Below are 45,904 nucleotides of genomic sequence, written 5' to 3'. Positions count from 1 at the left end.
GCCAGCAAAAACTGACCAGTCCGGGGTATAAATCATAATTGGCACTGGCTTTACAAAGCACCCTGTTGAGTTCTCAAAGAACAACCACACACCGACCAGAAAGCCCCAACCCGGGACCCCATCGCGGGGCTTTTCGTTCGCGTCCCCGCCGCTCTCGCGCCGGGCACTTTTACTACGTTACCTCACCGTCCGCGCCGTGTCAAACCGTGTGTCCCGGTCTGTCGTGCTTGGTACGGGTTGGTCCCGGCGCACTCACGCAGCAGCGAACCGCTGCGTCAGGTCGTCGGATTTGGCAGGCCGGCCGCCGCAGTCTCCTGCGGGCTGCCCGGTGCCCTGCCGGGGCTGAACCTTACCCGGTCGGCTTCGCTGCACCAAATCCGCCTCGCGGCTGATCCGGTGAGCCCCGCCCGGACCGTGTCTCGCAGGAGCGAACCCCTGTTTGACCCGGCTGCCAGTTCGTTTCGGTGCTCCAGGACTTTCATCCCGTTTGCCCCGTTCCGCGCTGGCAGAGAGAAAGTTACGCGTCCGCGGGTTTGATCGTCAAATCCGCGGGTAGCGTCCCGCGTCACACTCGCGGCCCCACACAGAAGACCCATTCCCGCTCGCCGATCTTGAAGGCCGCAGGCGGCGCTACCCCCGTACCGCTGACCTGGTGTTGGCCAGCTGCGACGCCCTCCCAGTTCCGGGTGCGGCGGGCCCAGCAGGTCAGGACGACTGTCGCCGGCGAGCCGCGAACCAGGCCCGGATGCCCAGGACACCCACGGTGGTCCCGATGACGAGGGACGCCGCGATCAACAGTGCGTGCACCCAGAGAAAGCTGGTGGCGGCGCCGTCGGCAACCGTCCCGGACACCCAGGAACGCGGGTCCTGCCAGATGGCGACCGCGAACCTCGGCCAGATCACCCAGGTCCAGATCCCGACCCCGACCAGGAAGACGGCCCATCCTCGCGACAACACCATGGCAGTCGAGTATGCCAGCGGGCCTGCTCACGAGGCTGATCGCGGACGCGAGCCAGCGGCGACGACGCGCCCACCGGTGACAGCGCGTCCGTTTCCGACGACAGTCCGGTGGGCACTGCGAGACAGGACAGCCTGTGGACCGTCCACCCGGAGGTGCCCTCATGCAACCCTCGATCTTCAATCCCTGGGCCTGGCGCGACCCGTCCGCCCTCGCCGGCGGGTATGACCAGACCACCCCCTCGGTCGCGCCGCCGCAGCGGCAGGATGGTGAGCACGACGGCCCGGACGCGCCAGGCCCCGGCACGCCTGTGGACCTGGTGGGATATCAGGTGCAGGCGAGTGACGGGCGCATCGGCACCATCGACGAGGCGAGCGACGAGGCGGATGCCGGATACCTGGTGGTGGACACCGGGCCGTGGATCTTCGGTCAGAAGGTGCTGTTGCCGGCCGGCACGGTGGCCCAGGTGGACCACCAGGAACGCGTCGTGCACGTCGACCGGACCCGGCAGGAGATCAAGGACGCGCCGCCGTTCGAGTCGGACCCGGTTGACCCGGACTACCGGGAACGCGTCGGCAACTACTACTCCGACCGCTACCTTCCCCCTCCCGGCTCTGCACCGCGAGTAATCTGAGGCCGTGGTCCGGACGGGCACCTTCGCAGCCGAGGCGGTCGACATGGTCGACGGCCTCCCGCTCGGTGTGGTGCCCGCGTTCCCGACCAGCTCCGGCGATGGCCGTGAGCGAATCCTCGATGTCCTCCGTGCCGGTGGTCTGCGGTACCGCGCCGGCGCGCGATGGCGGACGGCTCGCTGAGCCGATCCCGCTGACCGAGCGGGGCGATCTCGCCCCGCTCGACGCGCGCCCACGCGTGACCCACCTTCCGCACGAAAGGCACATCTCCATGTCCATCGCACGCATGCTCACAGGCGACCGGCCCACCGGTCGCCTGCACCTTGGCCACTACGTCGGCAGCATCGCCAATCGGGTGCGGCTGCACAAGCGGTACGAGAGCTTCTTCATCATCGCCGACCTGCACATGCTCACCACCCGCAACCGTCGCGAGGACATCGACCAGGTCTCCGGCAACGCCCGGGAGATGGTGACCGACATCCTCGCCGCAGGCGTCGACCCGGACCGGGCAACCTTCTACCTCCAGTCGGCCATCCCGGAGGTGGGCGACCTCAACACCCTCCTACAGAACCTGGTGACCGTGCCGCGCCTGGAACGGGTGCCGTCGCTGAAGGACATGGCCCGCGACGCCGGCAAGGAGGAGATGCCGTACGGGCTGCTGGGTTATCCGGTGCTCCAGGCCGCTGACATCCTCTGCGTGAAGGGCGAGGTGGTCCCGGTCGGCAGGGACAACGCCGCGCACGTCGAGGTGACCCGGGAGATCGCCCGGCGGTTCAACCATCTGTACGGGCCGGTCTTCCCGGTGCCCGAGCTGATCCAGGCGGACACGCCGAGCCTGGTGGGCACCGACGGCGCGGCGAAGATGAGCAAGAGCCGGGGCAACACGATCGCCCTTTCCGACGACAGGGCCACCGTTCGCCGGAAGGTGCGCGGGATGTACACGGATCCGAACCGGGTACGGGCGGACGTACCGGGGACGGTGGAGGGAAACCCCGTCTTCGCGTACCACGAGGTTTTCAACTCGGACCGCGACGAGGTCGCGGACCTGGCCCGGCGGTACCGGGCCGGGCAGGTGGGTGACGTGGAGGTCAAGGAACGGCTGGTCGACGCGTTGGAGCGGTTCCTGGAGCCGATCCGGGAGCGCCGCGCGGAGATCGAGGCGGACCGTGGGCTTGTCGACCGGCTGATCGTCGAGGGCACGGAACGGACCCGGCAGGTGGTGCGGCAGACTCTGGCTGAGGTACGCCGGGCGATGGGGTTGACCGGCGCGTATCAGCAGGTGCGGCGGCGGGCCGAGCGGAGCCGGCGGCGGACGGACGCCCCCACCTGAGACTGTTGGGCCGGAGTAGGCGCAAAGTTTTCCGGCCGCCGTGTCGATATCCCTGGGCCTCGTTCGTCATCATGCTGTGCGGCGACCCGCCGTGCCGAGAGGAGCCGAACGTGAAGTACATGCTGCTGTTCATGGGCCCCGCGAACGCCGCGGAGGCCGACAACGGGTGCACAGTCGAGGACTGGATGCGCTATGACCGGGAGTTGAAGGATGCCGGGGTCTGGGTCTCGGGACACCCGTTGCAGGATCTGACGACCTGCACGAGCGTGCGGGTCGGCCCGGCCGGTGAACGCACGATCACCGACGGGCCGTTCGCCGAGACCCGCGAGGTGCTCGGCGGGTACGACATCATCGACGTTCCCGATCTCGACGCCGCGCTGGAGTGGGCGGCGCGCAGCCCCGGCGCCACCGGGAGCGGGTCGGTGCAGGTCCGTCCGGTCTTCGAGGTCGGGGTCTGACGGTGCGGGGCGAGGAGGCAGCCGTCGGTTCGTCAGTGGAGGCGGTGTTCCGGGAGGAACGCGGACGGCTGCTCGCCTCGCTCGTGCACCGGTTCGGCGACCTCGACCTGGCCGAGGAGGTCGCCTCCGAGGCCATCGAGGCGGCGCTCGTGCACTGGCCGACCGATGGTGTGCCGAGCCGGCCCAGCGCCTGGCTGCTCACCACGGCCCGCCGCCGTGCCGTGGACCGGCTGCGCCGTGACCGGGTCCTGGCGACCCGGCTCGCCGTGCTCCAGGCGGAGGCCGAGCGGGCCGATCCCGCCCCACCCGCCGACGCGGGCCGCGACCTGCCCGACGACCGGCTGGCGCTCTTCTTCACCTGCGCACATCCGGCCCTACCCGCTCAGGATCGAGGGGCACTCACCCTGCGATTTCTCGCCGGCCTCACCACCGCCGAGGTCGCGCGGGCCTACCTGGTGCCGCCGGCGACCATGGCCCAGCGGCTCGTCCGGAGCAAGCGGAAGATCCGCGACGCGCGCATCCCGTTCCGGGTGCCCGGCACCGACGAGCTGCCCGAACGGCTGCCCACGGTGCTCCAGGCCGTCTACTCGGTCTTCACCGAGGGGTACGCGGCGAGCTCCGGCCCGGATCTGCAACGGACCGACCTCGCCGAGGAGGCCATCCGGCTGGCCCGGATCCTGCGCCGGCTGCTGCCCGGCGAGCGGGAGGTCGCGGGGCTGCTGGCATTGATGCTGCTCACCGACGCCCGACGTGCCGCGCGTACCGGGCCGGAGGGTGAGCCGGTCCTCCTCGACGACCAGGACCGCGCCCGCTGGGACCAAGCGATGATCGACGAGGGGCGGGCGTTGGTGCTTGTCGCGCTTACCGGCGGGCCACCGGGGCCGTACGGCGTGCAGGCCGCGATCGCCGCGCTGCACGACGAGGCTCCGGACGTGGCCGGCACCGACTGGCCGCAGGTGGTGGCGCTCTACGACGTGCTGCTCGGGCTGATCCCCTCGCCGGTCGTGGCGCTCAACCGGGCCGCCGCGGTGGCGATGCGGGACGGGCCGGAGGCGGGGCTCGCGCTGCTTGACGAGTTGGCCGACGACCCTCGGCTGCGCGGCTACCACCTGTATCCGGCGACCCGCGCCGACCTGCTGCGTCGGCTCGGCCGCAACGGCGAGGCCGCAGCGGCGTACCGCAGCGCGTTGACGCTTGTCGGCACCGAGCCGGAGCGGGCGCATCTGCTCCGCCGGCTGGCGTCCGTCACGGCCGACTGAGGCTGGCCCGCCAGCCCGCGCAGTACCCTTCCCCGGTGAGTCTGCCTCTGCCTCCCGGCGAGTTCGCCGCGTACCTGTTCGACTGCGACGGCACAATCGTCGACTCGATGCCGCTGCACTACGTGGCCTGGCGGCGTGCCCTCGACGAGTGGGGCTGCGAGTTCCCCGAGGACCTGTTCTACGCGTGGGGTGGCCGGCCGACCGCCGACATCGTCGTCACCCTCAACGAGCAGCAGGGCCTGAACATGCCGGTGGCGACGGTCGTCGAGCGCCGGGAGAGCTACTACGAGGAGTTGCTGCCGCAGCTCGCCGCCGTACCCGAGGTGCTGGCGCACATCCACGACGCGCACCGGCGGGTCCCGTTCGCCGTCGTCTCCGGCAGCACCCGGGCGTCGGTCACCGCGTCCCTCGACACGCTCGGCCTGCTGGACCGCTTCGACGTGCTGGTCTGCGCCGACGACTACACGCGGGCCAAGCCGGACCCGGAGGCGTTCCTGCTCGCGGCGGAGCAGCTCCGCGTACCCCCGGGATCCTGCCTGGTCTTCGAGGACACCGACCTGGGCATCCAGGCCGCGACGGCGGCCGGCATGGCGTCGGTACGCGTGCCGCAGCAACGCACCAGTTGAGGTCTCAGGCGATGGTCAGCAGCAGCTTGCCCGCGTAGGAGGTCTGCAACCGTCGGTGCGCCGCGACCACCTTGCCCAGCGGAAACTTCTCGGCGACGTGCACCACGAACGGCCCCGCCTCGATCAGTTCGTTGAGGCGCTGCAACTGGCGTGGATTGGCCTCGCCGTCGTACGCCCGGACCTGGACGCCTGGCCGTTCGCTCGGCTCCGGCCGCACACCGTGGGCGTACGCGACCACGCCACCGTCGGTCAGCGCCTCGGTGAGCCGGTCCAGCGTGTCGCCGCCGGCCATGGCGAGGATGCCTGCCACCCCGTCCGGTGCCGCGTCCCGGATCCGTTCGAGCACCTGGGCGGTGTCGCCGTGGCCGTCGATTGACACGTCGGCGCCGAGCCGGGTCACCAACGCCACCCCGTCCGGCCCGGACGCCACGGCGATCACGTTGAGCCCCTGCCGTTTCGCCAACTGCACGGCCAGGTGGCCCTGACCTCCGCTCGCCCCGAAGATCAGCAACCAGGCGCCAGACGGCAGGCCGAGTGTGTCCAGGCCGGCCAGTGCGGTGAGCGCGTCGGTGGACATGGCGGCGGCGTGCTCCGCCGGCACACCGTCGGGCACCTTCGCCGCGTACTCGGCCTTCGTCACCGCGTACTCGGCGTAGAAGCCGCCCTTGGGCCGGGTGGTGGCGGAGACGTAGACGAGGTCACCGGGCGCGACGTTGGTGACCTTGCTGCCGATCGCGACGACGGTTCCGGCGCCGTCGGAGCCGGGCACGATCGGGAACTCGGTGCCCTCGGGCACCAGCACACCCTCCCGCTCGTACGCGTCCCACACCCCCACGCCGGCGCTCCACACCTTGATCAGCACCTCGTCGGCGGCGACCTCGGGCACGGGCATCGTCCGGAGGGTGATCACCTCTGGCCCGCCGAACGCGTCGAAGGCCGCGACCTGCATCCGCTCGGGCACATCCCCGTCAACCATGTGGAATCCCCCTCCGGGCCGGCGTCACCGTCGCAGCATGCCGGCTGCGCGGCGGCGCCGGCCCTGGGCTCGGGCACCGTTCACCCGCAAGGGGCGGCCGGGTGTCAGGCCGTCTGCGCTCCCTGGCCGCGCAGCGCCTGCGCGACGGCGTCCCGCACCCGGGCGTCCTCCCGCGTCCTGCGCTGCGACCGGCTGCGCCGCCGGTACAGAAGGGCACCCACGAGTACGGCGATCAGAGCGACAAGTGCCAGCGTCAGCATCCAGGGCAGTGCCCAGCCGTGTGCCGTGGCCTGGACGGGCTTGAGCGAGGTGGTGGAGCCGGACGCGTCGGTGAGCAGGGGTGTGAGGGTCGCTGTCGACGCGAGCCGGACCGCGGGCGTCACGCCGTGCAGGGGCACCGTCACGTCCCAGCTCTCACCGGGAAGCAGCTCCGGTGGCGCGGCGATCTTGTCGGCCCGGACGCGCAGCATGCCGAACGGGCCCGAGACCGACACGTCCTGCTGGCCGGACAGGGCCGCGTTGCCGGTGTTGTGGATCCGGTACGAGACGGTGGCGTCGCCCTTGCCGAACGGGTTGAGCGTGCCGTCGTAGCGGACGTGGAAGTCCTCGATCGCGAGTGTCGGCGCGAGTTCACCGCCGACCCGCAGCTTGATCCGGATACCGAGGCGCCGATCCACGTTGATGCCCTCGGCCTGGTTGGCCTGGGTCAGCGCGGTGAGGATGCCGCCGACATAGTCACCGGGCGTGGCGTTGTCGGGCACGCTGATCCGGAACGGGACCTGGGCGGTCTTGCCGGGTTGGATCACGACGCTGTCGGAGCCCGCGTGCGCCCAGGCACCGATCGCGACGGACTTCTTGTCCCTGGTCAGCAGGTCGAGCTGGCCCGCGCCGGTAGTGAAGCCGTCGGCCGCGTACACGGAGAGGTTCAGTGCCGCCGGGCCGCGGTTGGCCACGACCATGGCGTCCTCGACGACCCCGCCGGGGTTGACGTTGTAGCTGTAGCTGGACCGGGCGGCGCCGTAACTGTTGGAGGCCGTCCGCACCGTCCAGGCAACGTCACCGTCCGCTGCCACGGCGGGGCCGGCGACGACGCCGACGGTCGCGACGGCGGCGAGCAGGGACAGGACGGTCATACGAAGGAGGGCGACGACGGTGGCTTTCCGGCGCGTTGCGGTCGTTGACATCTCGGGGTCCTCAGGCGGGTCGGTGGTGGGAACGAGCGGCGGGGTAAGCGCCCGCGAGGGCGCCTACCCCACCGGCTCACACGGGTCCGGTCAGCTGCTCAGCGCAGTGATCGTGAGGGTGGCGCGGTAGCTGCCCTTCGCGACGCTGTCCGGGATCTTCAGGTCCAGGTCAGCGCCGAGCTTGGCGCCGCCCCGGGGGTGACCCTGAGCGGCAGCACCGAGGCCGCTGGAGACCGAGAGGCCCTTGCCCTGGTCGTCGAAGGACGACAGGACCGGAGCACCGGCCTCGGCGCCGGCACCGGCGTCGAGCACGTACGGGGTCCAGCCCAGGTACGAGCCGGAGAACTTCTTGTCGCCGTCCTGGAAGTCACCCACGTTCGCCGAGATCGACCACGGGGCGAGCGAGCGGCGGCTGTCCGACACGAGAATCGGGTTGATCTTGCCGTTGGCCTCGAAGTAGGTGCCGTCGCGCTCCTGCGCGACACCGAGGTCGACCAGGCCGTTGTAGCCGTCGATCGTCCAGCCGAACTCGCCCGGAGCCGGGTTCGGCACGTTGACCTGGATGGACTGGCCGTCACCGTTGTACGGGTGCACTGTCACGTTGTCGACGATCGAGCCGACCGGCTGACCATCCGGGGTGTTGACGCAGGAGACGCCGGCCTCGACGGCCGCGTTCGGCGCCGCGCAGGTGCCACTGCGGATGTTCGCCAGGACCAGCTTGTCGCCGCGCACCTGCACCTTGACGTAGCTGCGGACGTGCTCCTGGTTCTGCACCGAGTTGTACCAGTACTTGCCCGGGTCCAGCGGGTCCGGACCGTTGCCGCGGATGCCGGTGCCGGTGTTGTCCGGCTTCTTGATGTCGTAATACTTCGAGCCGGAGGCCGAGTTGGCAGTCACGTAGATGACGCCACCCGGGCCGGGGAACACGTCGGCAGCACCCGGCTTCTCGGCCGGGTTCTCCTTCTGGCCGTTCTTGATGGAGTAGCTGCGCGAGTAGCTGTGGTCGTGACCCTGCAGCACCATGTCGATGCCGAGGTTCGAGAACGCGGTGGTGAAGTCCTCCCGCCGCTGCTTGTTGTCGGTGTCGGTCGCGTGGCTGGCCGGCGAGTAGATGGAGTGGTGGTAGACGAGCACCTTCCACTTGGCCTCGGAGCCGTGCTTGTTGACCACGTCGGTGATGTACGAGACGTGCGCGGCGTCACCGGCGTTGCTGCCGTCGGTCGGCAGCTTGTAGCTGTTGCTGTTGATGTCGATGAACAGCACGTCCTTGTAGACGAACCAGTAGTCGCCACCGGACTTGGTGCCCGCCGGATTCCCGTTGTCGTAGTACGGGGCCGTGCGGTCGGTGTTCGGGGTGAAGTGGTGCTGCTCGTAGGACTTCCCGCCGACGTCGTGGTTGCCGATGGTGGCGACGACCGGGTACTGCCGCAGCTGGTCGGGCGCCATGAACGAGGTCCACTGGCCCTCGTCGTTCGCGGACTCGACGTGGTCACCGCCGGAGACCAGCAGCTCGGCGTTCGGGTTGGCCGCGGTGGCGACCTTCAGGGTGTCCTCCCAGCCGGCCTGGTCCTTCAGCCGGTCGCCGGAGGAGCCGATCTGGGGGTCGCCGAGGAACAGGAAGTCGTAGTCGCCCTCGAAGTCCTGTGTCTTGAAGGCGTACGCCGGGGACCAGTTGCCCTCGGAGCCGACCCGGTACGAGTACGCCGTGTTCTCGCGCAGGTTGCTGATCGTGGCGTGCCTGTTGAAGCCGGTGGTGGAGGTGTTCGCCGCACCAACGGCGTCGAAGCTGACGGCGCTGGCCGGGAACTCGCCGTTGACGATCTCGGCGGTCGGGGCGAGCTGGATCTTCTGCGCCGTGTCGGCGGAGGAGTACCAGGTCACGATGCGCTGGGTCTCGTTGGCGCCGACGCCGAGGATCACGCTGCTGATCGTGGTGGACTCGGCCGCGCTGGCACCGGCCATCAGGCCGCTACCAAGGGCCGCGCCCATCCCGAGGAATCCGGCTACGACCCCGGCGACCAGGCGCCGCCGCACGAGCCCGGAGGCCCGTGTCGAGGTGCTCAATGTCATCGACATTGTTCCCTTTTCAAATAGAGGGATGGATTGTTCTTTGCCCGACAGTGGGCAAGCAAATCCAAGCTTTCGTTGCCCGATGAACCGACCATGAACGTGATCTTGCGAATGGCTGCACTTCGCGAACTACTTAGCCCTACTCATGATCCAGAAAGGCGCTGCACAAACCAGACCAAGCCCATAATGGACACACCCGCTGAAACAGCGCCGGTCGCCCAGAGGCCGGCTTTCGGCGCACGGCGACGCAGCAGGAGCAGCAGCGGGAAGACGACAGCGATAATCCCCAACTGAACGACCTCGATGCCGATGTTGAACACCAGCAGGGACCACAGCAGGGTCCACGACCACGCCTCGTCGATGCCCAGCGCGCCCGCGAAGCCCAGCCCGTGCACGAGGCCGAAGCAGAACACCACGCCGAGCCGGATCCAGCCGGAACGGTCCAGGCTGAAGTGGCCGCGTCCGGCCGCGTCCAGGTCGGTCGCGTGACCACCGCGCCGCCAGATTCCCCACAGGTGCCAGCCGGCGACGACGGCGATCGACAGTGCGATGACCGGCTCCACGATCGCCCCCGGCACCTCCACCAGACCGAGGGCCGCCAGCATGAACGTCACCGAGTGCGCCAGGGTAAAACTCGTGGCCGCGAGCACGATCTCCCGCAGCCGTCGCGACCCGGCGATGAGCGCCAGCAGGAACAGGATGTGATCGATGCCGGACAGCAGATGCTCGGCACCGAGCAGGAAGAACTCCCCGAACCGCTCGTACCACGCCTGCGCTGTCGAGAAGGAGGGGTTGGCGGCGTCGAGGGCCGCACTGCCCGAGCGGCCGTCGATCTCGTAGGTGACGATCGTCTTGGTGCCCTTGACGTAGCCCTCGCCGTCGGGGAAGAGCCCGCTGCGCACCTCGTGCTCGTCGGCCAGCTCGGTGCAGGTCCAGTCCAGCACCAGATTCGCGTACGGCACGCCCTCGCGCTCGCCGATCGTCGCGTCGCCCACCTGGCTCGGCCGGCAGGCCGCACCGCGTGAGGTCACCGAGAGGCGGTCGGAGACATACGTGAGGACCGTCGACGCGTGACTCCGTAGGGCTGCGGCCTGGGCGCCTGTGTCACCCGCTTCGAACGCGGCGGTTCCCGCCTGGAAGAGCGGATCGTCGCCATCGGCATCGGCTGCGGACACGATGAGGAGGTCATATTCGAGGTCGACCGCCGTGCGAATGTGACCCTCGTCTCCGGCCGCGATCTTCGCGTACACAGTCGACGAAAAGCCGTGCGCGGACGCCGGGCCGGTCCCCAAAAAAGGGATCACCGCCGCGATGATCCCGACAGCGATGACGATAACGGTACGGCGGACGTGCCCTAACATGCGACTCCCTCGGTTGGCCAGTGCACGTTGCATGTCCCGGGTGAACGGCAGCCCGCGCACCGACGAACCGCCGGATAACAAAGTCCCCGAACGACCACCAACGGATTGCCGGCAGGCGGAATTGAGATAGGAATACGAAGCACTTCCCGCCACCACGTGAAAGGACGACCGCCGTGCGCCCCCCGCTTCGGGCCGTCGCCATGCTGGCCGCGACCGCCGCGCTGGTCACCGCCTGCAACGCAGGCGACGACTGGTCACAGCCACACCCCGCGCCCAGCGCCATCGGCACACTGGGCCCAGGGTTCGTCGACCCCTCCACGAAGCCCGCTCCGGAGGCGACCATCACGCCGCAGCCCGGCTCGTGGGCCGGCGTTCACCCGCCGAAGGACTACCGGGTCGTCCTGCTTACCGCTGGTGACGACAAGCCGACCACGTCCCTCGTCGCGGCGGTCAAGGACTGGGCCGACGACGAGGATGTCGCCCTTCGGACGATCACGGTCGGCACCGCGAAGGACGCCGTTCCGAGCATCGTCAAGGCCATGGAGATGGGCCCGGACCTCATCGTCACCGCTGGCAACGACCTCATCGACGCCCTCGCGATGGTCACTCCCAACCACCTCGACGAGAAGTTCCTCGTGGTGGGCGCGGAACTGGCCGAGCCCACCCACAACGTCACGGCTGTCGACTGGTCCGGCGCGTCGTTCCGTGGCGAAGGGCTCGGGATGTCCTCGACGTACGACGCGGGCTCGTTCACGGCCGAGCGGTGTGCCGCCGCCATCCGGGCGGGCGTCGCCGCCGTCCTCAACGACCTGACCGGGATCGTCGTCTGGCTGGATCAGCCGCCGCGCGGGTGACGCTGGAGCCCGCCGGCAGGCTCATGTCGACCGTCCGGACCCGCTCGGTCAGGTCAGTAGGCGAACGGCCAGCCGGCCGAGTCGTAGCCGATGAGATTGATGCCGAGCAGGGACGTGCCGTTGTTGGCGTAGTAGTGGTAGACGAGCACGTCGGCGTCGCTGTCCGCCATGACGGCCTGGTGACCGGGGCCGTGGACACTGCCGTGGCCGGCCAGCACCTGGGTGCCGCCGCCGGCATTCATCGCGGTGCCGTTGCGGTCGACATACGGGCCGGTGACGCTTGTCGACCGGCCGACCATGACCCGGTACGTGCTGGACGCGCCCTGGCAGCAGCGGTCGAAGGACACCCACTGGTAGTAGTAGGAGCCGCGCTTGACGATCACCGGCGCCTCGATCGCGCCGCCACCACGGCCGGCGATGCTGTGGATCGTGCTGTCGGCGCGCTTGCCGGTCGCCGGGTTGAGCGCGATCAGCTTGATACCTGACCAGAACGAGCCGAAGCTCAGCCACCACCGGCCGTCGGAGTCGACGAACAGGTTCGGGTCGATGGCGTTGAAGTTGTCCGAGGTGCGGGTCTCGATCACCAGGCCCTGGTTGGTCCAGCTGCCGGATTCGCCCGTGGTGCTGGTCGCCAGGAAGATCGCCGACCGGTTCGAGCCGAAGGTGGAGGCCGAGTAGTACATCCAGTACCGACCACCACGGTAGGTGAGGTCGGGCGCCCACAGGTTGCGGCTGCCGCCGGTGTAGGCAGTGGTCCACGGCGCACCGCCCGGGAAGGCGTTGCCCGCGTTGCGGAACGCGATCCGATCGGTGGAGGTCTTCAAGGCGATGTTGTCGCCGGTGTGCGCCACCAGGTAGCCGCCGTTGGGCCGGCGCACGATCGTCGGATCGTGCACACCGACGTTGCCGGTCACCAGTCCGGGGTTGGGGTAGGCGGCCGGCGGGACCGTGGGGGTCGCGGCGGCCAGCGGCAGCACGGCGCCGCGCGGCGCCGCGTCCGACGGGCGCGTGGTCAGGGCCACGCCGCCGACCGCGACGACCACGATCGAGGCCAGCAGCGCGGTGAGTCGGATGCGGGACCGAGGTACGGCGAGAGCGGACGACATCATGGCAGTCCTTCGGATAGGGCTGGGTCGACGCCGTGGACCGCCGCATCGACAGGTGGCCGACCGGCCTACGAACGAGGGGCCGGTGCAACCCTGGTGCCGGGGGATGACCGCCTCGTTACTGGCCGAGGTCCATTGATGTTCTCGATAACATCGATGTGCGTCAAGGTGTTCACGTCGGACCGAGCCTGCGGATCGTCACCGCCGGCTGCGCCGTTTGTGCTTGGAAGCGCCGGTGAACCTGCCACCATCCAAGGCCGGGGCCGCAGACCGACGCGGCGGGGTGTCTCGACGAGGAAACAGCCGCCCGAACGGAATGCGGGACAGCAGCAGAGGAATCGCCAGCACCAGGATCCCGAACCCGACCGCGCCAAGCACCCCCTGCGCACGGCCGCGGTGCCCGCTGAGCTGATCGAAGTCCGTGACGAAGTCCTCCGGGTCGGCCGGGTTCACCCAGATCGACATCTCGTGACCGGGTGGCCGGCACACCTCGAAGCAGCCGACCTCCTGCTCGTACGTCCGGCCCGACAACTCGTACCGGACAAACATCGTGGTCGACGAACTCTCCCGATTGCCGCCGGCCTCCGTCACCCGGTCGTAGACAAGCGCCCGCGCCGGAACACCCGTGGCCCTCAACTCGGCCATCCAGTCGTCGAGCGCGAGTTGGGTATGGATCGGCAGCCACAACAGCGCACCGCCGGCCACGACCAGCAACACGCATCCGAGGGTCACCCAGACCGGCGAGCGTCGCGGCTTGATCACGCGATCATCATGGCGCGATCAAGCAACAATCTGGTCGATGGGCACGGTTGGCTCGCCCTCAGAGGGCGCGGAGGTAGCCCGAGCTGGCTATCCGCTCGGACGCCTGCGCATACCACCGTTCAGTCGCTGACCCTGCTGCGGGACTGGTACACCAGGTCCTGGTACTCGGGGTGTCGGTCGATCCACCCCGCGATGAACGGGCAGGTGGCCAGGACCCGCAGGTTCGCCTCGCGTGCCGCGTCGAGAGCGGTGCGGGCAAGTGCCGCCCCGACTCCCTTGCCCTCGTACTCCGGCGAAACCTCGGTGTGCACGAACGCCACGAGTTCCGCCGTGCGGATGTACTGCGCGACACCCGCGACCTTGGACTCTCCCTCGAACCGGGCCTCGTACCGATTCGCTTCGGGAACGTCGTTCACTCGCAGTGTCATGCTTCCTCCATACGTGGTGGCTACCGGGCAGCCCTCGGCGACGTACTGCACGAAAACCTTAGCCACTGACCCAGAGGGCACTTCCGGATGCGCAAGTGCGGGTTGTTCCCGGAATCCCGCGCGTGCGCCTCCCCCCGGTGTGCCAGGGACCGGACCACGTCCCCGGGCACACTGCCGCCGGGCCCTGGGGCTCAGGCCGCCGACCGGAGCCCGGCGGGACGACGCCGGAGAGCGGTCTCGAGCAGGGCCGGGGGCCGGTATTCCTGGTCGAGCGCGGTGACGTCGGTGCCCGGCGAGACGATCTCGTCGATCCGGTCGAGGAGGTCGTCGGACAGCTCGACGTCGGCCCCGGCCAGAAGGTCGTCGAGGTGTTCCATGGTGCGCGGGCCGAGGAGCGCGGCGCTGACGCCCGGGTGGGCGATGGCGAAGGACATGGCCAGGTGGGTCATGGGCAGGCCGGCCTCCTTCGCGAGCGGGGCGAGTTGTTCGACGACGTCGATACGGCGCTCGTCGGACAGGTGACGGGAGAACTGGGCGCGCTTGAGGTCGTTGTCGCCGCCCTTGCGCACCCGGCCGGTCAGCAGGCCCTGGCCGAACGGGCCCCACACCATGACGCCCATGCCGTACTCCTGCGCGAGCGGCAGGACCTCCCGTTCGATGCCACGGTTCAGGATCGAGTACGGCGGCTGCTCGGTGCGGAACCGCTGCAGCCCGGCGCGTTCGGCTACCCACTGGGCCCGGACGATCATCGAGGCGGGCGTGGTCGACGAGCCGATGGCGCGCACCTTGCCGGCCCTGACGAGGTCGGTCAGGACGGAAAGGGTCTCCTCCAGGTCGGTATCCGGGTCGGGCCGTTGGAGCTGGTAGACGTCGATGTGGTCGGTGCCGAGCCGGCGCAGGGACTTCTCGACGGCGGTGGTGATCCAGCGGCGCGAGGCGCCCTTCTGGTTGGGGCCCTCGCCCATGGGCAGGCCGACCTTTGTGGCCAGGACCACCTCGTCGCGGCGGCCCTTCAGGGCTCGTCCGACGATGTCCTCCGAGTCGGCGTAGCGGTCGGCGGTGTCGATGAGGTTGATCCCGGCGTCGATCGCCTTGTGGATGATCCGGACCGACTCGTCCGGGTCGTTGCCCATCTGGCTGGCGAACATCAGCGTGCCGAGGCCGTAGGGGCTGACCTTGATCCCGGTCCGCCCGAGGTTGCGGTACTTCACGAACGTGCTCCTTCGGCGCAGAGCGGCGGGTGGGTCCCCGCCGGCCACCGGCGTCGACCGGTACATCCACCGTCCACGGACCTGCGGGCATCGACCAGTACCCGCCGCAGCCGGTGGACCCGCAGTACCACGACGGAACGCGGCCGATCGGCGACACTCGGGAGATGACCGGAGCCACGGATCTCGGTAGGGCGTTGCACGCCTGGCGGGATCGCACGAAACCGGCCGAGGTCGGCCTGCCGAACGACGGAGGCCGGCGCGCGCCAGGCCTGCGGCGTGAGGAGCTCGCCCTGCTCGCCGGCTTGTCCGTCGACTACATCGTGCGGCTCGAACAGGGCAGGTCGACGAATCCGTCCCCGCAGGTGCTGTCCGCGTTAGCCCGGGCATTGCGGCTGACGACGGCGGAGCGTGAGCACCTCTTCGTGCTCGCCGGTCAGGCGGTGCCGAGCACCGGGCAGGTTTCCGATCATGTGCCGGCAGGCGTCCAGCGTCTGCTCGATCGACTGACCGGCACACCGCTGAGTGTGTACGACGCCGCCTGGAACCTCATCACGTGGAATCCGTTGTGGGCGGCACTGTTCGGTGACCCGCCACCGTCACGCGGCTTCGCCAGGAATGCGGTGTGGTGGTCCTTCGTCGCACCGCCCGCCGGATACCCCGAGGCGGTGAGCCGGAAGACGGGTCACCGCGCGGCCTTCGTGTCCGACCTGCGGGCGGCGTCGGCCCGCTACCCGAAGGACGCCGGACTGGCCGCACTGACCGATGAGCTCCGTACCCGGAGCAGTGACTTCGTGGCGCTGTGGGATTCCGGCGTGGTGGGTGTGCACGAAACCCTTACCAAGACGGTCCGGCACGCGAGCGTCGGCGAGCTCACCCTCGACTGCGACATCCTCGCGGCGCTCGGCACCGACCTGCGGATCATGGTCTTCAGCGCGGCGGAGGGCAGCGAGACCGCCGGGCGGCTGCGGCTGCTGGACGTCGTCGGCGTCCAAGCACTGACGGGTGCCGCAACGGATACGTGATCGCCGAGCGCAGTCCCGACCGGCGGACCGGCCCTGCGGCGCACGAGCCTCGATAGGCCGGCAGGTCTGCTCCTACTTCCAGTCGGGTAGGTGTGGCAGGGTGCCCGCCGGTTCGACGGTGAGACCGGTGCCGTCACCGCGCCCGATCAGCCACGCCAGGAGCACACCTGCCTCACCCTGGACCGTTCTGGCCGGCCGCGCGCCGAGCCGGTGGGTCACGTCCTCCCCCCGGACGACCAGCCGGAGGTCGGAGACCTCCGGTCGATCCCGCAGATCGGCGACGACATTTGCCAGCTCGGCCCGGACGAACCAATCCGGCCAGTCCGGTGGGCCGTATCCGGCGTCGAGGTCGACGTGATGGACCTCCAGCTCCTGAAGCCGGCTGGGCACCACGTCGTCGACGCTGCGCTCCTCCTCGCCGAGCCAACAGACGGTCCGCCCCCAGCGGTCGGCCGGATGGTCCGCGATGGCGGCACGCAGTCGCTCGTCAGCGCGCCGGAAGTCCGCCACGAGCTCCGAGCGGCTGCGGCGCGCCCACTGCTCGATCTCCCGATCCCGGGCGGCCTCGTCCGGATACTGGCGGATCGCCCCGCCGGTTCGGGCCGCTTCCAGGAGCCGCACCCGGGAATCCGCTCCCCGGCTGAGGTGGGCCAGCACGTGCGCGCGGCTCCAGCCCGGCAGTCGGGACGGGCCGCGCAGCGCGTCGTCACCCAACTGGTCGACGGTCGCCAGGACCCGGTTGGCGGCCTCGGTGATGCACGACAGGAGGTTGGTGAGGGAATCCGCGAAGACGGGCGTGGACACGATGTCACCGTACCCAGCTTTCCCCGGCACGGCGCGGTGAGCCACGCGCCACTCACCCCTCGTAGCTGACTATCGACCGACGCCGTGGTCGGAGGCTCGATCCAACCCTCCAGCGCATCACCCAAAGTTACCGGTTTAGCAACCATCAGTGGGGTACTCACAATCTTCATGGAGATCGATGCCTACCTCAGGCCGCCACGCATGACTGTCCGAACCGGCACGCACCCGCCCCAATGATGCTGACAGTCCGACCCCGTCGGACGTAGGCCGCCCGCCCGCGCCGGATTCTTTCCGGCGGTGCGCTGTCCGGCTGTCGCGCCAATCGCGGCACCCGCACCGAATCAGCAATATGCGGCCCTTCCTGCACCGCTGGTGAACACAGTGGTCGACGACGTCGACCACCACATATTCCTGCCTGCGGGCAGGCCGTTTCATCGCCAAATATTCTGCGAGCAGTCGGGTTGCGAAGGTTCTCGGTCAGGGCTAGAAAGGAGTTGAGACACGTCAATGTCAGCGTCAGCGATCCTCGCACCACTTCGTCGCCGGATCTGGCTGGCAACTACCCAGCAAGGAGGGACACGGATATGGGTAATTCACCGTTGAGCATCCTGTCGTGCACCGACTTCAACGGCAACAACCTGCCGGAGAAGCTGCTGCACAGCACGTTCGACGACCTGATGGCCACCCATGGCTACGTCTACATGTGCAACGTCCCGGACGACTTCGACCAGGTCGCCTTCTGCCGGCGGATCGGTGGCTTCATCCCCAACTACAACGGGGCAGTGGTGGGTGACGTCCGCCCCGAGCCCGGCATGGATGACGTCTACCACGCGGGCAACACCCGTCCCCTGTTGCCGCACACCGAGGGGTACGACTTCCAGATCGTGCCGCCGCGGTACATCGCCCTCTGGTGCGTCACCCCCTGCGAGGGCGAGGGAGGCGAAACGACCCTCATGGACGCCCACGCCTTCATGCGGACGCTTGACGAAAAGACGCGGCAACTGCTCACCACCCGCACGTACCAGTGGAAGACAACGGACGGAATCAAGCGCCTCGGACTCGATCTGCACACTCAGCATCCGGTTCTGGAGAATCACCCGGACGGCCTCATCGTCCGTTTCTCCTGCAACAATCTGGTGCGGGACGAGGACGATCCGGCAACGGCCGTCCAGAAAAAGGTCCGCGAGCATTTCGCGGAGCATCACATCGTCATCAGGTACGACCGCAACGACATGCTGGTCTGGGACAACTGGCGGATGCTGCATTCCCGCACCGCATTCAACGACCGTAACCGACACCTGCGCCGGATCCAGATCGCGCACCGTCAGCCCGTCGAGCCCGTGACCGATCTCAACCACCGGAACGAGCCCGCCCAAGCCGCCGTATGACCGCGTTCGAACCACCGGAGGGACCCCTATGCAGCGCACGATGCTGAAGTCGAAGATTCACCGCGCCACCGTCACGCAGGCCGACCTGCACTATGTGGGTTCGCTGACCCTCTGCCGGGACCTGATGGCGGCCGCCGATCTGCTGCCCGGCGAGCGAGTCGACATCGTGGACATCAACAACGGCAACCGGCTGTCGACGTACGTCATCGAAGGCCCGCCCGGTAGCGGCGTGGTCGGCATCAACGGCGCGGCGGCGCGACTCATCGCCCCCGGCGACCTCGTGATCATCATCGCCTACGGCACGTACTCCGAAGCAGAACTCGCGCACAACCAGCCGCGGGTGGTCTTCGTGGACCAGGACAACCGGGTGCTGCAGACCGGGACGGATCCCGCCGAGCCGGTGCCCGGCTCGGGGACCGTCCGCGGTGATCTTGTCGCCGCCCGGTGACCCGCCGGCGACACCAGTCTCCTCCGACAACCATCCAGGCCACGCCGCTATCGAATGCCGGGGCATCAGATGACGCAGACCCTCACACAGCAGACCCTGCCCAACGCACTCAGCCACTACTACCCGCAGGTCGCGGCAGCGCTGCGCACCGTGGGACAGGCCGGCGCCAGCAACGACGGGTTCGATCCCGGCTATGAGTTGCCGCCGTTCGACGATCGGATGCGCGACTTCCTCAGCCCGTCCGTCATCTCGCTGCGCGAACTGGGCGAGTACGGCGACCAGCGGTTGCGACTGCTGGACCTGATGGGAAATCCACGTACCCGCACCACGAAGACCTTCGCGTCGCTGCTGATCGTGGCACGCGCCGTCCGCCACATCCAGGAGACCGGGGAGCGGATCCTCATCCTGACCCCGTCGTCGGGCAACAAGGCCACAGCGCTGCGGGACGCGGTGCTGCGGGCGATCGAGAGCGGGCTTGTCACCTCCGACCAGATCCAGATCGTCACTGTCGTACCGGCCGAGTCGCGGCACAAGCTCTGGACCTGCGACCTCGACCGTGACCGTGCGCTGGCGGCGCGCAACCCGGTGGCCGTCTACGGCGGCTCGGAGTCCGCCGAGGTCAAGCAGTTGGCGCAGGAGTTCGTCACTGCACACGGCAGGCGCCTCGCCGACCAAGGCGTCCGTGTCTGGTACACCCTGGCGTTGACCAACTACCAGGCGGCCGACGCGGTGCGGGCCTTCTTCGAGGAGGACTTCCTGCCTCCGCAGCCCGGCACCGAGCGGGTGCACGCGCACTCCGTGTCCAGTGCCTTCGGTCTGCTCGGTCACCATCTCGGCACCGAGTTGTCCGGCGGGCCCGAGGCGGGGTACTTCCTGGTGCAGCACCTCGGCACACCGGACATGGTGCTGCACCTCCACCACAACCGGGTGGACGACGCGGACCGGCCGACCTACGAGTTGGACCAGGCCACCGGCCTGTACCGGCAGGACAGCGACCCGACGTTTCCGAGCACCACATTCGACCCGTTGGAGAAGCTCGACACCACGTTCTACACCCACCGTCCGGTCACTGCCGACGACATGAGCGGCATCATCGCCCGGCAGGGCGGGGGTGGGATCGTCGTCTCGTTGCACGAGTGCCTCCAGCGGTACGCCGAGGTGCGGGTCCTGCTCGGCACCGCCGGGATCGAACTGCCGGCGGACCCGCGGCAGCTGCGGGAGTGGTCACTGGTCATGGCTCTTACCGGGGTCGTCAACGCGATCGACAGGGGCCTGCTCAAGCAGCCCGAGGTGATCGTCCACGGATCCGGCTACTACACGAGCGGAGACTTCGAACCGCTGGCCCCACACCGGCTGTCGCCCGTGGCGACGCCCGCCGACCTTGCCCAGGTGGTCGAGGCGGCCGTGGAGGCGCGGCCGTGACCGGGGCCCGGCAGAGGCTCGCCTACGCCTGGCAGAACAGCCGCCATCCGGCGGTGCTGGCGGGGCACCGAGTCTGGGACCGGGAGAACCGGCCAGTGTGGCCGGCGCAGCGCATCACCTTTCCGGACAGCGGGACGAGCCTGCTGTACGCGGGTGCCACCGAGGGGTTCACCAACGTGGTGCCCCTGCTGGAGCAGTTGGCCCGGCCGGTTCTCGGGCCAGCGGTGGTCGCCTCCCGGCACACCGTGCCCCGCCGGGTCGCCCTCGACCCGTCCCGGCTCGACGCCGACGTGGTGGCGCTCGGCTGCCGGGCATCCGTTGCCCAACGGCTACCCCAGGCGGCGTCGGTCGTGCTGCCACTGCGGGTGCATCTCGTCGTCGACGTGGACGGCGACTCCGACGACGTCCGGCGGCGGATCTCCAAGCGCGAGCGGTGGGAGTTCAACCGCAACCGGCGCCGCCTCGGGTGGACCTCCCGGATCAGCCATGAATCCGCCGACTACTGGTTCTTCTACAGGCGGATGCACCACCCGACCATGCGAAGCCGACACGGTGAGCACGCCCGCACCGAACGCCCCGAGGTCGCGTACGCCGGGGTGTTCCGGCAGGGCTTCGTCTTCTTCGTGGAGCAGGACGGGTCCCCGGTGGCCGGCGCTCTCTGCCGGTGGGACGCGGCCAGCCGCACCCTGACCACCCGGCTGCTTGGCGTGCTCGACGGGGCGGCGGAGCACTACGAGTCCGGTGCCTTCAAGGCCGCGTACCACCTCCTGCTGGAGTGGTGCGCCGACAACGACGTCCGCCACCTGGACTTTCACGGCACGGAGGCTTTCCTCGGCAAGGGCATCTTCCAGTGGAAGCGGAAGTTCCACCCCCGGATCGTGCTGCCGCCCAACCATCAGCGGGACAAGCGGCTGTGGTGGCACGTACGCCGGGACACCCCGGCGGTACGGGATCTCCTGGCGGCGGTCCCGGTGCTGGAGATCGACGACGACGGCCGGATGCGGGCGGTGTGGTTCCACGACGAGACCCGGCCGCCGCGCACCTCGGTGAGCTGCGCTCTCCCCGGGATCGAGGAACAGCACCGCCACCTCGACGAGTTCCTGGCGGGCCTGCCCGTTCACTCCGGCCAGCCGGCAGAGGCGATAGGCGTCGGCCAGCGGGCCGGGGTGGGACTGGAGGCGGCGCACGACCGGGGAGGCATTGTTGGTTGAGAGCCCCGCCGGCCTGTCCCGCCCCGCGGGACCGCCGGTGGCACCCCTCCGGCCGGCCAGCGCGAACAGCGTGGTCGTGGTCGGCACCGGGGCGTTCGCAAGCGGGGTGTGTCGCAGCCTGGCGCGGACGCTGCGTCACCCGGCCGTCGTGCACGTCATCGGCCGCAGCACCGGGGCGACCGAGGACATCTGCCTGGCCGCCAGCGTCCACGCCACCATGGCCGAACGACCGGTGCGGTTCCAGGCGGTGACAAGCAGCCTGGGGCCGGGTGACGATCTGCGGCCCACGCTGCGGCGACTGGCTCCTCGCCTGGTGCTGGTCTGCGCCTCGGCACAGTCACCTGCCGAGGCGCGCACGACGCGGACCGCGTGGAGCGCCCTGCTGCGGGAGGCGGGCTTCGGCGTCACGCTGCCGTTGCAGACAAGCGTGGTGCAGCGGGTGGCAGCCGACTACGCCGACGTCAGCGACAAGCCGTTACTGATCAACGCCTGTTTCCCCGACGCGGTGAATCCCCTGCTGCGGGCGTGGCAACTGCCGGTGTTCTGCGGCCTGGGCAACGTCGGAGCGCTGGCATTGGCGGTGCAGGAACAACTCGGGCTCGCGGACCCCACGCGGCTGAAGCTCTTCGCCCACCACACCCATCTGCACCGCCCCGCCGAACCCGATGCGGAGGCGGTCGCCTGGCTCGACGACCGCCCGCTCGACGGGGTGTCCGAACTGCTGGAGCCGGTGCGGCGGCTGCCCCGGCCGCTTGTCAACGAGGTGAGCGCGTGGACGGCCGGCCCACTGGTCCAGGCGATTCTCGACGACGAGTGCCACGTCGGGCACCTGCCCGGACCCTGTGGGCTGCCGGGTGGCTACCCGGTGGCCGTCACCGGCTCGTCGCTCGCCCTGCGCCTGCCACCCGGCACGTCTCCGGCCAGCACCGCCGCGTGGAACGAGCGGGTGAGCGCCCTCGACGGCGTCACGGTCTCGGCCACCGGCAGCTTCTCCTTCACGGATGAGGCCATCAAGCACCTGCGCCGCTGGTGGCCGGACGCACCACAGAACGTGCCACCGGACCGGCTGGCCGAGTTCCGGGCGGATCTGGGCCGGCTGCGCGACGAGTTACGCCAGCTCGAACCGGATCGGCCCCACATCCTGAGCGAACAGGAGCAGCCATGACAGCTCACCCCTGGTACGGGTCCACCCCGTACCGCCGGCCCCCCGCGACGAGCACCGCCCGAATCCGCAACCTGGTCCGGGACCACCTGCGCGACACCGGGGCGCTCTCCTCGGAGCTGGTCCCCGTCGCACCGTTCACAGTTCCCGACGACTCCTACGGGGAGTTGACCCGTTCGGCCCGACTGCTCCTGGACCTGGTCCGGCGTACCGTGCTCGCGTTGGCGCCGGACGTTCCGGGACGTCTCGCGGCGCTCGGGATGGATCCCGGCCACCACCCCATGTTCCTCGACGACGAGGCGCTGGAGGAGGAGTTCGCCGCCTGCAACGTTCGGGCCGACGTCGTCATCGGCGAAGCTGGCCCACAGCTGTTGGAGTTCAACACAAGCGGTGCGGCCGGGGGCATCGTCGAGGCCCATCTGTGGCACCGGGCCTGGCGGGAGATCTTCGAGCGGCAGGGCGCGTTTCCACTGCGCGGCGGCGATCCGTTGGACGCCCGGGCCCAGATGTTCCAGGACGTCTGCCTCCAGCACGGCCTGCCGCCCCGGGTCGGGCTTGTGGGGAGCCTCCGTGACCTGCCCCGGGCAGCCACAAGCCGCTACTTCGACGTGCAACTGCGTCACCTGCACCGGCATGGCTTCGCTGCGGACTTCTTCGAACCCGAGCAGCTCTCCGGGGTGACCGGAGATCGGCTTCCCTTCGCCGTGGGCCTGCGGCAGTTCACGACCGCGGAGTGGCGCGAGGCGGGTATCGACGCCGAACCGGTGCGCGCGGCGATGAAGGCCGGCTGCCTGCTGCTGCCCACGCAGAGTGCCCGACTGCTGAACAACAAGAAGGTGCTGGCACTCGTATCGGAGGGGCAGCCGTGGATGAGCGCCGCCGAACGGCGGGCGGTCGCCCGGTATCTGCCCTGGACCCGGCTGGTCGAGGATCGGCAGGTGTGGTGGCAGGGCCGCGAGGTGCCTCTGCTCGACCTCGCCGAGCGCGACCGCGACGGCTTCGTGCTGAAAGAGGCTGTCGGCATGAAAGGCCTCCAGGTCCTGCTCGGCCGTGATACCGACGCCGCCGCATGGCGGGCCGCGCTGGAACGCGCGGTCCGCGAGCGAGACAGCATCATCCAGCGGTACGTCGAGCCTGGCCGGACGCGGCTTGAGATCAGCTTGTCGGACACCGAGACCGAGGTCCGCCCGGTCGCCCCGATCCTGAGCCCGATCCTCGTCGCCGGCCGACCGGCCGGTGTCTGGGCGCGCTTCTTCGTCGACGGCAGCGCCGGTGTCGTGAGTCGCGACGGCTTCGGCGCGCTGGAGAACGTCGTCCTGGCCGGCTGACTCTGGCCTTCCTACCGCAGATCCAGGAGACAACAGATGGTTACCGAGAGTCTGGCCGATCGTCACCGCGCCGTGATGCCCGCGTGGCTGACCACCTACTACGACGAACCCCTCGCCATGGCCGACGCCAGCGGCCGACGGGTGACCGCCCGGGACGGGCGCCGCTACCTCGACTTCTTCGGCGGGATCCTGACCACCTCCGTCGGCTACGACATCCCCGAGATCCGCGAACGAGTGCAGCGGCAGTTGGCCAGCGGCCTCGTGCACACCTCGACTCTCTATCTCATCGAGTCGCAGGTGGCGCTCGCGGAACGCATCGCCGGTCTGGTCGGCATCCCGGACCCCGCCGTCTTCTTCACCAACTCGGGAACCGAGGCGAACGAGACGGCGCTGCTGGCCGCCACCTGCCACCGGGGCAGCGGACACGTCGTGGCGCTGCGGGACAGCTACCACGGCCGCACCTATGGGGCCATGTCGGTGTCCGGGCTCGACGGCTGGCAGGCCAGCACGCTGTCACCGCTGCGGGTGACCTGGGCCGGCAACGGCCGCGACGGCGAGGTGCCGGACCTCGTCGCCGATCTGGCCCACCGGCTGGACGACGCCGACGCAGCCCCGGCCGCTCTGATCGTCGAGCCGGTGCAGGGCCTGGGCGGCTTCTTTGCCCCGCCCAGCGGGCTCCTGGCCGGCTACCAGGAGGTAGTAGCCGCCCGAGGCGGCGTGTTGATCTGCGACGAGGTCCAGACCGGTTGGGGAAGGACCGGCTCGCACTTCTGGGGCTACCAGGCCCAGGGCATCCAACCCGATCTGGTCACCTTCGCGAAGGGCGTAGCTAACGGCTTCCCCCTCGGTGGGGTGGTGGGCCGGCGGCAGTTGCTCGACAGCGTCGGCGGCAAGTCCATCTCCACCTTCGGCGGCAACCCCCTGTCCACCACCGCTGCCCTGGCCACCATCGACTACCTCCTCGACCACGACGTACAAGCCAACGCCGACCGGGTGGGCCGGATGGTGCTCGACGGGCTGCGCCTGCTCACCGCCGACAACCCGCGCGTCACCGACGTCCGCGGGTACGGCCTCCTGGTGGCTGTCGAGATCGGCACCGGGACGGACGAGGACCGTTCGGCGGCAGCCCGGGTCCTGGCCCGCTGCCGAGAGCACGGGCTGCTGGTGGGGCTGGGCGGCAAGAGCGGCAACGTGCTGCGGATCGCACCGCCGATGACCGTCACCCCTGACGAGGCCACCGAGGCGCTCGACATCCTCGGCCAGGCCCTCGTCGCCGAGGCACCGGTCGGAGCGGCGGCAGGAGGTGTGCGGTGAGCACCAATCAGCTGTCACCGCCACGACCGCGGTCATACCGGACGCGACACGACTGGGATCTGGTGGACGTCGCCGTGCTACGGATGGCCGGTTTCCCCTTCCACTGGCTGGCCGAGTTGAGCGACGGTTCCGCCGCCCGGGCCGCAGCGGAGGTGCTCCACCTGGAGGACCAACTGCGCCACATCCGCCAGTGGGCGTACGGCTACCACGCTCCCCTGCCGTCGGCGGGCGACCGGGCGCTACTGCAACGGCTACGGGCCGGCCGGCCGGTGCGGCCCACTGACGGCCCCGGCGAGGACACGACGCTGCGCGAACAGGTCGAGTCCGCGACGCGGCTGCACACCCGTCTCCAGGCCGCCCGGGAGAACTTCACCGAGGCGTACGAGTCGGACATCAGCTCGGGATCGCTTGCCACTGTGGAGCGGTTCCGTCGGCAGCCGACCCTGCGGGACGCACTGCTGGTCTCCAACGACACCGCCGCCGAGCATCTGACCAGGTGGCTGCGGCGAATCGGGGACGATCCCACGGCGTGGCGGTCGGCGGACCGAAAGTCGCTCACCACCCTTGTGCGCTACCTCCAGCGGCTCTGCGCCAAGAACGAGACCACCAGCCACTTTGGGCCGTTCGCAATCGGCACATGGACCGAGGACGCCGACGGGATCTCCTGGTCGACCGGGCCGATCACCAGGACCTCCCGGCTGAGCCGGTGGGCGGCCGATGCTGTCGCCCAGACCCTCGTCACTCCGGGCCCGGCCGAGCGGCGTCCCCACCGCGCGGCCGGAGCGTTCCTGAACGGCCCGGTCCTGCACGTGGTCGCGGTCACGGACACCCTCACCCGGTCGCTGCGCGACGCGATCGTTCCCCACGACCCAGTGGTCCTGGACCCGTTCGACGCTCGGCTCCTCGCCGCGTGTGACGGCGGGTCGACGGTGGTCGACCTGGCGAGTGCGCTGCTCGGCGACACGGGCCCGGAGGCGGTCGCCTGCGTGGCCGACCGCCTCGACGCGCTAGCCGCGTTGGGCGCCCTGCGCCCCGAGCCCGAGCTGCCGTTCGGAACGGTGGACGTGGTCGACAGCCTGCGCCGCCTGCTCGCCGTCACTGGCACCCCGGACTACCAGGAGCGGTTGGCACACCTGGACCAACTCCAGCGGATCCTCACCGACCTGGCGGGCGCCGACGTCGATCAGCGGCCACATCGGGTACGGGAACTCAAGACCTTCTTCACGTCCGTCACCGGACGGCCGGCACGGAGGGACACCGACCGGCAGTTCTACGCCGACCACGCGTTGTTCTCCGAGGACTGCCTCGCCCCGGTACGCGACATCCGCCTCGGACGGCAGTTGCGCCGAATGGTCACCGATGAACTCGCGCCGCTGCACGATCTGCTGCTGCTGCCCGCGCGGCTACGATTCGAACACGAACGACGGATGCTGGCCACCTGGTACCGCGAACAGTTCGACGACCGACCCGTTCCGCTCGGCACCTACCTCACCCGCTTCATGGCCGAGCTGGACGATCTCGACCTGCGGTACGACGAGATGCGCGCCGCTGTCCAACGACAGCTCCACCTGGTCGACGCGACGATGCTGCCCGCGGCTGAGGAGCCGTCCGACGGCCCCCCGGCCCACCGTCACGAGGTGCCCCTCGACGCGGTCCTGGCCGTCCTTGCGTCGTCCGAGCTCTCCGCTCCCGCCATGTGCAGCCCCGACGTCATGGTCATCGCCGGCTCCACCGATGCGGTGGCACGGGGAGAATTCCAGGTGGTGGTGGGCGACGCCCACGCGACCGAGGAAAACCTCAGCCACGGCATGTTCAGCCCCCACCTGCACCACCACCGCCCGGCGTATGCCGAACGCATCGTCCGCGGCTACCAGGGGTTGGCGGAGGCCGACGAGGTCGTCGTCGACGTCACCCAGACGCACCGCAACGCCACATTCGTACGATCCGAGCTGCCCTGCCCCGACCTGGAGGCGCTCGACCGCTCGCCCGGACGGGACCGCGAGGTGCTGCGCTTCCACGACCTCGTCGTCGTGCCGGGCGACCGTGGGCTGCGCCTACAGCACCAACCGACCGGCCGCTACCTGCGGATGATGGCCCCGCCGCTGGCCTGGTGCCGGCTGCCCGTCAACCCGATGGACATCTTCGCCTTCCCGTCCCGGGTCACCGCCCTGGCGGCGGCCCCCGGCCGCGGTCACATACCTCGGCTCGTCACCGGTCGTGTGGTGCTGCAACGGGAGACCTGGCGGCTCCCCATCGAGGACCTGCGCGGCACCGACCTCAACACCGGTTTCCTGACCACCCAGCGCACGCGGCGGCGACTGGAACTGCCCCAGCACGTCTACGTCAAGATCCCCGGCCAGCCGAAGCCGGTCTACTGCGACCTCGACAGCCCGATCCTGGTCCGCTCCCTCGTCGGACTGCTCCCGCCGACGGGCGAGATCGAGGTCTCCGAGATGCTGCCGGGCCCGGACGACCTCTGGTTGACCACGCCGGAGGGCAGGCACACCAGCGAGGTCCGCTACACAGTCTTCAGTGGTCGGTCGCGCCTCAGCGGTTGGTCGCGGCCGATGGAGCAGGCATCAACCGGCAGCCGGGAGGGCATCACCAGGAGATGACGCCGCCATCGGCGCGTACCGATCACCGAGGGGACCGATGACCGACAAACTCGCAGCCGTCCGCCGTCCCCCGGCCAGCACCGGCACGGGCCGACGACGCCTACGCAACCCGCTCGACGGCGTCTCGCCCGCGATCAGGAAACTGCTCGTCGTAGCCCTGCTGACCAACACCGGACGCGGCGTCTGGGTGGCGTCGTTCGTGCTCTTCTTCACCCGCTCGGTCGGCATGTCCCTGGCGCAGGTCGGACTCTCGGCGCTGATAGCCGGAATTGTCGGCATCGCCGCCGCCACCCCCGTCGGGATGATCGCCGACCGGGCCGGCATGCGCCGGGTCCTGCTGATCCTCTACCTGATCAGCGGTACGGCGATGCTGCTCTACCTCGCGGTGGGCAACTTCTGGTCGTTCGTCGCCGTCGGCTGCCTCGCGGCGGTGGCGTCGGAGAGCAGCGTCGGCGTCCGTACGGCGGTCATCGCCGCCCTCACCGACGAGGGCGAACGAATCCGCGCGTTGGCCCACTACCGGGTGGTGAGCCAACTTGGCATGGCGGGTGGCGCCGGGCTGGGCGCACTCGTCATCCAGGTCGATTCCCGGACCGCGTACGTCACGATGCTCACCGCCACGGCGGCGGTCTATCTGCTCGCCGCAGTGCTCGTGAGCCGGCTGCCGAAGGTGCCTGCCTCCCCCCGAACCCGCCGGAAGGTCCGGGTCCTACGGGACCGGACCTACCTGTGCGTCACGGCGCTGCTCGGCTTGCTCACCTTCAACTGGTCGATGCTCTCCGTCGGCATCCCCCTCTGGGTGGCAGAGAGCACCGACGCGCCCCGGTGGATATCGGGCGCCATCCTCACCGCCAACACCATCGCCATTGCCCTGCTGCAGGTCAGGTTCTCCCGCTCAGCCGAGACAGTGGCAGGTGCCGCCCGCGCAGCCCGGACCGCAGGCGTGCTGCTCGGCGTCGCGTGTGTCGTGACAGCCCTCACCAGCCGCAGCCACAGCACAGCCACCCTGGTGCTGCTGGCGGTCGCCGCAGCGGTGCACATCCTCGGTGAACTGCTGTACGTAGCCGCCTCGTGGGGACTGACCGTCGGCCTGATGCCCGCCGACAGCCAAGCGGAATACCAAGGCATGGCAGCGACAGGCACGGCGGCCGCGCAGGCACTCGGCCCACTTGTCATGACCGCAGTGATCATGGCTTCGGGCTGGGGCTGGCTGGCCCTGGGTGGGCTGTTCGTGGCGGCTGGCATCGCCATACCCCTGACCGTCCGCGCGGCGACCACCCGCAGCTAATGCCAGCCACAGCAAGGGCCACGAGGAGTTGGCGCGTTACATGCCGCTGCTCGATCGAGCGGAAATCAAGGCCGTGACCGGGCGCGGGATAGATCAAGTGCGATCGACACCGCGCATCCGGAACAATCGCGAGGATGACGACCCTCTTCACGCGCCCTGACGCGGGACTGCGCCTTCCGCTCTTCACGGAACCTGTGCTCGAGAGCTGGAACGCCGCCGACCATCCCGACCAACTGCGGCTCAATGCTTATCTGGCTTCCGTGGCTGACCAACTCCAAGTGAAGGAATGGGATCAACACTCACTCCGCGCGGTGGAACTGATCGTCGGCCTTCCCGCCTCGTCGCCGCTCGACCGCGGCGGGCGTGACCTGGACAACTACTTGTACCCACTGGTGAAGCACCTGGATGCTCGCCGCATAGCCGCCGCGTTTGGCCGCAAGGTCCACCAGCACGGCTCCACTATCGCCGTCGCCGACGCGGTACCCGCCGACGAGCCGGACACCCCGGCGCTACTCAGGGTCCGAACCCACGTATCCGCAGAGTCCATTGCCTGGAAGCAAGCCATCCACCAGGCCTGCCACAACGCCGTCACGGCACCCTTGCCGCCCGGACCCCTCGCCCTGCAACTCGTCTTCGGAGTCTCCAGCAGCCGCAACTGGGCGGCCCTGTGGAAACCCGCGATCGACTCGCTCGGCGCCGTACTCGGTATGCCGAACCCCGCACGGCCCTTCCGGCCCGACGACGACAGGATCGTCGAACTCTCCCTGCACCGCCACACCGACGATGCCCTCGGCCACGACGTGATCATCGAGGCGTGGTGGCAGCCGGCTCACCTGAGTACTTACTCGGACGGCTAGGCCTAGTCAGCATTCGGGGCAAATCGTCGGCCAGATTCAACCGACCACCATCGGATCGCCACGGTCTCCGGGCATGGAATCCAAACTCTCACCAACTGCCGGCCGACTCGTCTACGTTCGTGCTTGAGCGAGGGCCTCACCTTCCGCCACGGCTTCCTGCAGTTGCTCGACGAGTTGCCGCAGGCTCGCGTCGAGGTCAACCTGGTCTCTCGTCTCCGCGACGATCTCTTCACGTACGTCGTCGACGAACGGCTGCCAGGCATCGCGGGCCCGTCGCGTGCACTCGGTGGCGACCTGTTGCAGCTTCTCGATCGCCGCTTTGTCCTGGTTCAGGCGCGCCCGATCCGCTCCCCAGTCGTCGGCGACTTTCGCCAGGTAGACGGCAAGGGGAAGCGCAGCTTCAGCGACCCCGATATACCGTCCCAGTTCGCCAGCGGCCTTCACCGCTTTGGCTTTGCCACCGGTGTTTGGCCTGAGTGCGGTGTTCGTGGCCTTCAACGCACTGATCAACATTGTCCCGACCGTCTGGACATGTTCGGCGGCACCGCCGGGCGCCGCCGGGCTCGCGGCGGCCTCCTGCCCGGACTCGAGTGTCGTAACCAGCGAGGCGAAGCCGGCCCAGGAGGGGCGGGCACGCTCTCGCTCCTTGGTTTTTCGGATCGACTGCTGCAACCGCTGGAGGCGGATCTGGTGCTTGGTGAACCACTCGTCGAGCGTGCGCTGAATCTCGGCCTGGAGGTCGTCGGCACCGGAACCCGGCTCCCACGACCGCCGTATCACCTCTTCCACGAGACCGTCGAGACCGGCGTTGGCGGCCCGATCGAGGGTGTCGAGTTCACTCTCCCATCCGTCGCGGCGAGCGACGCCGATGGCAGCTGTTTCGGCACGTGCCGCGTAGTCGGCCAGTTGCCTCCGCAGTTCGGTCACGGTCTCGTCCAGGGCGGCTTTCCAGTACCGCTGCCCAGCCGCGTCCCGCCATCCAGGCAATGCCGAACGGGACACCGCCGCGAGAGCATCCGCGAGGTCGCTCATGCCGTCCCAGCCCCGGAACTCATCCCAGGTCTCCCGCCCGAGATCGGTGTCCGGCCCTGCCGTCTGGAACGGGTCCTGTGAGACGACGAAGATCGATGTCCGGTCGTCCAGTTCGAATAGCTCCCGCAGCTCACGAACCTTGCGACCGCTCAGTTTCCGATACTCTGCGAGATCGTATTCGGGGTCCACGCCTGCTTCGTCGAACCGCGAGATGACAAACCACATCGTCCCCACCGGCCAACCCCGCGTGAACAGCTTCTGGAGCACGTCACGTTCGGCGGTCGCCAACTGCGGAGTCAGCACCGCGATGCCGATGTCCGTGAGCCCGACCGCCTCCATCGCCCGGCGCGAATTGTTCTGTGCGCGGAGGTCGGACGCGCCGACTGCAAATCCGGGAGTGTCGCGGATGACGCATCCGCCGATCTCGGCGTCGTTGACCTCGAAGGTCTCGTGGCGTGCGCTGATCGTGAGCCAATCGGGAACCTCGCCGCCCGCATCGACGAGCAACCGGCGGAGCAGGGAACTCTTGCCGGTGTCGTAGGACCCGAAGAGGGTCACGACCGGTCGGTCCAGCTTCGCGAACGCTTCCCAGTCGTCGATGTACTGCCCGGCCAGCGTTCCACCGGGAAGTCGCCCGAGCCAGTCCCGCACCGCATCGACGTCGACCGCTGTCATTCGTTTCTCCCCGGTGTATGGATCAGTATGTCCGCAGCCGTCATCAAGGCCCCGGCCACTTCGGCCCGTGCTTTCGCCACGTCCATCTGTTCCCTGATCGACGATGCGAGACCGAGGTGCTCGTCGAGCAATGCCTCAAGCTCCCCGGTCCGCTGGTCGAGGTATCCGACGGGGCCTTCCCCCCGCTCCCCATGCATGATCTTTTCGAGGATCCCGGCGGCCGACTCGTCGATCGCCTGCGACGCCGACGCCAACTGTTGCTCGTGCGCCCCGGCCTTGCGGATGTCGTTGACCATCGAGGCGGCATCCGCGGCGGCGGCGACTGCCCCGAGGACGACCGAGGCCTTGGCGACGGTGGCACCGCCTTTCACCGCACCCCACGGCTTGAACTTGTGGCCGAGCTGCTTGCCGATCGCATAGACCGCGTCCCGATTTCCCAGCGCTTTCGCAAGCCCCGACGCGGCTCCTGCGACGTTGGCGGCCCCCGCGGTCAAATCCTCGTACCGAGCATTTCCCCGGGCCTTAAACTCCGCCGCGAACTCGGGAGCCACCTGGAACTCGGCCGCGCGCATCTCGCGCCCGATCGCCGACATGTGGTTACCGTGCCACTCGTCGAGTTCACGTGCCGCGTCGGCGAGGTGCCGTTCGAGGTCAACTTCGAACTGCGAAGCCTTCCACCAGGATTCGACGAGGTTCTGCAGCTTCTGGCCGTCCTTACGGTCGAGTTCAGCGATCGCGGATTTCGTCGCAACCGCGTGGCGGTCCACCAGGCGGCGGGCCTCCTCGCGCAATGACCCTTCGAGGGCCACAGCGTCGTTCACCGCGGCCCGGAGGGCCACGATCACCGATTCCGCGCGGGCCAGATCGTTCGTACCGTCGACCTGCACCTGGTGAAGTGAGCGCCGATGGCGCTTGAGGCCGGTGACCGCCGCATCGAAGGCGGCCGACGACGACGCGGCCGACAGTTGCGAATCGGAGAGAGCTGACATGGCACTCGTCAACGCGGACACGCCGTCCCACAGCCGATTCTCGTCGAAGTCAGCGGACTCCGCCGTCGCATCGCCTCCCACCAGGCCGAACGGGTCACCGGATAGGCAGTGGATCCGGTCGATCCCGACGTTGATGGAGCGAGCGGCGAAGGCCGCTCGCAGCTCCTCGCTCTTGCGGTTCTGTAGGTTGAGAAAGTGCTCTGGCGCGGTCAGCGGATCCACGCCCAGTTCGTCGCTCCGATTGATGAGGAAGAGCATCCGCCCACCCTTCGCGGCGATCACTTCCGAGCCGCGTGAGAGCTCCTCCAGCATCGAAGTGTTGCCGACCAGCAGATTGATGTGGACGACGACGAACACGAGAGCAGCCTCGGTGATCGCCTCGAGCGCGGCGCTGTCGTGCCCGTCGTGTCCGCTCTGCAGGCCCGGTGTGTCCACGAGATCGAACCGAGGGAACTGGTAGCGGTTCGCGACCGCGGTCGCGGGCGATGCCCGGATGTCGAACGCCGCGTGCGGTTGCCGGCCGCTGTCCACCACGATCCGGCGGATCAACGACGACTTTCCGGAGTTGTAGTCACCGAGAACGGCGAGAGCCGGCCGTGCGCCGTCGACGCGCCAGAAGGTTCGTACGATGTCGAACAGCGCCGGGTCTCGCCGGGCCGCCTCTTCGAGGTCGTTTCTCCACGCGTGGATGTCCGCCGCCGACGGGGCATTCCACGCCTCGGCCATGGCGTGAGTCAATCGAAGGTGGTCCTCCTCCCGGCGACTCGAGTACGCCTCGGCGACGGCATCGCCGACAGGCGCCGGTCGGTGGTCGACGCCGGACTCGAGCCAGTCCTCGCCCAGCAAGGCCCGGATCACCTCGGCCGGCGAGTCCCCCATCCGGCGCTGGGCCCGCTGCAGGACGTCGGTCACCGCAGGTGGCGGCTTGATCGAACCGGCATAGGTCCGCAAGCTGTCGAGCAACCGCACGATCCGGCCGCGCGCCATGCGAAGCTCGATCGCAGCGCGCAGCGTCTCACTGACACCAGCAGCCAGCGACGTCCACGCCGCATCCCGGCTGTCACGGACGAGGGCATCCTCGTACTCGTCGAACGTACGATCCACAGCACGATGGCAGTCGGCGATCGCCTGGGCTTTCGCTTTTCGTGCTCGCTCCGACGCCTGCTCATTGAGCTTCTTGCCGAAATGCTGCTGGATCTGTCCGGCGATCCCGATGCTCACTGCAGTTGCGGCGAACACCCAGCCTGCGGGGTTCCAGAAAAGTGGCACCGCAAGGGCGCCCAGACCCACGGCAATGCCCGCCCCTCTGACCACATCGCCCGTCACACCGCCGCTCTCATCGCCGAGGATCCTCGCGGCGTGTGACACCACCGGCCCATTACCGCCGGACTCATGACCCGCCGCGACTTTCAGCTCACGCTGCAGGAATACCCGGCGGTCGACCCATACCGCCTCCACTGCGGCGGAGATGGCGACTTGATCGAACACAGCCTCCGTGAACGCCGACTCGTCGACTGCCGTGTGCTCATCGAATGCCCGCCGAATCAGACCGTCAGCGGCGGCTTTCGCCTGCCGGCGGCTTCCCGCCAAATGCGAGGCAGCGAGATGCCGGACGAAGCGATCCAATCCACCTCTGACCGGCGATGTGTACGGGCGGTCCCGTGCCTGCTCGGACAAGCCGACCAGATCCGCGCTGGGAGCCGCATCGTGCAGCCACCCGGCACGTTCCGCGTCGTCCGGGTAGCCCAGCAGGGCGAACAGCGACTCGGCCTCGCCTTCGAGGGATTCCGCCTGCTGCTCGATCTCAACAGCCAGGTCTTCGAGCTCGCGAAGCCCTCGGCGACTCCGTGACCGGATGTCCTCGCGCAGCGCGGTCAACCGGAGATCAGCGCCGCCTTCCGCGATCGAGGCGACGATGAGGCGTTCCAACGTCCCGAAGTTCGACCAGCGATCGAGGTAGTCCGTCCCGAACTCTTCCCGCTCATGGTGGAAATCCTTCAGGGCCGGGCCGTGGAAGGGGGTCGTAGCGCGCGCGAACAGAGCCCGCCGACTGTGGATCGCGACGACCGGCGTGTCGGGTAACCCGATCTGTACGAGCTGGGTCCGGATGTTGTCGGTGTGTTGGCGAACTGATTCGGACAAATTCCTGCGACGAGCCTCGGGAACCTTCGCGGGGTGGCGCCAGCGCGCGTTGCGTACGTTGAGGACGGCCACCACTGGCTTGCCGTGATCGCGGATCCAGGAGGCGATCTTCTCGAACTCCATCTCCTGCTGAGACTGGTTGTCGAAGCACAGGAGGACGATGTCGGCGGTCTCAACTGCCTCGCGGGCCTTGCGTTCGAGATCGGCGCGGCTCTCGGTCCGTCCCCAGCCGTTGATCCCGGGTGTGTCGTACAGCCGGCAATCGCGCCACTCGATGGGATGCACCTCGGTGGTCCAATCGCTGACACCCGGTGAGACGTGCTCTCCGTCGAGCCGGCCGAACGCCGACAACAGGGTGCTCTTCCCTACGCCGGTGCGTCCGAAGAACGCGATGTTGAACGACCCGAGCGACTCGCGCTCACGATCGAGGTGACTTCGCAGGTCCCCCGCAAACCAACGAGTGAAGCCGCCCAGCCGGGTGGTCACGTCGGTCAAACAGGGCGTGACGTGCTGCTCTTGTTCGAAGGCTCGGACCAGGTCGTCTGTGAGGTCATCCAGGCAAGTCAGTTCCGCCTGGCCCTGCTCGACTGCCGATCGAACAGCCTCCTCAAGCGACACCATCTCGGACGGCGCGATCACTTCGGCCACCGTCGCAGCGGGCGAATCTGAGCCCTCAGGCACCGTCACCACTACAAATCACGCTCTGCGGTAAACCCGCCCGGAAAGTCACAATGACTGTTCTTACGTGACGGCCAAGCCCTCGACAAGGCTCCGGAAGGCCATGATCCGACCCCGGACGCCCACGGCACCTCCACCGATCCGATGATCATGCGCCAACACGATTGCCGACGTGCTGGTCACCACGGCGGTTCAGCTTTCGCCCATGCGTAGGCGAGGAGTTGCGAGCGCCAGTTCGCAGCAAGCTCCACTTTGTACGGTCATTCCGGTACGGCTGAATCCGTCACCGCGAGCCTGGCGAAGGTGTCGAACCGCTGGGCGACGTCCACGGCGTACCCGTCGGCACGACATGCGCCCACGACAGCCTCGACTGCGGCTGCGAATTCACGGCGGCGCTCGCAGGCGGAGAGACTGCACGACGACTTCTGCTTTCGGGAGAATCACTCGCCAGGACGACCCGGCAGGCCGATTATTGCCCCTGTTGTCCTGTTCGAACGGGAGGCTTTGTGCTGGCTCCACTGCGGTATGGCGCCTTCCGCTACCTCGCTGCTGGTCGGCTGGTCAACATGCTGGGCAACGGTGTCGCTCCCATCGCGCTTGCCTTCGCCGTACTCGATCTGACCGGCTCGGTACGCGATCTGGGCCTGGTGGTCGGCGTGAGATCGCTGATGACCGTGTTGTTCGTACTCTTCGGCGGGGTAGTGGCCGACCGGATTCCGCGCCGGTTGGTCCTGGTCGGCTCGAATGCGCTTGGTGCGCTGACCCAGGCGGCGGTGGCCGCCTTGGTGCTTACCGGCACGGCGACGATCCCGCTGCTGCTGGCACTCGGTGCGGCCAACGGCATCGTGAGCGCCCTGTCCCAGCCAGCCTCTGCCGCCGCCACGCCGCAGACCGTGCCGCCGGAGTTGATCCAGCCGGCCAATGCGATCATCCGGCTCGGCGTCAACGCGGGCATGATCGGAGGCGCCGCGCTCGGTGGCCTCCTGGTGGCCGCCGTCGGGCCCGGCTGGGGCCTCGCCGTCGACGCGCTCACCTTCGCCATCGCGGCAATGGCATTCGCCGGAGTCCGGGTCGCCGCTCCGCCAGTGAAGAGCACCCGCACGAGCATCGTCGCCGACCTTCGGGAAGGCTGGACCGAGTTCACCGCGCGAACCTGGGTCTGGGTGGTCGTGCTCGGCTTCATGGTCCTCAACGGGGCCCTCGCCGGCGGCGTGAACGTCCTTGGACCGACAGTCGCCGACGACACGATTGGTCGTAGCGCCTGGGGCGTGGTGCTGGCGGCGGAAACCTCGGGAATGGTTCTGGGCGGGTTGATCGCCCTGCGCATCCGGGTGCGCCGGCCGCTGCTGCTCGGGGTGGCCTGCATGGTCGCCGAGTCGTTCCTGCTGTTGGGGCTGGCCCTGGCGCCCACCATCGTCGTACTCCTTGCGGCCGGACTGGCGGTCGGCATCGCCGTCGAACAGTTCGCCGTCGCTTGGGATACATCGATCGCACAGCACATCCCGGCCGACCGACTGGCCCGCGTCTACTCGTACGACATGTTGGGGTCCTGGATCGCCATCCCACTCGGCCAGATCTCGGTCGGACCGGTCGCCGCAGCCATCGGCACCCGCGACACGCTGCTGATCCTCGCCGCGTTGGTGGTGCTCTCGGTCCTCGGCATGCTGACCTGCCGAGACGTACGCCAGCTACAGGCGGTAGCCCCGCGCGCCGCCGAAGCGGCGCAGACCGAGCCAACCGACGGCGGACCGGGTGACAATTCTGCCGCCCCGCCCGTCGAACCAGTCGCCCGCGCCTAGCCCGACGAAGACGCAGCGCTCGACTCGGGCGGTGCCGCTGCCTGGGATGGTCGTGCGGGCGCGACGAGGGGAACCCGCAATGACGTTGCTGTCACCGGTTGCTGTCAGGGCCGGTCGCAAGCGACCGGCCCTGTGCGTTTTCCCTGTTCAACTATGTGCGCCCGAAGGGACTCGAACCCCTGACCAACTGATCCGTAGCTAGAGACCGCGGGCTTGCCGGGCCAGCGACCTGCCGACAAGGATGATCGAGGCTAGGGCGGTCACAGTGAGCAGTAGCAGGTACGGCAGGGCGCCGGCGAACCCGTGCAGCAGAGCCTCCCGTAGCGCGGTCACTCCGTACGTCACCGGGTTGATCGCGGCCAACAAGCGTTGCGGAGTTCCCATCGCGTCGATCGGGTAGAACGACGGGCTTGCGAACAGCAGCACCGGCGCAAGGACATTGATCAGGACGGTGAACCGCTGGAAGTCCCGCACCACTGTGGCGAGCAGCAGGTACAGCCCGTTGAAGGCGCACGCCGCGACCAACGCTCCGCACAGCAGGGCGAGCCACCGGTCGGCCGCCCAGCGCCCTTGGAACAGCAGCGCCGTCACCGCGAGCGCGGCCAGCGTCTGGGCGAGCACCAGCGCCGATCCGGCGAGCAGCTTGCCGGCCACGTACTGGCCGCGGGTCAGCGGATAAGACCATAGCTCCAGGGACATGCCGCTCATCCGTTCCTGGAAGAGCGCGGTTCCGGACGTGGTCGCGGCCGCCAGCAGCGAGGAGAACATGAGCGCCGGGACGGCGAAGTCGGAGTACCCGATCTGCTGTCCCCGGTAGGTGACCGTGCCGATCAGGTCGGTCAGGGAGGTGGCGAACAGCGTGATGTAGACCGCTGTCGGCACGATCGCGAGCAGCAGGTTGGTGCGGTTGCGGGTGAGTAGCAGGAACTCCCGGCGCAGGGTCGCGGTCAGGCCGGTGCCGTGCCACACGGGGGCGGCCGGTGCGGTGCTCGTCATCGGGTCCGCACCTCCGGGCGGGTCAGGGCCAGGAACGCGTCCTCGAGCGAGGAGGTAGTCAAAGACACGCTCTCGATCGCCACGTGCCGGTCGGTGAGCGCGGCGATCAGCGCGGGCAGCTGGCGGCGCAGGTCGTCGCCGGCGAGGACGAACACCTCACCGCGGCGGTCGGCGGCCAGTGCGGCGATCCGGGCGCATTCGGCTACCGCCGGCCAGTCTTCCGCCGATGCGGTGCGCAGCTCGGCGGTGACGTGGCCCGCCTCGTCCTTGAGCTGCTCGGGGCTGCCGTCGCGCAGGATCCTGCCGTGCTGCACGACCAGGATCCGTTCGCAGTTGCGTTCCAGTTCGTCCATGTGGTGGCTGGTCCACACCAGGGTCAGGCCGTGCGTGCGGCGCAGTTCGTCGAGTAGGTCCCAGACCCGGCGCCGGCCCTGAACGTCGAGGCCGGCGGAGGGTTCGTCCAGCAGCAGCAGCCGCGGCACCCGCAGCAGCGCGCGTACCACCTGGAGGCGGCGCCGCTGCCCACCAGAGAGCGTGAACACCAGCTCGCCGCTCTTACCGGCAAGGTCGAACTCGTCCAGCAGAGCGGCAGCGCGGGAGCGCACCTTGCGCCAGCTCAGCCCGCGAAACGCGGCGGCGATCCGCAGGTTGTCCTGCACGGTGAGCATCATGTCGAAGGGGCCGCTCTGGTGGACCACGGCGAGGTCGCGTTTCGTCGCGCCGTCGGGGACGGCACCGTGCACCAGCACCTCACCGGATGTGGGTGGCGAGACGCCACATATGAGCTTGATCAGGGTGGTCTTCCCGGCACCGTTGGGGCCGAGCAGCCCGACCGACTGGCCGACCGGCACGCTGAAGGTCATGCCGTCGAGGGCCGGCGCCGTTGCACCTGGATAGATCTTGGTCAGGGCGGCGGCGGTCACCGCGTCCCCGGTCACCGAGCGGCCCGGTCGAATCGGCCGAGCGTCTCGGCGACGGCCCGCACCGCGTCGGCCGAATCCACCTCCGCCAGTGGGTCGCTGGCGCGAACGTGCAGGTGAACCGCCTCCGGCGGCAGCAGGGGCCGGCCGCCCGGGTCGTACCCGCTCTGACTGGCGCTGCCGTACCGTACCCCGACCAGGACGGTCAGCGGCCCGGGCGGCGTGGTGTGCAGGGCGCTCAGCGGCCGCACGGCGGCAGCGGACAACCCGACGACTGTGCCGGCGACGGCGCGTAACTCGGCGGCGATCCGTCCCGGCGCGACCTGGCGCAGGCGCACGCCGGGCGGGGCGGTCGGTGCGTAGTCGCCGACCACCCACACGGTGGCCTCGGTGCGGGCTGCCGGCTCGGGCGGCGGCGCGGGGACCGGGTCGGGCACGCTTGTCACCCGGCCGAGCAGCGCCGCCGCGGGGACCGGCGGGTCGAACAGCGGCTTGTTGTCCCCGGCGGCGATCAGGTGGTCTTCGCGCAGCTCGACCACCCGGTGCACGATGATCGTGTCCCGATGCCGGTAGGCGACCACGTCGCCGGGCCGGATCTGGGGCCAGGTGATCGGTTCGACCGTGACGACGGTGCCCGGCCGGATGGCCGGCCACATGCTCGACCCGGTCACCGGGACGCGGGCCGGCCGGCCGGCGGCCACGGTGCGTGCGATCAGGTCGGCGAACCCGGCGAGCGCCGCCGTCATCGGCCCGGCTCCGCAGCCAGGCCGGTGCCGAGCATGCCCAGTTCGCCCAGGTCGGCGACGAACTGCCGGACGTCCCGGTCGATCATCCGTCGGTCATGCTCGTCCTGCGCCTCGAACTCGACCGCCAGGTCGCGTACCACGTCGTCGATGTCGGCGCCGGTGGCGAGTCTGCGCCAGATCCGCGCGGCGGTCGCGTTCAACGTCTGGAACTCCCCGGTGCCCGGATGGTAAAGACGCACCTCGTCGTCGCCGTCCACCCAGACCACGTCCGGATTCACCCTCAGCACGTCGCCGCTCCCGTCCGCCTGGTCAGCACCGGCAGGGTCCGGCGCCCGACCGCGTCGGCCGGGTCGTCGTCGGTGCGCCAGTCGTCGTACACCGGGTGCACCGCGCCGTCGCGGATCAGCCGGGGAACCGTCATGGTGGCCTCGTGTTCCAGCAGGTCGGCGCCGGAGAAGCCGCTCGAGCGCCAGATGTTGGTAATCATCGAGTGGCGGAGGATCCGGCAGTGGTGCCGGCTGTTGCGGGTGATCGATCCGGATTCGGCGGCGTGGTACGCGCGGCAGCCGCCGCCGCACGCGGCGCGGATGTAGCAGCGCCGGCAGTCGGCCAGGTTGTCGCCCTCGAACACGGTGTTGGTGCGCAGCTGGACCAGCGCCGGGGCGGCGAACACGTCGGCCAAACGCTGGGCGCGCACGTTGCCGGCCTTGTGCAGCGGGCCGTTTACCAGCTTGCACGGGTAGACGTCCCCGAGGGAGTTGATGTAGATCTCGGTGCCGCCGAGGCCGCAGTTGCCCCGGATCGAGCAGGGTTTGACCGCCTTCGGGCCCTCGGTGAGGATCTTCTGGGCCACCGGGTTGGTCCAGGTGAACCGCTGCACGTCGCGGTGGTGCTCCCAGGCGAAGTGCACCCCGTCGTCGGCGCCGCGGCCGATGCCGGTGTGGTTCATCAGCCGCACGTTGCCGAACTCGATGCCGTCCAGGAACGTCATCAGCTGGTCCAGGGCGCCGATGTTGTCCGGCGACACGACGTGGTTGATGTCGGGTTTGACACCGGCGGCGTTGAGCAGGGCCAGCGCCCGGGCGGTACGGGCGAAGGTGCCCTTGCCGCGGGTCCGCTCGTGGACCTCCGCGACACCGCCGTCGAGGCTCACGGTGATCTTGGCGAAGGTGTCGGCCACCCGTCGGGCGGTCGCCTCGTCCGGGATGCGGGTGCCGTTGGTGATGCAGTTGACCCGTAGGCCGCGGGACCGGGCGTGGTCGGCGACGGCGAAGAAGTCCCGCCGCAGCATCGGCTCGCCGCCGGTGAGGATGAGTAAGTCGGCGCCCATGTCGGCGATCTGGTCGACCAGGTCGAGCGATTCGTGCGGCTCCAACTCGCCGGGCAGCTTGCGGGTGGAGGAGGCGTAGCAGTACGGGCAGCGCAGGTTGCACCCGTCGGTGATCGCGTAGTAGACCATCCGCAGCGCCGGTTCGGCGGGCCGTACCCGGGGTTCCCGCCCAGGCAGGTAGACCAGCCAGTTGAGGACCAGCGTCGCCAGTGCCCGTTCGGTCGCGGGCAGGTCGGCCGGGGGCGCGGCGCCGGCCGCGAGCGCACGGAGCACGGCCATCTCCCCGTCGCCGACGACCGCCCACGCCGCGATGCCGGGGTTCTCCACGAGATATCGGTCCCGGCACTGGAAGTAGACGAGGTCGTCCGGAACGACCAGCTCTGACCACAATCCCGAAAGCTGCATGACATGTCCCCCTTTCCATCTTCAGCGGGGGCCACGGACAGCCGTGGCCCCCGCCGGATTGGTTTCGGCCGTGGCTAGTTCGCGTGCCCGGAACCTGCTCCGGCCAGCGCGCCGCAAGCGCAGGCGCAGCCGAGCTGCGCCGCGAAGTCGGCCTTGCGGATGCTGGGCTTCTCCCACCGGATCATGTGAGCCCTCCTTTCGCGTGCTGCGGCCGGGTCACGGGCCACTCCCGTGGGACGCCCCGGCCACGCGGTGAGGGTCGCGCAGAGTATTGGTGCGCTTCCAGAGGGCAAAAATGATGTCTTGACAAGACAGTCGCGCCCGAGGAACGGTGGCGGACGTGCCTCCCGAGATCTCGGTGTCCGTCATCGACGACGACCGGATGCTGCTCGATGGCATAACGGCATGGCTGGCCGCGGCCCCCGACCTGCGCCTGGTCTGCACAGCCGGGACCGTCGACGAGTTCCTCGCCCGCGAGTCGGCCCCGGCCGACGTAGTCGTGCTGGACCTTCTGCTGGCCGACCGCTCCGCGCCGGTCAACAACGTGCGCCGGCTGGTCGTGCGCGACCGGCAGGTACTGGTCGTCAGCGCCGTGCCGTACGTGACGCACGGCGTCGACGTGCTACGGGCGGGAGCGCTCGGCTACCTGACCAAGGACAACGACCTGGCCACCCTCGCCGCCGCGGTCCGCGACGTCGCTCACGGCCGCGTCGCCCACTCGCCGGAGCTGGCGTACGCCTGGTCGCACGATTCCCGACCTGACCGGCCGACGCTGTCACCACAGGAACGGGCCGTGCTGTTGGCATACGCGTCCGGCATGACGCTGACCGCGGCGGCGCGGCGCGTCGGCATCCAGCCGGCCACCGCCCGCCGATACCTGGACCGGGTGAAAGCCAAGTACGGCGAGGCGGGACGGCCCACCTACACCAAGCTCGATCTGGCCAACCGCGCCCGGGAGGACGACCTGATCCAGTAGCGGGTCACCGACCGTCCCACATCAGCTCCACGCAGGTGCCGTCGCCCGGTTCAGAGAACACCTGCGCGAAGCCACCGGCCTCGCGCATCCGCTGTTTGACAGAGCGGCGCAGCCCGGAGCCGGAGGTGGCGCGGTCGGGTGTGAAACCGCGCCCCCGGTCGACGATCCGCACCGTCAGTGTCCGGTCGGTCCAGTCGGTGGTAACCCACGCCCGCCCAGTTGCGGCGTGCAGCGCGACGTTGTTCAGGGCCTCCCGGGTCGCGTCGCCGATCCCGTCCACGACCCGGTCCGGGATCGCGTCCGGCAGCTCCCCGACGAGCAGGTTCACCCGCAGGCCGAACGCGTCGGCGGCCTCGGCCGCGGCGGCCAGCCGAGCGCCGAGCGAGGTAGCCTGCTCGGGGCCTTCCTCGGCAATCAGCCGCCGCACGAAGTCGGCGTCGCGACCGCACCGGGCCCGCACCGCCTCAGTGCGATGGTCAAGACCACCACGGGAGATTGCGGTGAGCGTCGCCAGGACCGTGTCATGCAGCTGGCGGAACTGTCGCAGCCGTTCGGCGAACCGGGCCTGCCCGGCCGCAGCGGCGGTCTCGGCGGCGATCCGCCGGGCCGTGGCGGCGTCCACCGCGTCCGCCTGGGCGGTGAGGTAGCGGCGCATGAAGTGCAGCAGCAGGGCGAACCAGAGGCTGGAGTTGACGTGGTTGAGGAACCCGGACTCCAGGGGCGGCAGCCCGCCGGTACGCAGGGCCGCCGCGGCGAGGGCGGACAGCAACAGGACCGGTAACGCGACGAGCAACCGGGACGGGCTGAACACGGCGCCAGCGAGAGCCGCGGTGCCGAGGGCGAACTTCGCCACCCAGTTGGCGGCGCTCAACTCGAAGCCGTCGCGCAGGTTGGCGTTGATCACGAACAGCAGCACGCAGGTCACAGCGATGTCGAGGATGACGTGCCGGATGGTGAACCAGCCGCGCCGCCAAACCGCGACGCCCAGCCCTGTGTTCCACAGCACCACCGCCACCACCATCGCCAGGTTGAGTGCGGGGCTGCGGTAGTAGTCGGCGCGAGGGGGGCCAAAGCTCGACACTGCGGGCAGGAGATAGCTGGCGCGCTGGGCGAACAGCAGCACGGCGACGAAGCGGAAGGCACGGTCCAGGCCAGGCAGTGTGGCCATGGCGCGGCCATCGACCCAGCCCTGCCGGGCCTCGGTGAAATGCCGTCCGAGACGCGCGAAAAGCCCGCGCACGGGCGGAGCCGCAGCGTCGTCGGAAGCTGCGCTTTCCCTGCCGATCGCGGCCTCGCCCAGAGTGTGCGGACGCGCCTCGCGGAGCGGTGCGGAGCGGCGGCCGATGCTCATGTGAGCATCTTTCATTGACGGCCACGACTGCACAACTATCGGATGTCGATCAAATCTCCTTCGGCTCGGTAGCTCTGAGCGATCCGCCCCGTTCGTCCAGTAATCCTCGACCCGGTCACCGGACCGGCGAAAGCATCCTGCTCACCGAGTGCAGGGCAAGTTGAGTAGACATGAGCGTTGATCTTGGTCATGCACGGAGAGTAAGAAGGTAGTCACAGCCGTGGCTAGACAGAAAGAAGCCCCCTAGCTGCATGCTAGGGGGCTGTTTGTGCGCCCGAAGGGACTCGAACCCCTTACCTTCTGATCCGTAGATTTCCCAAGAGCACTCCGCAGTCGTTCGGCAACACCCGCATCGCTCTGGTCGCCGCGTTCTCGTCAACTGGATCGGTCCGGGCTCGTCCGGAACGGTTCGCCCCGGTGGCTCCCAAACGTGGCTCCCGAGCCAGGCTCTGATCCGTAGCCTCGGCCAGGCCGTCCGGGGCCGTACAACTCAGGTCTCACCGCTAGGCCGCCCATCTCCTGCTGCCGCTCGTTCGTCCCTGGCAGTCCGCGCCCGCTGCTGTTAAGTGTTGCTGTCAGCAAGCACCCGTCCGGACACTGCCAGACAAACCCGGACTCTCGCAGCCGCTAGCTCGTCAAGCTGGGCATCCCGCAAGATCCAACGCTGAGTAAGCGCATCTTCACCCGTGTTTTCGTCAACTTTTGACGTACAGTGTCGTGAGAACGCAGCACAGCCGTAGGGAGACGAGCAATGCTCCTGAGATTCGAGGTCTCCAACCACCGGTCAATCATGCAGCCGGTGGAACTATCCATGATCGCCGTCGATGAGGACCGCCCGGCAGCTCGACCCTTTGAGCTACTCGCGGAGCGGGTTCTCACGGTCGCCGGCATATATGGCCCGAACGCTTCCGGCAAGTCCAACGTGCTTGATGCCTTGACGTGGCTCTCTGAAGCCGTAGGTACGTCGCTAAGGGGTTGGGATGAATTCATCCCGCGTGATCCTTTCAGGTTCGGGGACGGGCCAGGCATGTTCTCATCATTCGAAGTCGAGATGATGGTTGATGGCGTGCGATATGCGTACACGGCGACGCTTGATGATTCCGAGGTGATCTTCGAAGGGCTCTACAGTTATCCTGAGCGCAGGCGCCGCTCCCTTTTCGAACGAGAGGGAATGGAGCTACACCTCAGGAGGGGACTAGGCGCCCTTTCCGGCACCCGTGAACTCATGACACCAACCACTCTGGCGCTATCCGCCGCGATGAGGTTTGACGAGCCAGACGTTCGCTCATTTGGTAGGGCTCTTGCAAATATCGGCGTATTGGGTGTTCGACGTAGGATGCTCGGCCGAAATCGCAGGGCATTCGGACTAGCAACCCATCAGATGCGGCGGCATTCTACTGAAAGGATGTTCTACGACAACTCGGATCCGAATCAGCTGCCGCTATTCAACGAACCTGAGGTAGATCGCCTTAGCAGCCGAGAGTCGGCCTTGGCTCTCCTGCGTTTTGCCGACCTAGGAATTGACGATGTCCAGGTTGTGGAGGAGGGTATCGCGGAATCTGCAGCCTCAGGTCTGGGCACCGCCACAGAAACACGGCGATACCTACGCCTTATTCACCGAGTTGCAGACCAGCATCTTCCCTTCGATCTTTTTGATGAGTCGGAGGGAACGCAAACCTGGTTTAGGCTAATCGGGCCCACAGTTCGCGCCCTGCGTACCGGCCAAACCCTGCTGTTTGATGAGATCGACGCGAGCTTGCATCCCAAACTCTCAGCCAGGCTCTTGGAGTT

Annotated in this window: 40 protein-coding genes (1 of these 40 cut by a window edge); 21 read left to right on the top strand and 19 right to left on the bottom strand. The window is 68.9% G+C overall.

The features are described from left to right. Positions 1 to 705: 705 nt before the first annotated feature. Positions 706 to 960, bottom strand: a complete 255-nt coding sequence (locus ACFY2Q_RS04475) for an SCO4848 family membrane protein (protein WP_387127504.1) — start codon at positions 958 to 960, stop codon at positions 706 to 708. Between the two features lie 161 nt (positions 961 to 1,121). Between ACFY2Q_RS04475 and ACFY2Q_RS04470 the strand changes: the two genes are divergently transcribed. The 6 genes from ACFY2Q_RS04470 (at position 1,122) to ACFY2Q_RS04445 (ending at position 5,263) form a co-directional block, all read left to right on the top strand. Continuing rightward, a complete protein-coding gene (locus ACFY2Q_RS04470; RefSeq protein WP_387127501.1) occupies positions 1,122 to 1,592 on the top strand; it encodes a PRC-barrel domain-containing protein in 471 nt (156 codons plus the stop codon). A 4-nt stretch (positions 1,593 to 1,596) separates the two neighbouring features. After that, positions 1,597 to 1,773, top strand: a complete 177-nt coding sequence (locus ACFY2Q_RS04465) for a hypothetical protein (protein WP_387127499.1) — start codon at positions 1,597 to 1,599, stop codon at positions 1,771 to 1,773. Between the two features lie 88 nt (positions 1,774 to 1,861). After that, positions 1,862 to 2,920 carry a tryptophan--tRNA ligase gene (gene trpS / locus ACFY2Q_RS04460; RefSeq protein WP_387127497.1) on the top strand — a complete coding sequence of 353 codons (1,059 nt, stop codon included), beginning with the start codon at positions 1,862 to 1,864 and terminating at the stop codon, positions 2,918 to 2,920. A 119-nt stretch (positions 2,921 to 3,039) separates the two neighbouring features. Beyond that, the gene (locus ACFY2Q_RS04455) at positions 3,040 to 3,378 is read left to right on the top strand and encodes a YciI family protein (protein ID WP_387127612.1); all 339 of its coding nucleotides are present in this window, start codon (positions 3,040 to 3,042) and stop codon (positions 3,376 to 3,378) included. 2 nt (positions 3,379 to 3,380) lie between these two features. After that, positions 3,381 to 4,637, top strand: a complete 1,257-nt coding sequence (locus tag ACFY2Q_RS04450; protein WP_387127495.1) for an RNA polymerase sigma factor — start codon at positions 3,381 to 3,383, stop codon at positions 4,635 to 4,637. A gap of 35 nt (positions 4,638 to 4,672) precedes the next feature. Next, positions 4,673 to 5,263: an HAD family hydrolase gene (locus ACFY2Q_RS04445; protein WP_387127493.1), complete on the top strand. Its 591-nt coding sequence runs from the start codon at positions 4,673 to 4,675 to the stop codon at positions 5,261 to 5,263. Positions 5,264 to 5,267: 4 nt separating this feature from the next. On the opposite strand, the gene ACFY2Q_RS04440 is transcribed toward ACFY2Q_RS04445, so the two are convergent. The 4 genes from ACFY2Q_RS04440 to ACFY2Q_RS04425 form a co-directional block, all read right to left on the bottom strand. Further along, a complete protein-coding gene (locus ACFY2Q_RS04440; RefSeq protein WP_387127491.1) occupies positions 5,268 to 6,239 on the bottom strand; it encodes a zinc-binding alcohol dehydrogenase family protein in 972 nt (323 codons plus the stop codon). A 104-nt stretch (positions 6,240 to 6,343) separates the two neighbouring features. Then, on the bottom strand, positions 6,344 to 7,372 hold the full coding sequence (locus tag ACFY2Q_RS04435) for a WxL protein peptidoglycan domain-containing protein (protein ID WP_387127489.1): 1,029 nt from the start codon (positions 7,370 to 7,372) through the stop codon (positions 6,344 to 6,346). 141 nt (positions 7,373 to 7,513) lie between these two features. Continuing rightward, entirely contained in the window at positions 7,514 to 9,493 is a 1,980-nt protein-coding gene (locus ACFY2Q_RS04430) for a fibronectin type III domain-containing protein (RefSeq protein WP_387127487.1), read from the bottom strand. Between the two features lie 143 nt (positions 9,494 to 9,636). After that, complete coding sequence (locus ACFY2Q_RS04425; RefSeq protein WP_387127485.1) at positions 9,637 to 11,007, bottom strand: HupE/UreJ family protein; 1,371 nt, start codon at positions 11,005 to 11,007, stop codon at positions 9,637 to 9,639. A 20-nt stretch (positions 11,008 to 11,027) separates the two neighbouring features. Between ACFY2Q_RS04425 and ACFY2Q_RS04420 the strand changes: the two genes are divergently transcribed. Beyond that, positions 11,028 to 11,708: a hypothetical protein gene (locus tag ACFY2Q_RS04420; protein ID WP_387127483.1), complete on the top strand. Its 681-nt coding sequence runs from the start codon at positions 11,028 to 11,030 to the stop codon at positions 11,706 to 11,708. A gap of 53 nt (positions 11,709 to 11,761) precedes the next feature. Here ACFY2Q_RS04420 and ACFY2Q_RS04415 read toward each other — a convergent pair whose 3' ends face one another. From ACFY2Q_RS04415 to ACFY2Q_RS04400, 4 genes are all read right to left on the bottom strand, one after another. After that, positions 11,762 to 12,817 (bottom strand): arabinan endo-1,5-alpha-L-arabinosidase, encoded by a 1,056-nt coding sequence (locus ACFY2Q_RS04415; protein ID WP_387127481.1) that lies wholly within the window; start codon positions 12,815 to 12,817, stop codon positions 11,762 to 11,764. A gap of 195 nt (positions 12,818 to 13,012) precedes the next feature. Further along, a complete protein-coding gene (locus tag ACFY2Q_RS04410) occupies positions 13,013 to 13,576 on the bottom strand; it encodes a DUF3592 domain-containing protein (protein WP_387127480.1) in 564 nt (187 codons plus the stop codon). 119 nt (positions 13,577 to 13,695) lie between these two features. Then, a complete protein-coding gene (locus ACFY2Q_RS04405; protein ID WP_387127478.1) occupies positions 13,696 to 14,004 on the bottom strand; it encodes a GNAT family N-acetyltransferase in 309 nt (102 codons plus the stop codon). Positions 14,005 to 14,195: 191 nt separating this feature from the next. Continuing rightward, positions 14,196 to 15,215, bottom strand: coding sequence for an aldo/keto reductase (locus ACFY2Q_RS04400; RefSeq protein ID WP_387127476.1), 1,020 nt, complete (start codon positions 15,213 to 15,215; stop codon positions 14,196 to 14,198). A gap of 164 nt (positions 15,216 to 15,379) precedes the next feature. Here ACFY2Q_RS04400 and ACFY2Q_RS04395 point away from each other — a divergent pair, with 164 nt between their 5' ends. Next, on the top strand, positions 15,380 to 16,237 hold the full coding sequence (locus tag ACFY2Q_RS04395) for a helix-turn-helix domain-containing protein (protein ID WP_387127474.1): 858 nt from the start codon (positions 15,380 to 15,382) through the stop codon (positions 16,235 to 16,237). A gap of 72 nt (positions 16,238 to 16,309) precedes the next feature. On the opposite strand, the gene ACFY2Q_RS04390 is transcribed toward ACFY2Q_RS04395, so the two are convergent. After that, a complete protein-coding gene (locus tag ACFY2Q_RS04390; RefSeq protein WP_387127472.1) occupies positions 16,310 to 17,041 on the bottom strand; it encodes a maleylpyruvate isomerase family mycothiol-dependent enzyme in 732 nt (243 codons plus the stop codon). A 584-nt stretch (positions 17,042 to 17,625) separates the two neighbouring features. Between ACFY2Q_RS04390 and ACFY2Q_RS04385 the strand changes: the two genes are divergently transcribed. The 10 genes from ACFY2Q_RS04385 to ACFY2Q_RS04340 all read left to right on the top strand — a co-directional run bounded on the left by ACFY2Q_RS04385 (position 17,626) and on the right by ACFY2Q_RS04340 (position 30,074). Next, positions 17,626 to 18,429, top strand: a complete 804-nt coding sequence (locus ACFY2Q_RS04385) for a TauD/TfdA family dioxygenase (protein ID WP_387127470.1) — start codon at positions 17,626 to 17,628, stop codon at positions 18,427 to 18,429. A 28-nt stretch (positions 18,430 to 18,457) separates the two neighbouring features. Next, positions 18,458 to 18,877 (top strand): aspartate 1-decarboxylase, encoded by a 420-nt coding sequence (gene panD / locus ACFY2Q_RS04380; protein WP_387127468.1) that lies wholly within the window; start codon positions 18,458 to 18,460, stop codon positions 18,875 to 18,877. Positions 18,878 to 18,946: 69 nt separating this feature from the next. Beyond that, positions 18,947 to 20,299 (top strand): DUF6002 family protein, encoded by a 1,353-nt coding sequence (locus ACFY2Q_RS04375; RefSeq protein WP_387127466.1) that lies wholly within the window; start codon positions 18,947 to 18,949, stop codon positions 20,297 to 20,299. Further along, a complete protein-coding gene (locus tag ACFY2Q_RS04370; protein ID WP_387127464.1) occupies positions 20,296 to 21,510 on the top strand; it encodes a hypothetical protein in 1,215 nt (404 codons plus the stop codon). The genes ACFY2Q_RS04375 and ACFY2Q_RS04370 overlap by 4 nt, the downstream gene beginning before the upstream one ends. A 37-nt stretch (positions 21,511 to 21,547) precedes the next feature. Beyond that, a complete protein-coding gene (locus ACFY2Q_RS04365) occupies positions 21,548 to 22,675 on the top strand; it encodes a potassium transporter TrkA (protein WP_387127462.1) in 1,128 nt (375 codons plus the stop codon). Beyond that, on the top strand, positions 22,672 to 24,000 hold the full coding sequence (locus ACFY2Q_RS04360) for a hypothetical protein (protein ID WP_387127460.1): 1,329 nt from the start codon (positions 22,672 to 22,674) through the stop codon (positions 23,998 to 24,000). The genes ACFY2Q_RS04365 and ACFY2Q_RS04360 overlap by 4 nt, the downstream gene beginning before the upstream one ends. Positions 24,001 to 24,036: 36 nt before the next feature. Further along, complete coding sequence (locus ACFY2Q_RS04355) at positions 24,037 to 25,314, top strand: aspartate aminotransferase family protein (protein ID WP_387127458.1); 1,278 nt, start codon at positions 24,037 to 24,039, stop codon at positions 25,312 to 25,314. Continuing rightward, positions 25,311 to 27,929 carry a lantibiotic dehydratase gene (locus ACFY2Q_RS04350; RefSeq protein ID WP_387127456.1) on the top strand — a complete coding sequence of 873 codons (2,619 nt, stop codon included), beginning with the start codon at positions 25,311 to 25,313 and terminating at the stop codon, positions 27,927 to 27,929. The genes ACFY2Q_RS04355 and ACFY2Q_RS04350 overlap by 4 nt, the downstream gene beginning before the upstream one ends. A 37-nt stretch (positions 27,930 to 27,966) precedes the next feature. After that, the gene (locus tag ACFY2Q_RS04345; RefSeq protein ID WP_387127454.1) at positions 27,967 to 29,217 is read left to right on the top strand and encodes an MFS transporter; all 1,251 of its coding nucleotides are present in this window, start codon (positions 27,967 to 27,969) and stop codon (positions 29,215 to 29,217) included. Between the two features lie 134 nt (positions 29,218 to 29,351). Continuing rightward, a complete protein-coding gene (locus tag ACFY2Q_RS04340) occupies positions 29,352 to 30,074 on the top strand; it encodes a hypothetical protein (RefSeq protein ID WP_387127452.1) in 723 nt (240 codons plus the stop codon). A 111-nt stretch (positions 30,075 to 30,185) separates the two neighbouring features. Here the strand turns inward: ACFY2Q_RS04340 and ACFY2Q_RS04335 are convergent, their stop codons facing one another. Both ACFY2Q_RS04335 and ACFY2Q_RS04330 read right to left on the bottom strand, forming a co-directional pair. Beyond that, the gene (locus ACFY2Q_RS04335; RefSeq protein ID WP_387127450.1) at positions 30,186 to 31,781 is read right to left on the bottom strand and encodes a hypothetical protein; all 1,596 of its coding nucleotides are present in this window, start codon (positions 31,779 to 31,781) and stop codon (positions 30,186 to 30,188) included. Continuing rightward, positions 31,778 to 35,560 (bottom strand): GTPase, encoded by a 3,783-nt coding sequence (locus ACFY2Q_RS04330; RefSeq protein WP_387127448.1) that lies wholly within the window; start codon positions 35,558 to 35,560, stop codon positions 31,778 to 31,780. The genes ACFY2Q_RS04335 and ACFY2Q_RS04330 overlap by 4 nt, the downstream gene beginning before the upstream one ends. Before the next feature lie 536 nt (positions 35,561 to 36,096). Here ACFY2Q_RS04330 and ACFY2Q_RS04325 point away from each other — a divergent pair. Next, the gene (locus ACFY2Q_RS04325; RefSeq protein ID WP_387127445.1) at positions 36,097 to 37,389 is read left to right on the top strand and encodes an MFS transporter; all 1,293 of its coding nucleotides are present in this window, start codon (positions 36,097 to 36,099) and stop codon (positions 37,387 to 37,389) included. Between the two features lie 198 nt (positions 37,390 to 37,587). On the opposite strand, the gene ACFY2Q_RS04320 is transcribed toward ACFY2Q_RS04325, so the two are convergent. The 6 genes from ACFY2Q_RS04320 to stsA all read right to left on the bottom strand — a co-directional run bounded on the left by ACFY2Q_RS04320 (position 37,588) and on the right by stsA (position 41,971). Then, a complete protein-coding gene (locus ACFY2Q_RS04320; RefSeq protein ID WP_387127442.1) occupies positions 37,588 to 38,385 on the bottom strand; it encodes an ABC transporter permease in 798 nt (265 codons plus the stop codon). Continuing rightward, entirely contained in the window at positions 38,382 to 39,323 is a 942-nt protein-coding gene (locus ACFY2Q_RS04315; protein ID WP_387127440.1) for an ABC transporter ATP-binding protein, read from the bottom strand. Before ACFY2Q_RS04315 ends, ACFY2Q_RS04320 begins: the two co-directional genes overlap by 4 nt. Beyond that, positions 39,320 to 40,051 carry a signal peptidase I gene (locus ACFY2Q_RS04310; protein WP_387127438.1) on the bottom strand — a complete coding sequence of 244 codons (732 nt, stop codon included), beginning with the start codon at positions 40,049 to 40,051 and terminating at the stop codon, positions 39,320 to 39,322. Before ACFY2Q_RS04310 ends, ACFY2Q_RS04315 begins: the two co-directional genes overlap by 4 nt. Continuing rightward, positions 40,048 to 40,338 (bottom strand): PqqD family protein, encoded by a 291-nt coding sequence (locus ACFY2Q_RS04305; protein WP_387127436.1) that lies wholly within the window; start codon positions 40,336 to 40,338, stop codon positions 40,048 to 40,050. Before ACFY2Q_RS04305 ends, ACFY2Q_RS04310 begins: the two co-directional genes overlap by 4 nt. Next, entirely contained in the window at positions 40,332 to 41,786 is a 1,455-nt protein-coding gene (stsB, locus tag ACFY2Q_RS04300) for a StsB family radical SAM/SPASM domain sactipeptide maturase (RefSeq protein ID WP_387127434.1), read from the bottom strand. Before stsB ends, ACFY2Q_RS04305 begins: the two co-directional genes overlap by 7 nt. Positions 41,787 to 41,860: 74 nt before the next feature. Then, complete coding sequence (stsA, locus tag ACFY2Q_RS04295) at positions 41,861 to 41,971, bottom strand: StsA family sactipeptide RiPP (protein WP_387127432.1); 111 nt, start codon at positions 41,969 to 41,971, stop codon at positions 41,861 to 41,863. A 155-nt stretch (positions 41,972 to 42,126) separates the two neighbouring features. On the opposite strand from stsA, the gene ACFY2Q_RS04290 reads away from it, so the two are divergent. Next, positions 42,127 to 42,762 (top strand): response regulator, encoded by a 636-nt coding sequence (locus tag ACFY2Q_RS04290; RefSeq protein ID WP_387127430.1) that lies wholly within the window; start codon positions 42,127 to 42,129, stop codon positions 42,760 to 42,762. Positions 42,763 to 42,766: 4 nt separating this feature from the next. Here the strand turns inward: ACFY2Q_RS04290 and ACFY2Q_RS04285 are convergent, their stop codons facing one another. After that, entirely contained in the window at positions 42,767 to 43,930 is a 1,164-nt protein-coding gene (locus ACFY2Q_RS04285; protein WP_387127428.1) for a sensor histidine kinase, read from the bottom strand. Between the two features lie 934 nt (positions 43,931 to 44,864). Between ACFY2Q_RS04285 and ACFY2Q_RS04280 the strand changes: the two genes are divergently transcribed. Continuing rightward, positions 44,865 to 45,904, top strand: the 5' portion of a protein-coding gene (locus ACFY2Q_RS04280; protein ID WP_387127426.1) for an ATP/GTP-binding protein. 280 nt of this gene lie beyond the right edge of the window; the window shows 1,040 of its 1,320 coding nt (coding positions 1-1,040); its start codon is at positions 44,865 to 44,867; its stop codon lies off the right edge, out of view.

This window comes from Micromonospora sp. NPDC000316 (genome assembly GCF_042898885.1).
GTDB lineage: Bacteria > Actinomycetota > Actinomycetes > Mycobacteriales > Micromonosporaceae > Micromonospora.
Note: the sequence above shows the minus strand (reverse complement) of the source record. Positions and strands in the feature narration are given on the sequence as shown.

Bases quoted from the DNA above. Each gene is read 5' to 3' on its own strand.
- ACFY2Q_RS04320 (WP_387127442.1), bottom strand. From the start codon at position 38,385: ATGACGAGCACCGCACCGGCCGCCCCCGTGTGGCACGGCACCGGCCTG.
- stsB (WP_387127434.1), bottom strand. From the start codon at position 41,786: ATGCAGCTTTCGGGATTGTGGTCAGAGCTGGTCGTTCCGGACGACCTC.
- ACFY2Q_RS04475 (WP_387127504.1), bottom strand. From the start codon at position 960: ATGGTGTTGTCGCGAGGATGGGCCGTCTTCCTGGTCGGGGTCGGGATC.
- ACFY2Q_RS04395 (WP_387127474.1), top strand. From the start codon at position 15,380: ATGACCGGAGCCACGGATCTCGGTAGGGCGTTGCACGCCTGGCGGGAT.
- ACFY2Q_RS04455 (WP_387127612.1), top strand. From the start codon at position 3,040: ATGCTGCTGTTCATGGGCCCCGCGAACGCCGCGGAGGCCGACAACGGG.
- ACFY2Q_RS04415 (WP_387127481.1), bottom strand. From the start codon at position 12,817: ATGATGTCGTCCGCTCTCGCCGTACCTCGGTCCCGCATCCGACTCACC.
- ACFY2Q_RS04470 (WP_387127501.1), top strand. From the start codon at position 1,122: ATGCAACCCTCGATCTTCAATCCCTGGGCCTGGCGCGACCCGTCCGCC.
- ACFY2Q_RS04360 (WP_387127460.1), top strand. From the start codon at position 22,672: ATGACAGCTCACCCCTGGTACGGGTCCACCCCGTACCGCCGGCCCCCC.
- ACFY2Q_RS04405 (WP_387127478.1), bottom strand. From the start codon at position 14,004: ATGACACTGCGAGTGAACGACGTTCCCGAAGCGAATCGGTACGAGGCC.
- ACFY2Q_RS04345 (WP_387127454.1), top strand. From the start codon at position 27,967: ATGACCGACAAACTCGCAGCCGTCCGCCGTCCCCCGGCCAGCACCGGC.
- ACFY2Q_RS04430 (WP_387127487.1), bottom strand. From the start codon at position 9,493: ATGACATTGAGCACCTCGACACGGGCCTCCGGGCTCGTGCGGCGGCGC.
- ACFY2Q_RS04335 (WP_387127450.1), bottom strand. From the start codon at position 31,781: ATGACAGCGGTCGACGTCGATGCGGTGCGGGACTGGCTCGGGCGACTT.
- ACFY2Q_RS04355 (WP_387127458.1), top strand. From the start codon at position 24,037: ATGGTTACCGAGAGTCTGGCCGATCGTCACCGCGCCGTGATGCCCGCG.
- ACFY2Q_RS04340 (WP_387127452.1), top strand. From the start codon at position 29,352: ATGACGACCCTCTTCACGCGCCCTGACGCGGGACTGCGCCTTCCGCTC.
- stsA (WP_387127432.1), bottom strand. From the start codon at position 41,971: ATGATCCGGTGGGAGAAGCCCAGCATCCGCAAGGCCGACTTCGCGGCG.
- ACFY2Q_RS04440 (WP_387127491.1), bottom strand. From the start codon at position 6,239: ATGGTTGACGGGGATGTGCCCGAGCGGATGCAGGTCGCGGCCTTCGAC.
- ACFY2Q_RS04435 (WP_387127489.1), bottom strand. From the start codon at position 7,372: ATGACCGTCCTGTCCCTGCTCGCCGCCGTCGCGACCGTCGGCGTCGTC.
- panD (WP_387127468.1), top strand. From the start codon at position 18,458: ATGCAGCGCACGATGCTGAAGTCGAAGATTCACCGCGCCACCGTCACG.
- trpS (WP_387127497.1), top strand. From the start codon at position 1,862: ATGTCCATCGCACGCATGCTCACAGGCGACCGGCCCACCGGTCGCCTG.
- ACFY2Q_RS04310 (WP_387127438.1), bottom strand. From the start codon at position 40,051: ATGACGGCGGCGCTCGCCGGGTTCGCCGACCTGATCGCACGCACCGTG.
- ACFY2Q_RS04375 (WP_387127466.1), top strand. From the start codon at position 18,947: ATGACGCAGACCCTCACACAGCAGACCCTGCCCAACGCACTCAGCCAC.
- ACFY2Q_RS04285 (WP_387127428.1), bottom strand. From the start codon at position 43,930: ATGGCCACACTGCCTGGCCTGGACCGTGCCTTCCGCTTCGTCGCCGTG.
- ACFY2Q_RS04385 (WP_387127470.1), top strand. From the start codon at position 17,626: ATGGGTAATTCACCGTTGAGCATCCTGTCGTGCACCGACTTCAACGGC.